The 43,218-nt window shown below is 41.2% G+C and carries 35 protein-coding genes (1 of these 35 only partly in view); 13 read left to right on the forward strand and 22 right to left on the reverse strand.

The features are described from left to right. The 3 genes from hpnJ to AACU25_RS17045 form a co-directional block, all read right to left on the reverse strand. Positions 1-33, reverse strand: partial view of a hopanoid biosynthesis associated radical SAM protein HpnJ gene (gene hpnJ, locus AACU25_RS17035; RefSeq protein ID WP_096577551.1) — the 5' end (the start) only. Its footprint begins 1,419 nt before the window's first position; the window shows 33 of its 1,452 coding nt (coding positions 1-33); its start codon is at positions 31-33; the stop codon falls past the left edge of the window. A gap of 171 nt (positions 34-204) precedes the next feature. Then, positions 205-1,035, reverse strand: coding sequence for a squalene/phytoene synthase family protein (locus tag AACU25_RS17040; protein ID WP_096577553.1), 831 nt, complete (start codon positions 1,033-1,035; stop codon positions 205-207). A 1,056-nt stretch (positions 1,036-2,091) separates the two neighbouring features. Next, the gene (locus AACU25_RS17045; RefSeq protein ID WP_096577555.1) at positions 2,092-4,320 is read right to left on the reverse strand and encodes an HD family phosphohydrolase; all 2,229 of its coding nucleotides are present in this window, start codon (positions 4,318-4,320) and stop codon (positions 2,092-2,094) included. An 811-nt stretch (positions 4,321-5,131) separates the two neighbouring features. On the opposite strand from AACU25_RS17045, the gene AACU25_RS17050 reads away from it, so the two are divergent. Next, complete coding sequence (locus AACU25_RS17050; RefSeq protein WP_096577557.1) at positions 5,132-6,220, forward strand: aromatic ring-hydroxylating dioxygenase subunit alpha; 1,089 nt, start codon at positions 5,132-5,134, stop codon at positions 6,218-6,220. A gap of 704 nt (positions 6,221-6,924) precedes the next feature. On the opposite strand, the gene AACU25_RS17055 is transcribed toward AACU25_RS17050, so the two are convergent. Then, positions 6,925-7,692 (reverse strand): phosphatase PAP2 family protein, encoded by a 768-nt coding sequence (locus AACU25_RS17055; RefSeq protein ID WP_096577559.1) that lies wholly within the window; start codon positions 7,690-7,692, stop codon positions 6,925-6,927. Between the two features lie 341 nt (positions 7,693-8,033). Here AACU25_RS17055 and glpK point away from each other — a divergent pair, with 341 nt between their 5' ends. Further along, a complete protein-coding gene (glpK, locus tag AACU25_RS17060) occupies positions 8,034-9,518 on the forward strand; it encodes a glycerol kinase GlpK (RefSeq protein WP_096577561.1) in 1,485 nt (494 codons plus the stop codon). A gap of 54 nt (positions 9,519-9,572) precedes the next feature. On the opposite strand, the gene AACU25_RS17065 is transcribed toward glpK, so the two are convergent. The 9 genes from AACU25_RS17065 to grpE all read right to left on the reverse strand — a co-directional run bounded on the left by AACU25_RS17065 (position 9,573) and on the right by grpE (position 22,308). Continuing rightward, entirely contained in the window at positions 9,573-11,129 is a 1,557-nt protein-coding gene (locus tag AACU25_RS17065) for a GMC oxidoreductase (RefSeq protein WP_096577563.1), read from the reverse strand. Between the two features lie 150 nt (positions 11,130-11,279). Next, positions 11,280-11,795 carry a DoxX family membrane protein gene (locus AACU25_RS17070; RefSeq protein WP_096577565.1) on the reverse strand — a complete coding sequence of 172 codons (516 nt, stop codon included), beginning with the start codon at positions 11,793-11,795 and terminating at the stop codon, positions 11,280-11,282. A gap of 63 nt (positions 11,796-11,858) precedes the next feature. Beyond that, positions 11,859-13,274: an NAD(P)/FAD-dependent oxidoreductase gene (locus AACU25_RS17075; RefSeq protein ID WP_096577567.1), complete on the reverse strand. Its 1,416-nt coding sequence runs from the start codon at positions 13,272-13,274 to the stop codon at positions 11,859-11,861. Between the two features lie 483 nt (positions 13,275-13,757). Beyond that, positions 13,758-15,347 carry a glycoside hydrolase family 57 protein gene (locus AACU25_RS17080; RefSeq protein ID WP_096577569.1) on the reverse strand — a complete coding sequence of 530 codons (1,590 nt, stop codon included), beginning with the start codon at positions 15,345-15,347 and terminating at the stop codon, positions 13,758-13,760. A 668-nt stretch (positions 15,348-16,015) separates the two neighbouring features. Next, positions 16,016-17,116 (reverse strand): small ribosomal subunit biogenesis GTPase RsgA, encoded by a 1,101-nt coding sequence (gene rsgA, locus AACU25_RS17085; RefSeq protein WP_096577571.1) that lies wholly within the window; start codon positions 17,114-17,116, stop codon positions 16,016-16,018. Next, positions 17,113-17,370 carry a sulfurtransferase TusA family protein gene (locus tag AACU25_RS17090; RefSeq protein WP_096577573.1) on the reverse strand — a complete coding sequence of 86 codons (258 nt, stop codon included), beginning with the start codon at positions 17,368-17,370 and terminating at the stop codon, positions 17,113-17,115. The genes rsgA and AACU25_RS17090 overlap by 4 nt, the downstream gene beginning before the upstream one ends. Further along, on the reverse strand, positions 17,370-18,488 hold the full coding sequence (dnaJ, locus tag AACU25_RS17095; RefSeq protein ID WP_096577575.1) for a molecular chaperone DnaJ: 1,119 nt from the start codon (positions 18,486-18,488) through the stop codon (positions 17,370-17,372). The genes AACU25_RS17090 and dnaJ overlap by 1 nt, the downstream gene beginning before the upstream one ends. A 782-nt stretch (positions 18,489-19,270) precedes the next feature. Then, the gene (dnaK, locus tag AACU25_RS17100; protein WP_096577577.1) at positions 19,271-21,229 is read right to left on the reverse strand and encodes a molecular chaperone DnaK; all 1,959 of its coding nucleotides are present in this window, start codon (positions 21,227-21,229) and stop codon (positions 19,271-19,273) included. 332 nt (positions 21,230-21,561) lie between these two features. Further along, positions 21,562-22,308 (reverse strand): nucleotide exchange factor GrpE, encoded by a 747-nt coding sequence (gene grpE, locus AACU25_RS17105; RefSeq protein WP_096577579.1) that lies wholly within the window; start codon positions 22,306-22,308, stop codon positions 21,562-21,564. A gap of 417 nt (positions 22,309-22,725) precedes the next feature. Between grpE and AACU25_RS17110 the strand changes: the two genes are divergently transcribed. The 4 genes from AACU25_RS17110 (at position 22,726) to AACU25_RS17125 (ending at position 27,900) form a co-directional block, all read left to right on the forward strand. Next, a complete protein-coding gene (locus AACU25_RS17110; protein ID WP_096577580.1) occupies positions 22,726-24,741 on the forward strand; it encodes a GspE/PulE family protein in 2,016 nt (671 codons plus the stop codon). 45 nt (positions 24,742-24,786) lie between these two features. Next, entirely contained in the window at positions 24,787-25,911 is a 1,125-nt protein-coding gene (locus AACU25_RS17115; protein WP_096577582.1) for a type IV pilus twitching motility protein PilT, read from the forward strand. Between the two features lie 107 nt (positions 25,912-26,018). Beyond that, positions 26,019-27,239 (forward strand): type II secretion system F family protein, encoded by a 1,221-nt coding sequence (locus tag AACU25_RS17120; protein ID WP_096577584.1) that lies wholly within the window; start codon positions 26,019-26,021, stop codon positions 27,237-27,239. A 103-nt stretch (positions 27,240-27,342) separates the two neighbouring features. After that, positions 27,343-27,900, forward strand: a complete 558-nt coding sequence (locus tag AACU25_RS17125) for a hypothetical protein (protein ID WP_096577586.1) — start codon at positions 27,343-27,345, stop codon at positions 27,898-27,900. 137 nt (positions 27,901-28,037) lie between these two features. On the opposite strand, the gene bioU is transcribed toward AACU25_RS17125, so the two are convergent. The 4 genes from bioU to AACU25_RS17145 form a co-directional block, all read right to left on the reverse strand. After that, positions 28,038-29,060 (reverse strand): (S)-8-amino-7-oxononanoate synthase BioU, encoded by a 1,023-nt coding sequence (gene bioU, locus AACU25_RS17130; protein WP_096577588.1) that lies wholly within the window; start codon positions 29,058-29,060, stop codon positions 28,038-28,040. Positions 29,061-29,312: 252 nt separating this feature from the next. Next, positions 29,313-29,507 carry a heavy-metal-associated domain-containing protein gene (locus tag AACU25_RS17135; RefSeq protein WP_096577590.1) on the reverse strand — a complete coding sequence of 65 codons (195 nt, stop codon included), beginning with the start codon at positions 29,505-29,507 and terminating at the stop codon, positions 29,313-29,315. Positions 29,508-29,589: 82 nt separating this feature from the next. Beyond that, entirely contained in the window at positions 29,590-29,706 is a 117-nt protein-coding gene (locus AACU25_RS17140) for a DUF305 domain-containing protein (RefSeq protein WP_096577592.1), read from the reverse strand. Between the two features lie 240 nt (positions 29,707-29,946). Beyond that, positions 29,947-31,203: a glycosyltransferase family protein gene (locus tag AACU25_RS17145; RefSeq protein ID WP_096577594.1), complete on the reverse strand. Its 1,257-nt coding sequence runs from the start codon at positions 31,201-31,203 to the stop codon at positions 29,947-29,949. A gap of 102 nt (positions 31,204-31,305) precedes the next feature. Between AACU25_RS17145 and AACU25_RS17150 the strand changes: the two genes are divergently transcribed. After that, positions 31,306-32,112 (forward strand): Rpn family recombination-promoting nuclease/putative transposase, encoded by an 807-nt coding sequence (locus AACU25_RS17150; protein ID WP_096577596.1) that lies wholly within the window; start codon positions 31,306-31,308, stop codon positions 32,110-32,112. Between the two features lie 25 nt (positions 32,113-32,137). Here the strand turns inward: AACU25_RS17150 and hisC are convergent, their stop codons facing one another. The 4 genes from hisC to AACU25_RS17170 all read right to left on the reverse strand — a co-directional run bounded on the left by hisC (position 32,138) and on the right by AACU25_RS17170 (position 36,130). Next, a complete protein-coding gene (gene hisC / locus AACU25_RS17155) occupies positions 32,138-33,205 on the reverse strand; it encodes a histidinol-phosphate transaminase (RefSeq protein WP_096577598.1) in 1,068 nt (355 codons plus the stop codon). Between the two features lie 224 nt (positions 33,206-33,429). Then, a complete protein-coding gene (locus tag AACU25_RS17160) occupies positions 33,430-35,244 on the reverse strand; it encodes a PAS domain-containing sensor histidine kinase (protein WP_096577600.1) in 1,815 nt (604 codons plus the stop codon). A gap of 17 nt (positions 35,245-35,261) precedes the next feature. Beyond that, positions 35,262-35,699, reverse strand: a complete 438-nt coding sequence (locus AACU25_RS17165; RefSeq protein WP_096577602.1) for an arsenate reductase ArsC — start codon at positions 35,697-35,699, stop codon at positions 35,262-35,264. A gap of 152 nt (positions 35,700-35,851) precedes the next feature. Further along, on the reverse strand, positions 35,852-36,130 hold the full coding sequence (locus AACU25_RS17170; protein WP_096577604.1) for a hypothetical protein: 279 nt from the start codon (positions 36,128-36,130) through the stop codon (positions 35,852-35,854). Positions 36,131-36,577: 447 nt separating this feature from the next. Here AACU25_RS17170 and AACU25_RS17175 point away from each other — a divergent pair, with 447 nt between their 5' ends. From AACU25_RS17175 to AACU25_RS17185, 3 genes are all read left to right on the forward strand, one after another. Next, positions 36,578-37,435, forward strand: a complete 858-nt coding sequence (locus AACU25_RS17175; protein WP_190445790.1) for a hypothetical protein — start codon at positions 36,578-36,580, stop codon at positions 37,433-37,435. Between the two features lie 16 nt (positions 37,436-37,451). After that, positions 37,452-37,877 (forward strand): hypothetical protein, encoded by a 426-nt coding sequence (locus tag AACU25_RS17180; RefSeq protein WP_096577608.1) that lies wholly within the window; start codon positions 37,452-37,454, stop codon positions 37,875-37,877. 132 nt (positions 37,878-38,009) lie between these two features. Next, positions 38,010-38,816 (forward strand): basic amino acid ABC transporter substrate-binding protein, encoded by an 807-nt coding sequence (locus AACU25_RS17185; protein WP_096577610.1) that lies wholly within the window; start codon positions 38,010-38,012, stop codon positions 38,814-38,816. 322 nt (positions 38,817-39,138) lie between these two features. On the opposite strand, the gene AACU25_RS17190 is transcribed toward AACU25_RS17185, so the two are convergent. Then, positions 39,139-39,357 carry a hypothetical protein gene (locus tag AACU25_RS17190; RefSeq protein WP_045874080.1) on the reverse strand — a complete coding sequence of 73 codons (219 nt, stop codon included), beginning with the start codon at positions 39,355-39,357 and terminating at the stop codon, positions 39,139-39,141. Between the two features lie 300 nt (positions 39,358-39,657). Between AACU25_RS17190 and AACU25_RS17195 the strand changes: the two genes are divergently transcribed. The 3 genes from AACU25_RS17195 to AACU25_RS17205 all read left to right on the forward strand — a co-directional run. Next, positions 39,658-40,953, forward strand: a complete 1,296-nt coding sequence (locus AACU25_RS17195) for a chloride channel protein (RefSeq protein WP_190445789.1) — start codon at positions 39,658-39,660, stop codon at positions 40,951-40,953. A gap of 145 nt (positions 40,954-41,098) precedes the next feature. Continuing rightward, positions 41,099-41,536, forward strand: a complete 438-nt coding sequence (locus tag AACU25_RS17200) for a hypothetical protein (protein WP_096577612.1) — start codon at positions 41,099-41,101, stop codon at positions 41,534-41,536. A 78-nt stretch (positions 41,537-41,614) separates the two neighbouring features. Beyond that, positions 41,615-43,218, forward strand: a 1,604-nt coding sequence (locus AACU25_RS17205; protein ID WP_422641108.1) for a tetratricopeptide repeat protein, incomplete at its 3' end; no start/stop codon positions are given.

Here is a 43,218-nt window from a genome sequence, read left to right on the forward strand (position 1 = left end):
AGAAGGAGGACTGAGGAACAAAGTTTTCTTCATTGCAATATAGCTCTCCTTAGTTAAGGTAATGGGTAATGGGTAATGGGTAATGGGTAATGGGTAATGGGTAATGGGTAATGGGTAATGGGTAATGGGTAATAGAGATTTCTCCTTGTCCCTAGTCCCCAGTCCCTAGTCCCCAGTCCCCAGTCCCCAGTCCCCAGCCCCTCATCAGCTAGCTTTCATATTCACATCTATAAATTTCTTGAGGAGTGCCAAAACGTCGGTACGGCTGAGTTTTTCTTTACCGTTAGCTAAGGCATCCAGGGTTCCATGTGCCAAAGTGAGGGGAATTTGGCAAAAGTCTAAAGCCGGGCCGGGTGGCAGGTGTTTAGTGTAAGCATCAGCCAAGGCTAAATTGCGGCGTGCGTATTCATGCATATTTGCGGCAGTCCAACCTTCAGGATAAAAGTCTACACCCCGTTTCAAATCTTCCGTGTGATTACGTAGGATATTCACTGCTTGTAAGCCACGACCAAAACCTATGGCTTGAGTACGGTTAGTTTCTGTGCTGTCATACCAAGCCCATAAATCTGATAGTAGTAACCCCACCGCCCCTGCAACCCCAAATGTGTAACGATCTAAATCTGATTCTGTTTTAATCTGCCAATTTTGTTCGGCCCAGTACGCCATCCGGTCTGCCATTGCCGCGGTTGCATCCCAAATTCGCGGTGCGATCGATTCAGGTGCTAATATTGACCATTCTCTAATTCCGAGGGTAACTTCTGCTAAAGTATTCTCGTAACCACTAAATCCTGAGGAGAAGGCATCAACCGCAAAGCCATCTACGCCTGCTTGTAATGTCAAGCTAATTGTTCTTAATAGCTGCGCTTTAGTTTGGTTATCCAGTTCTGGATGATCTTCAATTTCATCAATAGCTCGCATACACAAGTATGCTGACGCTACTGCTTCTTGTAATCCCGAAGGTAAGATACTAATTGGTATATAAAAAGTTCGACTAGTTTCCTTCAGGATTTGCAGTGCGTCTTGACGTAAATCCATGTTTTCACTCCTCTCTTGATTATCACACCACATGAAGTTTTGGGTTGTTTGATGATACTGGATCTAGTTTTTACTAAACCTTAAAAAATGTATTTTTGCTAGTATTTCCTCTAAAAATTAATAGTTGCTGGTATCACAATTAACAAAAATCTCAAATTATTTAAAGTCTAGTCTAGTATATAGGCATTTAGTGACAAAAATGCATAGTATATGGGATGGTATAGCTATCATCAACTTTTCCTGTAAATATGAACTATTATGCTGAGAATTAGGCAATTAACTGCACAGTTTGCCAGTCATGAACAGCTAATATTAGATGGTTAATAGCCCTGGTGTCTATATGAAGTTGACTAGAATAGCATAGTTATTGTATCTATAGAGACAACTAAGCAAAGATTTGTTCAAGGATAATAAGAATCTCAGACTACACCAAGGTCTAGATTGTGAGCAAGAGCAGCTAGGTGAATTTTCGGGAAAAATAGTTGGCGAACATAGGCAAACATAAATATTACCGCAAGTACTGATAAAGTATAGATATTAATCACGATGATCGCGCACAAGTAGTTCCCGGATATTGAAGCGAAAAAATTTAAGCGATCGCATCTTGAATATCAAATCAAAACCAACCATCATAATACAGATATTTTGTTTATTAAAGCAGTACGGCACTAACCCTACTATAGAATTGAGCTTTAATTTGTATAAGTTAATCAGACTCGACTATTGATTGCAGAGCCTTAACCCCACACTTTATTCTCGCATTCCTGGAGCTTTTGTGATTAGGGGGAGAGTAAAATCAAATTATCAGCGCTAAAAGCAGGCAGAAATAATCATACAGATGAGATTGTCTATAGCAAGCATCAAATTGGTGGGTAAATAATATAAATAATCAACAATTTACTGTTCTAATAAAATAATTTTAAAGAATAGGTAATACTATGATATTTTTTAAACTCAATGATTAATGCCACTTACTTTGGCGAGATTTAAATACTCGACTTTTGCAAAAAGTTATTTACCTGTGGAATCATTGCCCGGAGCATCCTTAGCCAATGTTTAGGATTTAGAATAAGGGATGCGTTTGTGATGAAACTGCTGCCAAACTTGAACAAAAATATAAGCAATTTGAGACATATCTTCCCTGGTTAATCCTGAATCTATCAACTGATGATCCTGCCAACGTGCTTTGAGGATTTTATTGACCATTGCTAGTGCTGCTTCTGGGGTTGCATCTTTGAGCGATCGCAACGCGGCTTCACAAGCGTCAGCTAGCATGGCAATTCCGGTTTCTTTTGACTGGGGAATCGGGCCCTCATAGCGAAAATCTGACTCGTGCAACACTATATCAGGATGATGTTGCTGCTGTTTCTGTGCTTCATTATAGAAATATGCAATTAAAATCGTGCCTTGGTGTTCGGGAATAAAAGCCTGAATAGCACTAGGTAGCTTATACTGACGAGCCATAACTAGCCCTTCACTCACGTGCTTTTTAATAATTTCCGCGCTTTTCCAGGGATCGTTAATCGCATCGTGTTTATTCGGGCCTGCCATTTGATTTTCAATAAATCCTAGGGGATCGTGCATTTTCCCGATGTCATGATATAGAACTCCAGCCCGTACCAGTTCTACATGACAATGTAATGCTCTGGCGGCTGCTTCTGCCAGGGTGGCTACAAAAACTGTGTGCTGAAAAGTCCCAGGAGTTTCATGGGCGAGGCGTTTTAATAAAGGCCTGTTGGGATTGGACAATTCAGCTAAACGAATTGGTGTGACTAAATCAAATGCAGTTTCTAGGTAAGGGCTAATTCCTAGGGCTAAGATGCTCCAAAGTAACCCAGCCAAACCATTGAGCATGGCTGTACCGAGAACAGCATACCAAAGAGGTGCGATCGCAGTATTCACCAATAAGTAAACACTTCCCTGGGTCAACCCAATTAAAATTCCCAAGGTAGCTAATTCTTCTCGCGTTCGTGGTGCTTCTCTCCCCGGAAATCGCCATTGTCCCGCCATTAATCCGCCCAGAATGCCGCTGGTGGCACTTGGTATTAAATCATGCCAGCTCAGTTCTGTGCCAATTGAAAGTAATATTCCTAGTAACCCCATTACAGTACCGCCAATTGCTGAACCGTAAAAGCTACCCAGCAGTAAACCGATGGCTGGTAAACCTGTAAATGATTTGGTCAAAAATATCAGCAACGGCGCACTGAGAGTGAGGAAAATTATTAAGGCATAATCGCTACTTCTTAACTTGGCATAAAACCGTCTTTCTACTAACCTAAACACAGCTACTGCTAATCCGACTATTGCTGTGAAACGCGTTAGTTCCACCCAGTCGATGCTGCGTTGGCTCAAGCGAAAGTAGTCTAATAGTACAAAATCAGCCTGAGTAATTTTTTCTCCCGCCTTGACAATCGCCTCACCTTTTTGAATGCTGACTATTGTTGGTTCTACAGCTTGTGCTGCTTTTTCTGCAATTACCTTAGTTTGCTCAATATCTTTAATCAGGTTAGGAATAATTACCGTTGATAGCAATCGATTTGCTAAAGGTTGCGCTGTTTTGGGAACAGATACACTTACCTGCATCGCGATCGCAGAGTTCAAGTTATGAGCTGATAAACCTGGATAGATACCCTGTGCTAACATCCGCTCTAAAGTCTGATGCATTTGGATTTTAGCCTGTTGCCAATCTGCATCAGATAAATTCAGAAAGGTAGCATCGTAAAGGGTTTGCGGTTGGGCGCTGGTATTTTCGCTCAGAAAATTGAGGGCGGTATTATAGCGCTGACGAGCTTGAGCGATCGCTTTTAAAACTTGAGATAAAGCCACAGAAGAGTTAGACTGTCGATAACTTCGCAAATTCTTCACTGCTTGCTGTTGAGTAGAATTTAAGCCAGTCAGATTGCTATTTTTCGCCAAGGTTTGCAATACTGTTTGCCATTGAGTTTCTGGTGCTTGTCGCAAGTAAGTTTGCGTGGCTGTGGACAAGATTGCAGTTCTAATAATAGGAAATTTTCCCAACTTATCGCGAATTTGGTCACCTGTTGCTAATAATTGCTCAAGATGTTGTTTAATTTGCTCATTCACCTGTGAATCGACAACCCACACCGCCAATGCACCGCTACGCGCTTCTCGGCGTTTTTCCCCTGTCGTTTTTGCATCTTCAACATGGGCTGAATTAGGCGCGGTGAGTGTTTGAGGCGCTACCTTTCCCACATCGAGTTTTGGTTGATTATAAAAACGGTAGCCTAACCCACTGGAGAGAGATATTACAACCAACACTAACATCCCAGCAGTAAACAGTCGGTTTTTCAGATAGGATTGCTTACCCTGAAGTGTAGTTTGCCTGTAATATTTAGGACTTAACACAATTTTGGTAACTTTTCAGTGATGTTTAAGGGAATTGTTTGCAGATGATCAAACATTATCTCTCCTACTCAAGGATAGCTAAATTAGTTGATTTGTTCCATTCACAACATTAGGGGCTTCCACTGAAAAAATATACTATTGCTCTCTTGAGCATGGGAGTAGAGGAAGCAGAGGAAGCCGAGAAGGAAAAATATAATTATGACCTTGGCTTTCTTAACTGAATAATTTACTTTCTAGAAGTAACTTAGGGAAATTCAGCAAAAAGAATGCATCATCTTTCTAGCAGATTATTTACTACAACATTTCCCTAAATCAGCGTTGATACAGATGCGTTAAGCTAACGCTAACGCATCCTCCCTGTATTCCAAAATTCAACATCAGCATGGTAGGAGTAATAATACCTAATATATCCAATTGCGCTTAGGTAAAAATTACTTTTTTCTCTTTCATTTCAGGAATAAATTGAGTTTACTGAAAATTTAAGGAAAAAACAGACACATATTTTTTTAGCAGTTTACGTAACTGTTTTGCAAATACTTTTAAGAAGCAGATTCCAGAAAGAACAACATTTAATGCTGGTATCTAAAATGCAATATATATAATTTACTAGCCGAATGAAAATTAAAATTTATTTTGTGAGGAAATGCTGAGAGTAACTCTGATTACATTTTTATAGCTGCTGAATTAGGAACTATATAATGCAGACCTTCACTGTTAGTGAAATCTAAAAATGAACTTTAACTCGCAGAATGTTAGCTCAAAGCGTAAGTCTAAAAATTTCAATAACCCAGAACGTTTTATAGAGGGGTGGTATTGGGCAATTCCTTCTCATCATCTGCGGGTAGGTGAAGTAAAAGCTATCACTTTATTAGGCAGAGAACTAGTAATTTTTCGAGGAAAAGACAAAAAAGCAATTACCTTTGATGCCTATTGTCCTCATTTAGGTGCTCATTTAGCTGAGGGTAAAGTTGAAGGTAATGAACTGCGCTGTTTTTTCCACCATTGGAAGTTTGATCGTGAAGGATTTTGTGTTGAGATACCTTGTTTAGATGAACCGCTTCCTATAAAGTTAAATGCTTGGCATACTGCCGAAAAATACGGCATGATTTGGGTCTGGACTGGAGAAATTCCACTACAGCCTCTACCTTTTATTCCTGAGTTAGAACACAAAGAATGTGATGTGGCAATGGTATGTCATTTTGTAGCTAAATGTCATCCCAATGTAGTGATAATTAATGCTATTGATACCCAACATTTCAACACAGTTCACAAGCTACCATTAGGAATAGTCTTTGAAAAAGAAGAACTCAATCAAAATGCTATTACTTTCAGTAATACTACAAGAGGTAACGAAAATTCCTGGCTAATTAAGCTGATTCGTCCTTTTTACAAAAATGCCATTACCTATAGTATTTGCTATTGGTACGGTAGCACTAACATAGTTACAATGGGCCCCGATTTTTTGCATTTTTATATCATGTTTACCTTACGCTTGCTTGATGGGGGAAAGGCTGAGGGAAGAACGATATTAATGATGCAGAAACGTAAGGGAATTTTTGGTAAATTGTACAATCGATTTATGCTATGGCTAGTTAATATTTTGGGTCGGGATTTTTTTAACGATGATTCTAAAATTTTTGAGACAATTAAGTTTGATCTAAAAACTCCACTCAAAATAGATCAGCCAATTATGCAATTTGTCAACCACCTAGAAAGGCAAACAGCACTTTGTTGGGGAACTTGGCAACCAGCGCGATCGCTTCGTGATGCAGAAATGAGAGACAATCGCGATAAATGGCGAGATGATTTCAATGATTAGCTATTGGCCTATACCGCAAAATAAATTCTCTCACGTATTGTAGGGTGCTGGATGCTGCTGAGAGGCGATCGCATTTACCTGTATGCACCCTACATCACATCTAGAAACCAAAATTGGTTTTGGGGAAAAGGTTAAAGGTTAAAGGTTTTTTCTTCCCCTTTTCCCCTTAACCGCCAAGCATTAGACATCTCCAGAAATGAGGTATTGACCCTGACTGTACAAGGCTTTTATATTCTTTTTCGGAGATGTCTATTAGATAAGAATCTATAAGAGCAAAAATAAATGTAATTTGATTTACCTTTATAGTTTGCATTTTTGTTTTTAATTATTTTTTAGGCTACCATTTACATAAAAAGAAGTGGCAAAGCCACTTCGTAATTCCCAGGTAGAACCTAGAAACGAGTATAACCATTCTAAAAACTCGAAATCGTATAAATTAACACTGATTTACAGTATCTAAATTTTCTAGTAAGCATAATTGCTATGCTGACTTATTATATATTGCACATTTTCTTGTTTAGGCTGTCCAGGGGAGCCAGTCACGTGCCGATGTTCCCTCCGTTGAGTGAACTGGCGTTCAAAAGTCCAAAGTCTAAAAAACCTTAATTTTGGACATTTTACCCTGGACTCTTGACTCTTGACTCTTGACTCTTAAACCAGAAGATGAGTGTACCAGTTGCGTAAGTCCTGTTTGTAACAGCCGATCAATCTTCTGCTAAGACTTGTTTTTCCTTTGGTAATAAAGAAGTTTCTTCTACAGGTTGAACCTTATTTAAGGGGTTAGCTGCAATCAAGTGAGGTTTGATAATTAAACTAACTCCGATTGACCAGGCGATCGCAACCAGCCAACCTGCCAAAATATCACTGGGGAAGTGAACCCCTAAATAAAGCCTTGTCCAAGCGATCGCCAAGACATATAAGCCGCCAAAAAGCATAACTAACCAGCGCCAGGGTTTATCCTTGCTCAAAATTACTAAAACTACCACCAAAGTCATACTTGTCATAGCATGACCGCTGGGAAATGCATAATCAAATTCCGGCGCACCAGACACCCATAGTTGCGGACGGACTCGATGCATTAATTCTTTAGCAGTGCGGTTGATGATCAGACTTCCGAATGCGGTGGTGAGTAAATAAGTCAGCGATCGCCACCAGCGTCTTTGCCAGAATACAATGGCGATCGCAGTAAATATCGGCAATGCAGTCCAAAAAGATCCACACTTTGTCAAGATAACTGCTATGACATCTAATTGTGGTATGGCTTGAGAATGAATTGCCAGCAATATCGGCACATCCCAAGGAAAACCGCCTTCATTCTGCCATACCTTAACTGCCAAAAGTTCAAATAGCTGAAAAGGTAAATAAACTCCTATTAACAATATTAATAAAGAACGCCAATGAGCTATAAGCAGCTTTTTGAGAAAATTTAGCGGCCAAAAACCTTCTGGATTAGCTTTATTTGTCCCTTCCATCTTAAGTACACTATGGCTGTCGATTTATAGTATTTTTATCGAAAGACTATTGTGAAGTCTACTACCTTAGTACAGAAAAAGTTATGGGTAAAGGGGAAAGGGTAAGGGGTAAGGGAGAAAAACCTTTCCCTCTTACCCCTACACCTTTACTCGCCAAGTTTCCTTAGCGAACTAGTAACTTAAAAGTTTCAAAATTGGCAACTTGAGGGTGAGTGCGATCGCGCTATATCTTGTAATGCGTTTTGTGCAGTTCACCTACCTGGAAAGGATACAAGCCCTTAAATTTATTTATGGGTGTTTTTAATTTTGAATTTTGAATTTTGAATTCGGAGCAAAGCGACGTGACTAAATATATTCTGGCGTTTGACCAAGGTACTACTAGCTCGCGCTCTATTATATTTAACCGTGATGGCGATATGCTGACGGTTGCTCAGAAAGAGTTCACACAAATCTTTCCGCAACCAGGCTGGGTAGAGCATGATGCTGATGAAATTTGGTCTTCGCAAGTTGGTGTGGCTAATGAAGCCTTAGCGCGTATTGGTATTAAAGCCAGTGATATTGCAGCTATTGGCATTACCAATCAACGAGAAACTACTATAGTCTGGGATCGTAAAACAGGTAAGCCGATTTACAATGCGATCGTTTGGCAGGATCGCCGCACTGCTGCTGACTGCGATCAACTGAAAGCAGAGGGACTTGAGACAACATTCCAGCAAAAAACAGGATTAGTAATCGATGCTTACTTTAGCGGCACTAAAGTTAAATGGTTACTTGATAATGTACCTTACGCCCGCGAAAAAGCCGAACGCGGAGAGCTAGCATTTGGAACTGTCGATAGCTGGTTAATGTGGAAACTCACTCAGGGAGAACTCCACATTACAGATGTCACTAATGCTTGCAGAACCTTGTTATTCAATATTCATACTCAGCAATGGGATGATGAATTGCTGTCCATTCTCAATATTCCCCGTTCCCTGCTGCCAGAAGTGCGGAGTTCATCAGAAGTATATGGATATACATCCGAAGGTATTTTTGGTAGCCGCATTCCCATTGCAGGTATTGCTGGAGACCAACAAGCTGCGACTTTTGGGCAAGCATCATTGCAATCTGGTATGGCGAAAAATACTTACGGCACAGGTTGCTTTATACTGCTAAATACAGGAAATCAGCCCATGCAATCTAACCACAAGCTACTAACTACAATCGCTTGGCGCATCAATGGACGTACTGACTACGCTTTGGAAGGTAGCGTATTTATTGCTGGGGCGGTTGTGCAATGGTTGCGTGATGGACTGGAAATTATCAAACACAGTGCAGATGTAGAAGCCTTAGCAGCTAGCGTTCCTGATACTGGTGGTGTGTATTTTGTACCTGCGTTCGTCGGTTTAGGCGCACCTTATTGGGATAGTTACGCTCGTGGTACGATTACTGGTTTAACTCGCGGTTCAACTAATGCCCATATTGCCCGTGCAGCCTTAGATAGCATAGCCTACCAAACTGCTGACGTAATTGAGGCGATGCGCCAAGATTCCCAGCTACATCTGCGGGAACTGCGGGTAGATGGTGGTGCATCTCGCAATAATCTATTAATGCAATTTCAGGCAGATATTTTAGGTGTACCCGTTGTGCGTCCCAAAATTACCGAAACTACAGCCTTGGGTGCTGCTTATTTAGCAGGTTTAGCGATTGGTTATTGGGAAAGCGAAGCCGAAATTTTGCAACAATGGCAAGCCGATCAATGGTTTGAGCCGAAAATTAGCGCTGATCATCGTTTAAACTTACTAGACTCATGGCATCAGGCGATCGCGCAAACGCGACATCGGTAATTGGTAATGGGTAATTGGTAATTGGTAATTAAGAATTACGACGGTTGCAAGTCTTTAAGCTAGACGTTCAATTAAGCGATCGCCTACACGTAAAGCATTGGCGATAATTGTCAGAGTTGGGTTAACAGCAGCGCTGGAACGGAAGAAACTACCATCAACTACATATAAATTATCAACGTCATGGGTGCGGCAATTGATATCTAAGACTGAAGTTTTGGGATCTTCACCAAAGCGACAAGTTCCGCATTGGTGCGCCACACCTTGCAAAGGTAGTTTTTTGCGGAAATAGAAGGAGGCGGGAATAATTTTTTCACCGCAACCAATCATTTTTAGTACTTGCGTCCAGCGATTGAGTAGTCGGTTGTAGGCTTCGGTGTTGTTTTCGGTGTAATTTAACTGTACAGAATTATTTCTCAGCGTGACACGATTGTTAGGATCGGGTAAATCTTCAGCAGTCAGCCACCAGTCTACCGAATGAGTTGCGATCGCTTCAAATGTATGTCTTTCTCGAAACGACAGCCCTAAAACCGATGGCGATTCTTGAGCAATCATATCAGCATTGACTTTGCCTAGTAATTGTACATGACCCATTGGATAATCATAATCTTCATCACCCCAGTAAAAATCATTAATTGCTAGGGTTTTTTGAAAAGAGGTAGGATTGGATTTTAAACTGACTCCAATAATCGCGCCATTTTGATGCTTCATGAAGTTGCGTCCCACCTGATCGGAACTATTAGCCAATCCATTTGGATGCTGATCGTTAGCTGAACGTAACAACAAAGCCGCAGAATTAATTGCACCGCAAGCAACAACAACAATATCACTAGAGAAAAAGTGAATTTCTCCGTTAATTTCTGCTTCTACAGCATTGACTTCTCGCCCAGAAGAATTTGTATGTAATCGGTTTACCTTAGCTTCGGTAATGAGCGTCACATTATCATACTTTTCTGCTGGACGCACACAATTAACATCTGCATCAGCTTTCGCATCTACTAAACAAGGAAATCCATCACAAGTATTGCAACGAATGCAATTACTTAAACGACGATTAACTTCATTTAGCTTAATAGCAAGTGGCAGATAAAACGGATGATAGCCTTCTATTTTGAGCGAATCATGTATTTCTTGAATTCGCGGTTCATGTTGAATCGCAGGATAGGGATAATCTTCAGTTGCGCCTGGTTCAGTTGGATCTAAACCTCGCTTACCGTGAACTTCGTAAAGCTTTTCTGCCTCAGTATAATAAGGTGCAAAATCGCGATATTTTAAAGGCCATTCCGGCGAAATTCCACCCTTATGAATCACTTGCTCAAAGTCTTGTTTGCGCCAACGAAATAGCGCACCACCATAAACTTTAGTATTACCACCGACAAAATACCCTGTACCGGGATGAATAGCATTTCCTTTTTGGTCATACCAAACTTCGTTAGTATGATAGCGGTCTTTTTGCACGACTTCCACCGTATCCCAGTTAGCTTTTTCACGTGGTAAAAAAGCCCCACGTTCCAGAATTAGAATTTTTTTACCTGTGGGAGCTAAACGATAAGCAAGTGTACCACCACCTGCGCCAGTACCAATAATGATGACATCGTAATGTGCAGTAGCCATGAATTTTATTCCAGTAAAAGAGAGAAATAATTACTAATTCGTAATTCGTAATTCGTAATTCGTAGTTCGTAGTTCGTAATTCGTAATTAGTAGTCGGCCTCAAATCATCATCACCAATTACCAATTACCCATTACCTATTGCCCATCCCATCACATATCATCCATCGCATTATTAACAGCATAATTAGCCATTGCTTCAGTGCGGCGGCGGCTCATTTTCTGCTCATAAGCATCGTAGGCAATACATATCCAAATCAATGTCATGAAGAGGATATTTTTGTTAAAACTTTCTGCGCCATTAGGGAATAAACTTCCAGCGGGGATAATGCCAAATGCCAAAATGATGCTAAAAGTCATGAGAATTAATAGTAAACCTGTCCACCGTACCCAATAGTTAAGTGCAAACAATGCACCTACTAAAATTTCTGCTAAAGGTAATAACCAAGCATAAGGAATTGCAATTAATGAAGGTAGCGGCCCTATACCTTCCCAGCCCGGAGGAATTCCTGGGCCAATTATTTGCAGTTTTTGTGTGATTACAGTCTGATAGAAACCGTTAGCGACATTAAAGTTGAGATAATTAGCAATCCCAGAAACGAAAAAGAAAAGCCCCATGATAATGCGATTGAAGCTAACAGCAGTCCGCAGGTTAAGTAAGTATTTCATTGATGTACTCCTGAAGATTAAATAAGGGTGATTTCAAGCAGAAAAGAGGGATGAGAGCAAAGCTTATTGAGGAGGGGGTGCAAGTTGATTGAGTAGAGTTGGTACCCCTGTCCAATGCAGATTTTGCTGAAATTGCGTAGGTTGAGCAGCGCGCCATACTAAGGGAGTAGCAAAAATCACTCCCGCCGCTAAGGTTGCAACCCCAGATAGCCAAGGCGTTTGCCCTAGTTGCATATAAGAAGCAGGACGATGACGCTGGAATAATTCATCGGTTAACCACTCAGTTGTAATTTTGCGATTATGAGCGGCGTTTGGTAATAGTTGTAAGTATGTGGCTTCGCGAATTAGATGGCCGGGTTGTCCTGGAATCTGAACTTTGTTGAACAAGTTCGCCACGCCTTCATTGAGTCCCAGTTTCATCAAAGTCCCGCGCATTTTGATTTCTACAGGAATAGGCGATTTACCTTCGCGCTGACGCTGGATATTTTGCGCGATCGCAATTCCTTGTTGATAAGCTACTTGTGCAGTAGGTGGTTGCGGATCATCTCTATCTGCAGCACAGTCTCCAGCTGCAAATACTTCAGGAAAATCTGGAAGTTGCAATGTCGGTGTCACCAACAACCGCCCGCGATTATTTGCAACTGGTAAGTTCATCAACAACGGATTAGCAGTTGTTCCCGCCGTCCAAGCGATGGTTCCCGCTTGCAAAATTTGTGTTTTATTATTTTGTTGATACTCAACACCATCTGCTTGAATTTTGCTGACAGCTGCATCAAACAGAAAGTCAACGGGAATTATACGCCCTTTCAACGCACGTTGAGCGGTACAACGCAAATGGCTATTTACATCTCCTTTGAGAATTTCTTTACTGCGGTTAATTAGCACCACCCGAATTTCCGCAGCATCGCCGCCTAATTCGTCGTACCAAATAGGTAACAAATCTGCTAATGTACAAGCTAATTCAATCCCAGCAGGCCCCGCCCCAATAATAGCAACAGTCAGCAGTAGCCGGCGACGCGCTGGATCTGAAGTTTGGATTGCTTGATGTAGACGGTGACGTAAGTGTTTTCTCAGTGCGATCGCCTGTTCTCCAGATGTAAAAGGCATGGTATATTCTGCCGCACCAGGAGTATTAAAGTAAGTTGTTTTGCTACCAAGTGCTAATACTAAGTTTCTATAGTTAAAAATCCTACCTGATGCTACAGTCACTTGGCTTTGCTCTAGATGAATTGATTTCACCGTATCTTGCACAAAAGTGACACTACTACTTGCTAGTAGTTCGTTGTAGCGAGGGTAAACTTGAGCGCTATGTAGTTCACCGCTGAGTAGTTCATACAACAACGGTTTAAAACTGAAGCGATCGCGCTGTTCAATTAAAACTATCGGATGTGTATATTTTCGCTGGCTAAGATGTAAAGCTGTAAATAATCCAGCGAAGCCACCTCCCAAGATGACTGTAGCTTGAGACGCTTGCTGCATAAGTTTATGAGTTGCTGTGAGTGAACTGCTTTCAGTATCAAGTTACCTAGCAACCCTTAAGTTATGAACAGCTAAAGCTTGGCTGAGAAATTTAATGGAATTTCCGATTTAGTTTTCACGATTTTCTCAGGAATTATTCAGATAAGGAGGGAATTGGGAATTGGTAATGGGTAATGGGTAATGGGTAATTGAGAAAATTACAGCGATCGCCTCACCACTTCACCAAAAAAATTAGGATAGGCATTACCCACCCTAATTTTTCAGTATATATATTTATTTGGAAGCATCTAACGGGCTTATCACCACCCGTTCAGAATAAAATTCCCAGTCCCCCAATAAAGTTCGGATAAGTATTTTGCATCTCCCTCGTGATTTGGGAAAAGGGTAATGGGAAAAGGGTAAGGGTGAATTCAATCCTTTTCCCCTTTTCCCTTTCCCCCTTAACCGAACTGTATTCCCCAGTCCCCAATCCCCAATCCCTACTTACAACGGACGATAAACACGATAGTTAATACTCGGGAAAATATTATCCATCAATTCGACTTTTTCTAACCAACCACTATCAACTTTGCCAATTTTTACATCATCGTAAATTTTATTGAAGCGCATCAAGTGCGATCGCGTTCTTCTCACCGCATAAGGAACCATTGTTCCTGTCCGCATAATAAATGCCCAGTCGGAAGATTGTGCTAATAATAATTCCCGCGCTGCTTGGTTTAAAGCCTTCCATTGCAATTCATCTTCTGGTTCCAAGTGCGAGATTTCAATCATCCGTTCAGCCGCTTTGTGCAAATGGGGATAAATCCAAGCATTGGTATCGTTTAACCAATATTCATGGAATCCTTTGTAACCCCAGCTTGACTGCGAAGGACGACAAACTTGTTGAGTCGGCTGTTCGCGTAAATAATCTGCTAAGTGCGTCATGGCATAGGTTTTTTGGTCATACCATGATTTACGGAACAGGTAATCAATGAACCAGGGGCCTTCATACCACCAATGTCCAAATAACTCTGCATCATATGGCGAAACAATAATCGGCGGACGCTGCATTATCCCATGTAGATGTTGAGCTTGTTGTTCCCGATTATACATAAAGTTAGCAGCGTGTTCTGCTGCCTTTTCTCTTGCCCAGTAAGGGTCATAAAGGGCTTTGTCAGAAAGTCCTAAGCCACGTCCAGTAATTTTATGATACTTAATACCCGTATTTTTACGCTGACCGTTGGGCATAATGTAGGGCTTAATATACTCATATTCTGCTTCCCAGCCCAAATCTTTGTAAAACTCACGATATTCTGCTGCACCAGGATAGCCCACCTCAGAAGACCATACCTGTTGAGAAGATTCGTGATCGCGTCCAAAAGCCGCCACACCAGTTTCCGTAAAGATGGGGGCATAGGTGCCAAACCGAGGACGGGGGCGGGCATAAAGAATACCATGTCCATCGGTGAGGAAGTAGCGCAACCCTGCATCTGCCAGCATCCTCTCGACACCTTCATAGTAAGCACACTCAGGCAACCAAATGCCTCTTGGTGGTTTACCAAAGGTTTCCTCATAGTGTTCACAAGCTACTTGAATTTGTGCCCACACCGCCTGTGGATACATTTTCATTAGTGGTAAATAGCCGTGAGTAGCACCACAAGTAATAATTTCCAGGTTATTTGTATCTTGGTACTCCTTAAAAGCAGTTACCAAATCACCCTTATAGCGTTCCCATATCTGACGCGCTTCGTTAAACTCAGTAGCGTAATGTTCTGCTAAATACTTCAAATGTCCATTATGAATATTACGCTCCGCTTCTAGTTCGATCAGTTCTTCTAGTTGGGCTAAGTGTGCATCATAACGTTCTTGTAAGAGAGGATCGCGGAGCATTGATACCAAAGGTGGTGTCATGCTCATCGTGATTTTAAAGTCGATACCGTCTCGCTTTAGTCCTTCAAATACTTTCAATAAGGGAATATAAGTTTCAGTAATGGCTTCATATAGCCATTCTTCCTCCAACACATAATCACTTTCTGGGTGACGAACGAAGGGTAGATGTGCGTGGAGAACAAGCGCGACGTAGCCTATAGCCATAATTATTCTGGGGTGGTACGTGGAAATTGAAGGTCGAGGGGTTTAGCAGAAATTAACAATATTTTAAGACTTTATTGGAGTTGTGACATTAATTAATGATTTTTTCTCTATAAAATATCGTTGCACAAAAAAATAATTGCTATCTCTACCAAAAATTTATGTTGTGTAGTGGCGAGAGACTGTTCGGTTGCTGTCTCATTCCGCCAAATCTTAATGATGTAGAACTTGCAATTCTCGCTGAGAATTACAAGTTCTAGCCCTAACGTCGAACTACTAAATATTAAATATTGCCTGTATCAAAGCATATTGAGTCTTCAAGATGCCAGACTCTCTTAGCTCCAAATACTGATATGTTTCATCACCTGTAAGGCTTTAGTTTGACAATTAATAAATAAATTTTATGGTTTGATGAAAATTGACAATTAAAATAAAACTGTATAGCTTTAAAGCTATTTACGCATTAATTTAAAAAGTTTATCGATTAGATCAAGTTAGTATAATTTTCCTATCAAGCAAGTAGTTGCATTAGGCAAGTGTTAGCATAAAGCTATCCTATAATGTAAATCTTGCCTACAAAGTCTTTACTTTGTAGGTTTCCTCATGTTAATATGACCCTCATCAAAGTCTGTCAAAGCATTTATAGACAAAGTATTGCGCGTTTAAGCGGCTCATTCTTCACTGTCTTGGTATAAATCCTGCAACGCTTGCAGTTGCGTCTTGCGAGCCACACGACGATATTTTTTACTTTCTAATTTTGGTTCGTACTGAGCCTGACCTTTGCCTTTAGTTTTCAACTTCAGTGTAGATTCGGGGTCTGCTTGTTGTTGACGCTGAGTTTGATAGGCGATCGCGTCAGACAAAAATTCCAAATAATGTGGATAGCGTTCCCAGTCCCCCCGAACAACACAATCAGGCTCTTCTCGATGCAGACAATCACTAAACCGACAGCTACCTGTAGCTAACCGCGCTCTTGCTTCGGGGAAGTAATGCACTAATTCTTCGGGAGTACAATCAAGGTCAGGTTGGTTAAAGCCAGGAGTATCCGCCAGTAACCCTTGAGTGGGCAATTCAAATAATTCTACATGGCGAGTAGTGTGGCGACCGCGAGCTAATTTACCCGAAACTTCACCAACACGCAAATTAACATTGGGCACTAGTAAGTTAATTAAACTTGATTTGCCCACTCCTGACGGGCCAGCGATTACAGTAATTTTATTATTTAGACATTCAGATAACTGGTCAATATTTATACCATTTTTTACACTAATGAATATGGGTTTATAACCCCACGCGACCAGGCGATCGCTAATCTCCTGTTGCATCTGTGGTGAAACTAAATCACTTTTGTTCAGGCATAAAAGCACATCTAAATTAGTAGATTCCCCTTTCACCAAAAAGCGACTTAACTGATACGGTTCCAAAGGCGGATCGGCGACAGCAAATACCAGCAAAATTTGGTTGGCATTAGCAATTGGTGGACGGTCTAACTCAGTTTGGCGGGGTAGTACATCCGCGATCGCCCCACGTCCCCCAGCCCAATCGGGTTCTTCAACGACAACGCGATCGCCCACCATTACCTGTTGACCAATTTTTTTCAAGCGCGTTCTGCGGGTACAGAGAAGCATCTGGGGAGAGGGAGAGTCAGTGAAATGTTCATCTGCTTTTTCCTCCTTATCCCCTGCATCCAGCTGTACTTGATAAAAATTTGCCTGTACAGCTAACACTGTACCGAGTAACTGTCCAGTAGCAAAATTAACTTCTCCTGTCATTGGGCGATCGCCGGACGGCGTACCAACAAGGAAAAATAACCAGCACAATCTGCAATTTGTTCCACCTGATAGCCCGCCATTACCAAGCTATCAGGCACTTGCTCAATTGGTTCCCCAGGGTCTAGCCAGACTTCTAGCAAACCTCCAGGTGGCATTTTTTCCAAACATAATTTTGTCCGCACAAAATTAATCGGGCAAGGAGTCCCGCGTAAATCAAGTTGAGCATCAGGAGATGAGAGAGAAGATAGCTGCATTACTTAAATAGATTACCCAAGAATCCTTCGAGACCACCTTTACCAGTGCGGTCTCCCTTAATTTTAGCGAGCTTCTCTAACAATTCTCTCTCCTCTGGGGTTACCTTGGTCGGAATATCAATTAGTACTGTCAGCAGATGGTCACCCCGACTTACAGGATTACCTAAGCGTGGGACACCACGATTTTCTAACTTCATCACTGTATTCGGCTGGGTTCCAGGGGGGATGATTAATTCCACTGGGCCGTCAACTGTATCTACCTCTAAACGGCAACCTAAAATTGCTTGCAGGTAACTAACTTTAATTTCCGAAAGAATGTTAATGCCATCCCGATGAAATTCTTCGTCTTCATTCACGAATAAGTAGACGTATAAATCTCCTGGAGGGCCTCCTCTTTGTCCTGCATCTCCTTCTTGAGAGATTCGCAAGCGCGTACCATTATCCACACCAGCAGGAATGGTAATTTTCAGTTTCTTGGTGATTTGATTTGTGCCTTTCCCATCACAAGCTTCACACTTATCTTCAATCACCATCCCCGTACCATTACAGGTAGGACAAGTGGAAACTTGGGTAAAACTGCCAAAAGGTGTTCTAGTTACACGACGTACTTGACCAGAACCGCTACAAGTCGAACAAGTCCTCGGCCGAGTTCCTGGTTTTGCACCAGAACCGCTACAGATATCACAGGTTTCTAGATGAGAGATGCGAATTTCTTTTTCTCCGCCAAATACCGCTTCTCTAAAATCTAACTTCAGGTCTAAGCGCAGGTCATCACCCCGTACAGGCCCACTGCGTCTTCTTTGTGTTTGACCGCCCATTCCACCAGCAAAGCCGCTGAAAATGCTTTCAAAGATATCAGCAAAGCCTTCACTTACATCTTGGAAGCCAGCAGCGCCACCAGAGACTCCGGCTTCACCAAAACGGTTATAACGTTCTCTGATTTCTGGCTCAGAAAGTATTTCATAAGCATGATTAATTTCCTTAAACCGCTCCTCTGCTCCCGGTTCTTTGTTCACGTCTGGGTGATACTTCCGGGCTAGGCGGCGGTAGGCTTGTTTGATTTCTTCTTTGTCGGCGTCACGAGAGACACCCAGAATTTCATAATAGTCGCGGGCCATATAGCAAAGGTAAAAGTTAGAAGGAAGAAAGCAGAAGAGCCTATGCTGTAAACGGGTTTCCTGGCTGGTTTGCCGGAGGCATTCCCGCAGGTTAGCATATGGCATGGTAGAAGCAAGAGGGCGAAAGGTAGAAGTTAATTTTTGTTAATAATTGATTTTACCTTTTCCCCTTTACAAAAATCACCAGCATATATTTAGCAACAGGTGCTTTGATCGTGGAAGACGATCAAAGCTATGGAAATGATGAGCAAAGCAAATTTCTGCTCTCTTTTCTCATTGCCTGAGGCTGTCTCTTTTACAATTGTGCTACCTAGATAGGAAAAACCCCGCCATCTACCAGAGGGGCTACCCGCACTAATAGGTGTGGAAAACCCCCCATCTACATTTTGGTATCTGTGCTGGGACACTTTCTAGCCCACGGCAATTCGCTTCTACAATCTAGCAAAATTTGGTCTTAGGGACTAGGGGCTAGGGATTAGGGACTGGGAAATACCTTTCTTAATTAATTGCTGATATCAATACCCATTACTTAATAGCCAATTTCTAATACTCAATATTTAATTGCGCTCAATGCGAATTTAAAAACGCCTATGATGACATAAGAGTTTCTAAGTTAGCCTGCAGTCTGATTTTTGTTTCTATCTACAAAACTACAAACTTTCACGGCTAAATTCACATTAGAAGTTAATACGTAATTTCTCAGATTTAGTACTTAATTGCCTGTCGCCTTTTTTCTATTGCCAATTCCCTGTCGCCAATCCCCAGTACCCAGTCTCCAATCCCTAATCTATCGCCTCGTAATCAGCCTGTGCAGTATTTTCCTCATCAAAATCAAAGTTAAATTCTGGTATTAGTGTGCCACTAATTGGTTGCTCTGCTTGTGAGGTAAACAGTTCTTCGGAGACTTCTTGTCCCTCCTCAAGTTGGTTATTAGCACGGTTGTAGACATTGGCACCAATGGCAAATAAAGTTTTTTGAAAGTCATCTAAATGCTGCTGAAATTCCTGTATAGAAATACTCGGGTTAGTCATTGCAGCTTGCAGTTGATTGACTTTTTCATGGGCCAAAACTTTCATATCTTCGCCAATTAAGTCGCTATTATCTCTGAGAGTTGAATCGTAACTGAAGAATAGATTCTCGGCTTGATTTTTAAGTTCTACTAGTTCTTTACGCCGTTTATCTTCTTCAGCAAAAGCTTCAGCTGCTTGCCTCATTTTCTCTACTTCGTGGGTACTCAAGCCACCTGTATTGGTAATGCGAATACTTTGTTCTCTACCAGTACCTTTGTCTTGGGCACCAACCTTGAGAATGCCATTGACATCTATTTCAAAAGATACTTCAATTTGTGGCACACCACGAGGGGCTGGAGGAATTCCTGCTAATAGGAACTTACCAAGACTTTTGTTATCCCGCGCCATTGCGCGTTCACCTTGCAGAACATGAATTTCTACTGAAGTTTGCCCATCCACTGCAGTGGAAAACACCTGGGATCTGCTAGTAGGAATTGTCGTATTACGTTCAATGATTTTGGTAAAAACTTCTCCCAAAGTTTCAATTCCTAAAGATAGGGGAATTACATCCAATAGCAGGAGATTATCGACTTCTCCACCAATCACACCTGCTTGCACAGCCGCACCTAGCGCAACTGCCTCATCAGGGTTAACAGAGCGATCAGGCGTTTTACCATTGAAAAACTTGATGAGGGCGTTTTGGACAGCCGGAATGCGAGTAGAACCACCAACCAAAATGATCCGATCTATATCTTGCGCTTTGTGATCGGCATCCTTGAGCGCTTGAATCATCGGTTCAATGGTGGCTTCAATCAAATGGGCTGTGAGTTCTTCAAATTTCGAGCGACTGAGTTCTAATTCTAGATGCTTCGGCCCTGTTTCATCAGCAGTAATAAAAGGCAAGTTAATCGAGGTGCTAGCCATGCTAGAAAGTTCAATTTTTGCCTTTTCCGCCGCTTCTCTGAGGCGTTGCAGTGCCATCTTGTCTTGAGAGAGGTCGATGCTTTCCTGTTGCTGGAAACGTTCAATAATCCAGCGAATCACGCAGTCATCAAAGTCATCACCACCCAATTGATTATTGCCATTGGTGGCTTTGACTTCAAAAACTCCATCTCCCAGTTGCAGGATCGATACATCAAAAGTACCGCCTCCCAAGTCAAATACTAAAATTAACTGTTCTTCGTTGTGCTTATCTAAACCAAAGGCTAGTGCAGCCGAGGTGGGTTCATTAATAATCCGGAGAACTTCTAACCCAGCAATTGTACCTGCGTCTTTGGTAGCTTGTCTTTGAGCATCTGTGAAATATGCTGGTACGGTAATTACTGCCTGAGTAACAGCTTCACCTAAGAAATTTTCTGCATCTTGTTTGAGCTTCTGCAGAATCATGGCAGAAATTTCTTGCGGTGTATAGTTCCGTCCGCGAATTTGCACATCAACAGTATCATCGCGCCCTTTCACACATTGATAAGGCGATCGCTCGCGTTCGGCTGAGGTTTCTTCCCAGCGACGACCAATAAACCTTTTAATACTAAATACTGTGTTTTCGGCATTTGTAACGGCTTGTCGTTTAGCCAGCTGACCAACCAAGCGATCGCCTCCCTTGCCAAATCCCACAATACTAGGAGTAGTGCGTCCACCCTCGGAATTAGCGATCACCACCGGTTGACCGCCTTCTAAAACTGCAACGCAACTGTTCGTAGTACCTAAGTCGATCCCAATAACTTTTCCCATACTATCCAGTATATTTACGTACTTATGCTGCCGTGAGGCTTTGCGGACTATCTTATGTTATTTTTTTGCTACAGGCTAACACTCACGAAACCGCTTAAGAAAATCTGGTTACTGGGGGTAAGCAAGAAGTTACAGCATCGGATCGGTAAGTGGTTACTTTGACTTTGGGGCGGCTTCTTTTCACAGAGCCGCACCTTGTGTGAGAGTTCCCACTAAATAACGGCTTGCTAAACTTCGGCTAACCGTCAACAGACCTACTTTGATTAGGATCTGTGATGCTCGCCCTTGCAACAACCAAGGCACTTTTGGTCAGTGAGGCGAGCAACTACAGATTAAGAGTTGTCAGAACTCGACTGATTATCTTGTGCAGGTAATGTATCTTCCTTGGGAGCCGCCACCTTTACCATTGCATGGCGCAGTACGCGTTCACCCAAGTAATATCCGCGTACTAACTCTTCTAACACTGTTCCTTCTGGATGTTCATCCGTAGGTTCGCGCATTACGGCTTCATGCAGATTAGGATCGAATTCTTGACCTTCGGGACGCATTGGCGATACACCTAAGCGTTTTAAGCAGTCTACTAATTGCTTATAAACGCCTTGATAGCTTTTATGAATGGTCATTTCGCTATCAGTTTGGGGTTTGAGGTGCGATCGCGCCCGCTCAAAATTATCGACTACTGGCAGCAATTCCGTAATCGTATTCCGCTTCACCTGTGCTTCTAAATCTTCTTTTTCTTTTTGGTTGCGTTTGCGGTAATTCTCAAAATCTGCCGCAATTCGCAGATATTGAGTACTGCGCTCTTCTAGTTGTCCTTTGAGAGACTCAATTTGTTGAGTCAATGCTGCTAAAGCTGCTGCTTGCTCTTCAGTTTTATCAGACGCTGCAACACCATTGTCAGGTGTGGCTGATGTATCTCCTGATACATTTGTTGTGGCTGCTACTGGCTCAGTCACCTCGCTGCCAGATTCGTTAAAGTTGATTTGGGCTGCGGAGTCGCTCATCATTGCTTGCTTTACCTCTATTGGTTCACCCAATTGCTGGCTTGTATTGTTTACCTGTTTATTTTCGTCTATCATTGTCCACTCATCCCAGATACTATTTACGGCAAGATTTCACCACACAAATTCAGGTGGTTTTCTTGCTCATACTTTTCCTGGAGTGATGTCACCGTCATCTTATTGTGACAAATGGTGAACCTATTAGCGTATATGCTCCTAGGGCGGTAACCCGAACGTCGTTGCTGGAGTGAGATGCGATCGCCTTTTACCTCAATTATTTTACTTATAAGTTATTTTTTTTACCATATTGAGCATGAGTATGGAGCGTTTGTTATTTGGTATTTCTCCCCATTACCCATGACCAATTACCCATTACCTAGCCTCCATCTCTCAGCATGAAAAATATTTAGTGATAATTTATTCACTGTAAATGAGAATTCTGTGGCACAGCCTGGGAATACTTTATTCAGAGGTTTTCCCTACCATTGCTCATATATGACTTACTCGTCACCGCAACGGCGCAGTACCGCTCTAACCACAAAAACAGAGTTTTCGCCCTTTGGCAACAAGCTAGTACAGACTGGCTATGTTAATAACGAACAGATGAGACAGGCACTCATTGAAAGCCGCAAATCTGGCACACCTTTAACAGAGGTGCTGGAGTCAATTACCGGGCGGCAACTCTCACCTGAATTAGTTAGACAATACAAAAAACAGCAGTTATTTGAACTAAAAATACTATACGGGGTTGAATTCCTTGATCCGGAAGTCAACCAACTTGCTAATACGATGGTGGGGAGGTTAATTGAAACCCTCATTCCCGTAGACATTTGTCGTCGCCATCGCTTAATCCCACTATCAAAACATGACGACCAAACCCCACCTTGCGTTTTGGTGGCGATGGTCGATCCGGATAACCTGGAAGCTTCAGATGACCTCAACCGCATCTTGCGCCCACAAGGTTTAGCTTTGCAGCGCATGGTAATTACCCAGGAAGATTACCAACAGCTGATTAATCAATACCTAGATGAACTCGCAATTAGGCAAAAACATCTAGAACAAGAAAAGTTTACAGATATTAATCAAGATTTAGAAAACCTGAATAATCTTGATCTCGATGATGCTCCTGAAGATATGGAGGCTGATTTAGGAGCAGCGATGAAGGGTGCAGAAGATGCACCAGTCATTAATCTCGTGAATAGAATTCTGGCTAAAGCCTTGCATGAAAAGGTTTCGGATATTCACATTGAACCGCAGGAAGAAAATCTCCGCATTCGTTTTCGTAAGGATGGGGTGCTGCGTCAAGCGTTTGACCCCCTACCGAAAAAAATCGTGGCGGCGGTGACAGCCAGGTTTAAAATCATTTCTAGCTTAGACATTGCTGAGAGACGGTTACCCCAAGACGGACGTATCCGGCGGATGTTTGAGGGACGTAAAGTGGATTTCCGCGTCAACACCTTACCCAGTCGCTACGGGGAAAAGATTTGTTTGCGGATTTTGGATAACTCCTCAACTCAACTCGGATTACATAAGCTGATTACTGACCAGGAAACCTTAGATATTGTTAAGGACATGGTCAGCCGTCCCTTTGGGTTGATTTTGGTTACAGGCCCTACTGGTTCTGGTAAAACCACCTCGCTGTATTCAGCATTGGCAGAAAAGAACGATCCTGGAGTCAACATCAGTACAGTAGAAGACCCGATTGAGTATAGTTTGCCAGGGATTACTCAAGTACAGGTAATTCGGGAAAAAGGACTAGATTTTGCTACCGCTTTGCGGGCTTTTTTGCGGCAAGACCCAGATGTGTTACTCGTAGGTGAAACCAGAGACAAGGAAACTGCCAAAACAGCGATTGAGGCAGCCTTAACAGGTCACTTAGTATTGACCACCTTACACACCAATGATGCCCCAGGTGCGATCGCGCGTTTGGGAGAAATGGGTATTGAACCTTTCATGGTTTCTAGTTCTTTGATTGGTGTGTTAGCACAACGGTTGGTTCGGCGTGTTTGTCCCGATTGTCGTATTCCCTATACTCCTACAACCGAAGAACTGGCTCGTTATGGTATGTCTGCTTCTCAAGAAGTGAATGTCACTTTCTACAAAGCTAATTCCTTGCCCAACGAAACCCAAGCGGAAGCGAAAGCCAGCGGTCAACAAGTATGCTCCACTTGTAATGGCGTTGGCTATAAAGGGCGTTGTGGTGTTTATGAAGTGATGCGAATCACCGAAAACTTGCAAACTCTCATCAACGAAGAAGCACCAACGGAACGGATTAAGGAAGTAGCAGTAGAAGAAGGGATGAAAACCTTGCTGGCGTACAGCTTAGATTTAGTACGTCAAGGCTCCACCACCCTAGAAGAAGTTGAGCGAGTCACCTTTACTGATACCGGTTTGGAAGCGGAATTAAAAGCTAAACGCAAGAGTGGTCTAACGTGCCGCACTTGTGATGCCACATTACAACCAGAATGGCTAGATTGTCCCTACTGTCTGACACCTCGCTTTACTGATTAGTCAAACATCAAAAGTCAAATAACAAACAACTAGGGAGACGAAACTATGGAGATGATGATTGAAGATTTGATGGAGCAGATGATTGAAATGGGGGGTTCGGATCTGCATTTATCCGCCGGGTTACCACCCTATTTCCGAATTAGTGGCAAACTCACCCCCATAGGCGACCATGTATTGACTGCGGATCAGTGTCAAAGGCTGATCTTTAGTATGCTCAACAATACTCAGCGTAAAACTTTAGAGCAGACCTGGGAACTGGATTGTTCTTATGGTGTAAAAGGCTTGGCGCGTTTCCGCGTCAATGTTTATAAGGATCGTGGTTCCTACGCTGCTTGTTTACGCGCCCTCAGCTCCAAAATTCCCAACTTTGAAAAATTAGGGTTGCCAGATGTAGTCCGGGAAATGACAGAGAAGCCCAGAGGACTGATTTTGGTAACAGGGCCTACTGGTTCTGGTAAAACCACTACCTTGGCAGCAATGATTGACTTGATTAATCGCACCAAGGCGGAGCATATTTTGACTGTAGAAGATCCAATAGAATTTGTGTATGAACCAATTAAAAGCTTGGTTCACCAGCGACAACTTGGTGAAGATACTAAGAGTTTTGCTAATGCTTTGAAGGCAGCTTTGCGGGAAGATCCAGATATTATTCTGGTTGGGGAAATGCGGGATTTGGAAACGATTTCCTTGGCGATTTCTGCGGCGGAAACAGGTCACTTAGTATTTGGAACTTTGCACACCAGTTCAGCTGCACAGACTGTTGACCGGATTATTGACGTTTTTCCCCATGAAAGACAAACCCAGGTACGGGTGCAGTTATCTAACTCCTTGGTAGCTGTGTTTAGCCAAACTTTGGTACCAAAGAAAAACCCCAAACCAGGTGAATATGGTCGGGTCATGGCTCAAGAAATTATGATCATTACTCCTGCTATTTCTAACTTGATTCGCGAGGGGAAAACATCTCAAATTTACTCTGCAATCCAAACTGGCGGTAAGTTAGGTATGCAAACACTAGAAAAAGTTTTAGCTGATTATTATAAAGCTGGAGTTATCTCCTTTGAAGCTGCTATGTCTAAAACTTCTAAGCCTGATGAAATTCAACGTCTCATTGGTGGTGCACCACAAGCAGCAGGTGCAAAACCAGCTGCTGGTGTTGCTAAAGCTCATTAATGAAGCATAAAAATCAAGGTGCAAGGGAGAACAAGATAAATAATTAATTACTGTTGACCCTTGACCCTTGATATTTGACCCTTAAACTATTTTAAATTGATTAATCTATGCCTACCTATGTTGCCCGTGTGCGGGACTCACAAGGAAAATCTAGAACAGAAAAATTTTCGGCTGAATCATTAGCTCAAGCCCGTACTAATCTGAGAGACCAAGGTTTAGTTGTTCAAGACTTGAAAGAGTCTAAGGGCGGATTCAGCTTTGATTTGCAGAAATTTCAGACATCAATGGTCAAAGTTACTGTGAAGGATAAAGCGGTTTTCTCTCGCCAATTTGCTGTTTTGACAAATGCAGGTGTAGCGATTGTTAGAAGTTTGGGAGTACTTTCTGAGCAGTGTAGCAATCCTAAATTAAAAGTCGCTTTGAATGATATTAGCAATGATGTTCAAAGCGGGACAAATCTTTCCGATGCTATGCGGAAGCATCCTGATTGCTTTGATAATTTGTATGTCAGTATGGTGCAAGCTGGGGAAATTGGTGGGGTGCTAGACGACGTATTAAACCGATTAGCGAAGCTGTTAGAGGATGTAGCACGCCTACAAAACCAAATCAAAGCGGCATTATCTTATCCTGTGGTTGTTGGTGTTTTAGCAACATCAATCTTTGTTGGGATGACTGTTTTCCTAATTCCAATTTTTGCCAAAATATTTAAAGACATCGGTATAGATTTACCTCCTTTAACACAATTTTTGATGGATTGTAGTGCAATATTACGCAGTTTATGGTCTGTCGTAATTATTGCTGGATTTATCGGTTTATCGATTGCCTATAAGCAGTATTATAAAACTGCTGTTGGTAAACTAACTATCGACCGTATTTCTTTAAAGGTGCCTTTATTTGGTGATTTGATTCAAAAATCATCAGTTGCCCGCTTTAGCCGTACTTTTGGGTCATTGACTCGTTCTGGTGTACCTATCCTTACTTGTTTAGAAATTGTCCGGGATACATCAGGAAATCAAATTGTTGCTAATGCTATCGATGCCGCCCGGATAGAAATTCAACAAGGAGGCATGATTAGCGCTGCTTTGCAAAAAGAAGCAGTGTTTCCCGCTATGGCAATTCAGATGATTAGTATTGGTGAAGAAACCGGGGAATTAGATGGAATGTTAATGAAAGTTGCTGACTTCTATGAAGATGAAGTTGAGCAAGCAGTTAAAGCATTAACTAGTGTTTTAGAACCACTAATGATTGTGGTTTTAGGGGGTATGGTCGGTACAATTTTGTTAGCAATGTATCTGCCTATGTTCAAGGTATTTGAAAAGATGGGCTAAGAATGTCTAAAGGCTAAAGGATGAAATTATCTCATAAGTCAGATTTCATCCTTATACCTAACATTTTCTAATTCATATTTCATAGTTCATCTTTCACAGAAATATGCCTGTGCAAAAATCTGATTACGAAGCTAGCTTGGCGGAGTATAGTAATCATCTGACTGCGATCGCTTTATTAAAACAGCATCGACCTTACTTAGAGATGGTTCCTAGCCTGCGCCGTCCAGATGAAAGTGTGATCGCCATTCCTTTGCCTATTGTGCGTTTGCGGCAAATTGAAACAACAGCCACCCACACAACTTGCTTACCCTGCGATGTAGCAATTCTGATGTGCGATCCTGAGTGGAAAGTGAAAACGGGAGCCGAGATTGTAATTTTTATTCATCGTCCCCATGAAGACTTTTCGGAATTATTGGGACGTTGGCGACAAACTCAAGTTCTCTTAGACACAGATTATGAGTGGCTGATGCCTGAACGCCACAGTCATATTTTGAGTGAAGGAGCTAATACTGTATATCCTTTATTTTTACTTTTTAGTGAGACTTCAGAACGCATTCAGCGAGGTCTTTTAGGAGCAGAACTGCCATTTATTATCCAAAAACCCCAACCCATTTTTGAAGAGGAAAGCAGGAATGAAGAGGGTTTAGAGATTATGGATTAGGAACTAGAGTGATGTGAAAATTAATTCTGCTTTGCATGAAATCTTTGCTAGGGGCGAACAGCTGTTCGCCCCTAGATTATTTCTAGAGATGTTTAGGAGTGATTAGATTCAGACAGTGAAATCACAGACAAATTCCATTACTTCACAAATTGAGGCATAATTTCTGCGGCGGTAAAGATGCCATAGATGCCACGTTGATGCAATTGTTTACCTGCTTTGAGATAGCCAAAAGCTGGGCCGCAGACGTTGGCTGCCATGCTGGTTTCATCCCCTAGGGTAAAGGTATGGGTAGAAATTTTACCTTCAAAAGTACGCCCTGTGACTTTAACGTTTGTACTGAGGGGCTTTTTGGGATTACGTGTATCGACTACACCCCCAACAGTAACGCGATCGCGCCCTACTATGCCGGCAAACTCTAACATTACATCATCGGCGTGTTCCATATTCTCTAAGGTAAGCACGCCATTGGTTTTATCTAGTAAGGCTTCTACTTCTGCGTCGGTCATCATTCTGGCTGCTTCTACTGTATAACCAGGCATATGACCAATATCTTCGCGAACGGTGGCGCGATAAGCTTCCCAATTGGCAATTCCCACACCAAAAGTAATTTCCACTTTGTGAATTTCGGCGTAGCTTTGGGCGGCTAAGGCGGCAGCGGCTGTTAATAGTCCTGGTGTTGCACCACACCCTGTCATGTAAGTAATTCCCGCAGCTTCTAGTTCTGCTTTCATAGATAGCAGTTGTTCTACGGCAGTGGTACGCTTAATTGCATCCACCAATACACCCCGCCAGCCAGATTTAATAAATTCTTTGGCTACTGAGGGAATAAAATCATTAGGCAGGTTGGGTAAAGCTAGAAAATAACCATCTACAGGTTGAGCGCTGGCGATTAAATCTTGAATACTATTGTTTGTTAAAGTGCCTACAGGCTCTAAATAACCTAAAGAACCCTGAGCTTGGTAGGTTTGAATGCAAGCATCTGTTTTTAAACCCTCAGCAGCATAGGCGTAACCCTTTTGATCTGCTGCTGCGACTAAAATCATTTCCCGTTTACCAGCCAGTACCTTGGCGGCTGCTTGTCCGAGTCCACCGAAACCCAGTACTCCTACGCGTATCGCTGGTGAAATATTTAGAGAACTTTTGACTTGTTCTGGATTCATAGTCAATTTGTAGAGTTGAATCGACAGCCTTTATCCTTCAGCATTTCAGCTTGTGGCCTGTGGCTGATGGCTTTTAGCTATAGAGGTTAATTATCATTCATTATCCGGGGTTCTACCATTCCTAAAATTGTTTTTTACTAAAATTTCTTGGTAAGTACTTTTTGGTTAAGGGGAAAAAGGGGAATGGGAAAAGGGAAAGGAAAAACCTTTAACCTTTCCCCTGAATTAGTTGATGTCAGTATTTCTGAAAAATTAGGTAGCTGGATAGCCAGCAGCAGCTAATGCTTCTTTAACTACTGTTTCTGAAGCTTGAGTATCTATAGTGACAAGCTTAGTTTGAGGATCTGCTTGAATATTTGCATTGGCATCGACTACTTTAAGTGCATTGGTAATGTTATTTGCACAAGCCGAACAAGCCATATTGGGAACTGTGAGTTGAAGTGTCATAAGTTTCAAATGTTGAAGAAATAATTAATCAAGACCAGGCTTGATACCATTGCTGCATCTGTTGAATTTCAGCAGTTTGCGATTAGATGATAGCTTGAGCGAGGTCAAGAATTTGTGTATGGTTAGCGCGATCGCCAACCATCTGTGCCATCATTACAGATGATTCATGGTGAGGAATCATTTGCCGGATCAATTCCATACTTATCCTAAACTCTCTAGTCAGGTGGAGAGTCTAGCTAGATTACAAGCATTTTTGGAAAAGTTAATATTTATTGGAAGTCGGCGGGAAACTCCATCCCCTTGTGGGTGTAGAGGGATAGCCGCCCGCCGACTTGGGGCATTGGGCATTGGGCATTGGGAACTCTTCCCCATTCCCCATTCCCCATTCCCCATTCCCCATGCCCTAAAACTCCATCCCCTTGTGGGTGGAGTTTTTCATTTACGCAAGCTCAATCGCTGCTGTTACCAAATTGGCTAATTTTTGCGCTGCGCCTGCTTCACCCCGGACATTGCGTAGCTTGAGTTGCATTTCCTGTAATTTTTCGGGACGAGTCAATAAATCTAAGACCATTTCTCCAATTTCCGGCGCTTGGAGATGTCCCACAAGTTCAGGTACTATCTCTGACTGTGCCCAAATATTCGGCCAGGCTAACAAACCTTTGCGTCTCAGAAATAGCCAGTTGATGACCTTGGCAAAGGTCGAACCCAATCCTGGTAAATTAGCTAGCAAACCTGGTAAACCATCCCAAGAACGCATAGCATCAAGCTGTTGGGTGGGGAGTAAAACAATCATTGGCACAGCTAAAGCACCGAGTTCGGCTGTATTTGCGCCTACAGTAGTTAAACAAATACGACATTGAGATAGTAATTTATAGGCTGGCGTTGCTTGTGAAAGTTCTATATTTAAGCCGTTAGCGGTTTTGAGTAGAGGATGATGTTGGCTATCTTCTGAGACGATTAAGGAAGCACCAGAGCAGCCAAAAGTTTTTATAAAAGGATTTTTTTGAGCATCAGCAAAGCTAGCTAAAGTTTGTAAATCTAAAGTGGGTGCTACGGGAATGACAAACTTAGTTTGAGGCCTTTTTGCGTGGATGTATTCTGCGATCGCTAATGTTAATGGTACTCCTTGCGCTAACTTTGCAGCTTTTGACCCCGGTAATAAACCAATGATTTCTGTGCTGACTCCTGAATTTTGAGTATGAAGTGAACTCTGCGCTTCTAACATCAAATCACCCACAACAGTAAATTTGTGAGCATATTTCTGAGGAATACGTTCAGCAACTTTCGGTGTCATCACACCAAAGCTATCAATAAAGCTGTACCAACGAGCATCCCATTCGGCGTAAATTACTGTTTTGTAACCAAGTTTTTTACCGATGACAACAGGAAAAAATTGATCGCCACCGAGAAAAACTACGACTCCGAGACTTCTCCAATCCCAATTATCAACAGTTTTTCCCCAGAGTAAAAATTGCCAAAAATGCTCTGCTCCCTGAACTCTATCAACTTCTGGGTAAGAAAGAGCGATCGCAGCTTCTTTGCCACTAGCATGAGGACAGGGGGATAAAATTACAGAAATCCTCACAGTAGAGCGATCGTTACCCAGTTGTTCCCGCAATGCTTTCACTACTGGACGTACCCAAGTTGTTACTTCCCCTGGGCCATTGGAGAGAATCAGAATATCTACTGGAGTCATGAGTTAATTTTGAACAGTTGAAAGCTATTAGTTAAGAGCAAAAAATTAAGTAATTCGTTCCTAAGTTATGAAGGCACGATACTATTGATATAATTGCAGACTATGTTTGATAATGTCTGCAAATTTCTAGCCGAATCATTTTCTAGTGATTTTGCAACTTGGCTACTCAATGAACCAGTTACACTCACCAAACTTAGTCCATCAGAATTATCCCTCGAACCTATCCGTGCGGATGCACTAATTTTGTTGCAGTCAGAGGAAATTGTCCTCCATATCGAATTCCAAACTAAACCTAAAGCCGATATTCCCTTTCGGATGTGTGATTATCGCTTACGGGTGTATCGCAGATTTCCTCATAAGCAAATGCGTCAGGTTGTCATTTATTTACAACCTAACGATTCTGAGCTAGTTTATCAAACGGAATTTGCCTTAGAAAACACTTTTCATCGATTTGAAGTTATTCGACTTTGGCAACAGCCAACAGAACTATTTTTGAGTTCTCCAGGTTTGTTACCTTTTGCAACTTTAAGTCAAACTAACAATCAAACACGAACCTTAGAACAAGTTGCTGAAGCTATTAAAGCAATCAATGATACCCGAATCCGAAGCAATGTTGCTGCGTCAACAGCGGTGTTAGCTGGGCTAGCATTAAATAAAGACGTGATTAATAGAATTTTGCGGAGTGATATTATGCGCGAATCTGTAATCTATCAAGATATTTTACAAGAAGGGCTTAAAGAAGGAATAGAGCAAGGTATAGTACAGGGTATTGAGCAAAAAGCGCAAGAGGTTGCTAAAAATATGCTCAATGAGGGAATGGCGATCGCATTAATTGCTCGCGTTACTGGTTTAACGGTTGAGCAAGTTGAACAATTACAAGCTCAAACTGATGATAATCAACCTGCATGATATTGTGCGATCGCTAATTTTAACCCTACCCCTTGTGTTTAGTTGCTAGCAAATCAGTCAATGCTTCCACCAAAGTTTGATTTTGTTCATCCGTACCAATGGTGATGCGTAATTTATCATCTAATCTTGGTTGTTTGAAGTAGCGAATTAATATTTTCTGTTCCTTGAGTTTTTGATAGAGGTATTCTGCATTTCCTTGGTGAGGCTGGACTAGTAAAAAATTTGTTTGGGAATCCCAAACGAGAAAACCTAATTTTTTCAAGTCTGATGCTAGCTGATTTCGTGATGCTTTAATTTTGGCGACACAAGAATTTTTATAGGCTTGATCAGTGATAGCGGCTGTCGCCACAGCACAGGCGATCGCATCAATGTTATAACTATCTTTAACTTTAAATAATCCATCTAATAACTTAGGATTTGCTATGCCAAAACCTAAACGCAATCCTGCTAAAGAATACCCTTTAGAAAGTGTGCGGATAATTATGACATTTTCGTATTCATGGACTAAATCTAAAGCACTTGATTCTGTAAAATCTACATAAGCTTCATCAATTACTAAAATCCCCGATAATTGACTGGCTAATTTTCGCAGATCTTCATTTGGAACTACATGACCTGATGGACTATTAGGAGATGCAATAAATGTGACTGAACCATCAGCAGCAATTAATTCTTTTAAAGGCAAACTATAATCTTCTGGATAAGAAATCTCTAAAATATCTGCTGCTTGCATCTCAACTAATGTGCGATATAACACATAAGTTGGCATCGGATAAACTACCTTACGTCCTGGTTCAGTACAAGCACGAATAATGATGCTTAAAATTTCGTCACTACCATTACCAACGATAATCCAATCGCTAGGAACGCCTAAAACTTTACTAGCAGCTTGGCGAAACTCTCCCCCAAATGGTTCAGGATATCGCCGCAACCATTCACCATCAATATTCCGCAGTACTTCTAATGCTGCGGGTGAGGGTGGATAAGGGTTTTCGTTGCTATTGAGTTTAATAATTTTTGTCCCTCTTGGTGGCTGTTCGCCAGGGACATAGCTAGCCATTGCATCTACATTGGAACGGAAATATTTCGTCATAACCTATGTATCTTAGAAAAACAGGTTGTCAAGGAATTTTGGATTTTGGATTGTCTAAATCTCGCATCCGAATTTATCATCTAAAAATTCCAAGATTAATTCCCACCTACAATTCCTAAAGATATCGTTTTTTGGTGAACAAGAGCTAGACAATAAAATGATGAATGTGATGCATTATTTCCATTGTAGATTTTACTATACATAAATTCTGCATTTCGCAAAGTTTATGCATAGTTTGTCTTAATTCTTTCTTGGGGAATCACGATCGCAAATTCTGTATAGCCTGGAGTAGAATGACATTCTAGTTGTCCTTGATGCTTTTCAACGACAATTTGATAACTAATAGATAAGCCTAATCCTGTACCTTTACCAATACCTTTGGTGGTAAAGAAGGGGTCAAACAAACGTTGGCGAACAGCTTCGCTAATACCGGGGCCATTATCTATAATCCGAATTACAACTGCTGGTGCAGACTGCATATTGTAGGGTTTATGATAAAATTCCTCTCTACCTTCAATAGTAGGGTCACCTTTGTTTAATTCTGTGCAAATTTTGATTTGGCTGGGATTTTCTAATATTTCTTGAGGCGATCGCTGGCGATCGTACTCTTCTAAAGAGTCTATAGCATTAGCAATAATGTTCATAAATACTTGGTTTAGTTGTCCTGCATAGCACTCTAATAGCGGTAATTCGCCATATTCTTTGATAACTTGAATTTGGGGACAACCATTTTTAGCTTTAAGGCGGTTTTGCAAAATCATTAAAGTACTATCCAACCCATCATGAATATTTACGTGCTTAATTTCCGCTTCATCAAGGCGAGAAAAATTCCGCAGAGAGAGTACTATTTCCCGAATGCGGTTAGCACCCAGTTTCATAGAATTTAATAGGTTGGGTAAATCTTCTATAATGAAATCGATATCAGCTTCTTCTATTGCTGCTTGTAATGTCGTCTCAAGTTGAGGATATTGTTGTTGATATAATTGCAATATATATAGTATATCTTCAACATATTTGGTAGCTGGATTTAGGTTCCCATAGATGAAATTAATGGGATTATTTATTTCATGAGCAATCCCGGCTACCAGTTGACCCAAACTAGACATCTTTTCTCGGTGAATGAGTTGCGCTTGAGCTTGCTGTAATTGCTGTAGGGTTTGTTGAAGTTTTTCTTTTTCTTGAATTAAATCAGTTGTACGTCGCTGTACACGATTTTCTAATTCTTGATTTACTTGTTCTAATTTGCTTAAGGCTTCTTGTAATGATATTTCTGTATTTTTAGGTTGATTAATATCTATAATAAAACCTAGTAATTGTGTCACTTCTCCTTGAGAACGCACAATATTGACAATATTCTTTACCCAAATCCAGTTACCATCAGCAGCTAAAAACCGATACTCAACTATGTAATTATCTTGTTGGAGTGCAGCAACTTGCTGATGTTCTAACACATGGGGTAAATCTTCAGGATGAATGTGCGATCGCCAGAATTGCGGTTGATACCATTGTGCCAATTCATAACCAAATAAATCAATTGCTTGTGGCCCTACATAAGTAAACTTATGAGTGCTAGCCTCTGCTTCCCAAGGGACTAATTTGACATTTTCTACTAGTCGCTTGAGACGTTGGCGAGTTTGCTCTAAGTCTTTTTCTGTCAGCTTACGTAGTGTAATATCATTGGCGATAACAGCATAGTTAGTAGTGATACCTTCGGCATTAGAGATAGCTTGACCATCTACAAATAGCCAATGTTCTTGCTGATTATTTGATATATAAGAAAACTCAAATTTAAAGCTTTCGCCTTTTAGCAATTGTTCGCGGATATAAGCTTGTTGAATATTAGTTTTTTCATGAGATGCCAGTACAGAAAAAAACTTTTTTCCTATTAAGATTTCTGCTGGGATTTCTGCAAGTAGCACTAATGCTTCATTGACCCACTCTATACGTCCAGATCTATCTGTTAATGCCATAAATAAATCGTTGCGATTAGCTAAGGCATTAAACATAGTTAAGGGTAAATTTTGTGAATCAACTAACATTCCCATAACTCCTGTAACTATGCTGAAACAGCATCACGTCTCCCTGCTACGTATGCCAAAAGCAGCTTACTAATATCGTCACGCACCTGACGAAATATTTGCAGTTTTTCTATTTCTGTACCTGTGGCTTCAGCTGGATCAGGAAAGCTAAAGTGATGACGTTTAATAGATGATAGTAAAGTAGGACAACTTTGGTCTGCATGATCGCAAACTGTAATTACAGTATCAATTTTTTGGTCAAGAAAAAGATTGATATGTTTACAATAATTTTGAGAAATATCTATCCCTATCTCTTGCATCACTTTTACAGCCAAAGGATGTACTTCTTTAGCTGGGTTCATTCCTGCACTTTGAGTTGTGAATAAATCATCAGCTAACTCTTTCAATAACCCTTCAGCTATTTGGCTACGACAAGAATTACCAGTACAAAGAATTAAGAGAAGTGGTAGATCCATCTTCTATATTCAGCAATAAATATTACTCTGAATCTTAACTTTACATACTTGATTTTGCCGTCAGGGAAAATACACAAACCGATAAATAGTAAGAAAAAGGGAGGTTTTTAGCCTCCCTGGTTGTAATTTTTGAAATACTACATGAACAATTTTTAGAAGCGATCGCGGTGTCGGCGTTGTTCTTCAAAGCGACGTTGACGTTCGCGTTCAATTTCTAGCCTGCGTTGACGTTCGCGTTCAATTTCTAGTTTGCGTTGGCGATCGCGTTCGAGTTCTAGCCTATGCTGGCGATCGCGTTCTAATTGCTGTTCCCGCCAGTCATGTCGTTCATTACCTCCAAGAATTACTTGAATTTGAGCCGAAGCTGGTTTTGCTAACACACTTGAAGCTAGCACAACACCTAATACACCGGATGCAAGAATCCTTTTCATAAAGAAAATCCTTGAATGAAATGTAAAGTTAATGGAAGAAAAAGAAGCCACTAACGAGTAGCTTCTAAGAAAATAAGGAACATGAACACTAATTGCTATTGACTTATCTTTTGCCTTGAGTTGAGCTATGGTTGCGAATAGAATCGAGTAGAGTACACCTTAACTTTTCAGAGGCAAATTGATAGTTCCATCTCAAGTGGTAGATTCAAGTTATTATTAAAGCTGGTTTTTCTCAAAAATGATTCAGACTAAAGTCACGAATCTAGCCATGACTAAAGTCATATAAAAATTTATTTTTATTAAAAGCTTGGGGGATGCGTTAATAACGCATTCTACTATATCAATATGAAAGACAAAATTAGTCACAAATCATCTTTATCCAAAATTTTAATCATAGCTTTGACTCTGAGTACTACTCTTAGCAGTTGTACACCAGAAAAAAGAACTATGTTGCGATTAACCGCAGAGACTTTTCGTAATCAGGCGGTTGATGCGATCGCATCTGTAAAAAAAGTCTACCAACTGAACGAATTACCTTTAGATGCTGAGATTTCTCGTGATTTTGTAGTTGAGCAATTACTTAGCGATCGCAGAATTAATTTTGGCGATCCGAGGGAAGTAGATAAAATTATTATGGGAGAAAATCAATCAAATAATCAGCCGTCAGATTTAGAGCGAGAACTTGATGCTTTGCAATCAGAATATGACACAGCTATAGAGATTTTTAACAATTTAGAAACAATCGACTATGGTAGTGCAAAAATAGTATCTCAAACTGCCCAACCAGCGCGATGTTTAACAGTCAAAATGCTGCTTTTGGCTAAACAAATTCAGCAAAAGCCACCAAAACCAAACAATCCGCAACGGGTGCTAATTGGTTTGAAACTACAACAGTTACAAAGAAAGTATAATAATCCTAATACATATTCCCAAATCGGCCCAGAAGAAATTAAGCGTCAAGTTGCTGAACAAATAGATGCATGGTTAAAAGTAAATGCTAGCGAACAGCAAATACTAAATGAATCCATATCTAGGCTGTTAATAGCAGCTGATACAGGTAGAAAACTCTCAAAACTTATTGATGAATACCCTTCTTTGAGTTTTGAAGCGATCGCAACTCGAATTACTAAAATTGTTGGAGTAGCTAACACCATTACTGGTAGAGACTACAGTTCAGTTCTATCGAGAATTAATAGTATTGAACAATCGATAAATGAAGATAAGACTTTGCAATATTTTCTCCAAGAAGTATCTCAAAAGAATTTACGTTCGCAACCTTTAAAAACTCAATTATGTCAAAACTAATAAAAATTTATCAGATATGAAAAATTTAGACAATTTTGATGATTCTGTAATTACAGAAAGTAAGGATATTTTAGAACAATTGCGAGATATAGTTTTGCAATTAAAAGCAGTTCCCAACAATCATATAGATGTGTCAAATCTAGACAACATAGAGCAAGATTTACAAAATATTCTGCCGCAGCTTCAGTTTGCACTGCTCAATGCTCAAGAAGAAAAGAATTGGCAACAAGTCAATAAGCTAAGGGAAGCGGTGCGCGAATGTAAAGATACACTTAATAGTGTTAGAGCAGCAATTATTAGAGCCACAATTATCGGGATTAATCCTAGTAATATAGCTGAAATGCAAAAAATATTGCAGGAAATCAAGTCAAATTCTCAAACTCAATCGCAGGTAGAATATATTGTTTATGTACTTCGCTTTATGCGAAAACTGTTTATGTAGTGAAAATAAAATATTATGCTTCGTTAAATTATGCATCTCAATTCTTGCAATGCATATTTCAATATGCAAAAATAAAAATCATATTGAACTCATAATCAAGATAAACTTTGCGCCCTGAGCATTTTATCGCAAGTGAAATTACTAAACAGAAAATGGCGTAAACTAATTTTGGGCTTAAGTTGCCTGTTACTCATTATTGCTTGTAATGGATTGCAACCTACAAGCACCACAAGCCCGAAGTTAGAATTAAAAACTCTGAAAGTGGCTACAGACCCTACATTTGTACCATTTGAGATGAAAAATGCCAATGGAGATTTAGAAGGGTTTGACATTGATTTGATGAATGCGATCGCACAGGTAGTCGGTTTACAAGTTCAATGGGAAAGCCTACCTTTTGACGGTATGATTTCTACTTTGCAAGCCAAGAGAGTAGATGCAGCTATTAACGGAATTACAATTACTGCAGAACGCCTGAAAACCATTGACTTTTCCCGACCTTATTTTAAAGCAGGACTTGCGATCGCAGTTAGAGAAAACAACCAAAATATCAAAGATTTAAATAGCCTTAAAGGTAAAAAGATTGGCGTACAAATTGGCTCAACGGGTGCAGATTTTGCTAAAACAATCCCTAATGCCAAAATTAGTACATATAACTCCGGCCCTGATTTCTTTCAAGATTTACTTAATGGTAATGTTGATGCGGTAGTCGGCGATGCCTTTGCTACTTTATATGCAATTAAAAACGGTAATCTCAAAGGTATTAAAGTAGTTACCAATTTACTTACAGAGGAATACTACGGGATTGCTACACCTAAAGATTCTCCTTATTTAGCAACTATTAATCAAGGTATAGGTATTTTGCTATCTAATGGCACTTATCAACAAATTTATCAAAAATGGTTTAATATCAAACCGCCGCAATTACCAGAAAAAGTATAGTAATTAGATTTAAATTTAAAAAAATATACATATTAAGTAGGATGTGTTAGGCGTAAGCCCTAACACATCAAAACTGTATAATTGTAGTTATATAGCAATCCAATTTCATTTCTGCAAAAATCTCAGCTTTGGTATTGATGCGTTACGCTATCGCTAACGCATCCTACATGAACTTTAAACATCAAATATGAGATGGGTAGGTAATACCAATTTGAAAAAAGAATGCGACACATCAATATATTCTAGAGGGCACGACATCCACAATCTTGTAGCATATCAAATTATCTTAATGGTGCCGTGCCCCTACACAGAATTTATTCGTCTACTCTTTAGTAAATCCAATCATTTCATCAGTTGGTTCATCCAGCATTTCTGGTACTAAAGCAGGGTTAGATCTACGTTCTTCTGCTGATTGTTCTCGAATTACATCATCCATTTTTGCTGGATGCTTAATTTTATCCAATACCTCTGGACTTAATTCTGATGCATCAGCCTCCGGATTCATCTTTTCGGCTTGGCTAGGAACAGTTTCTTTATTCATGAATATTTCCCCAAATTTATACGCCAAGCTTAGATTTTCTAGTTACTAAGCACACACTATCTGGAGGCTTAAATTATTATTAGCTTAAAAATGGGCATGGGGCATAGGGCATGGGGCATGGGAAAGAAAGATTTTCACGCAATGCTTGGAAGTAGAACAGAGTTTCATTAATCAAAACCTGACGATAACTTGTGCTTAGTCTACAGTTTAGGATTAGCAATGATTGGGCGCAGCCAATAACCTTTACTATAGAAGACGTAAAGGTTCTGTATATTTCGTTTCAAAACAGGAAATTCAGCAGTGCTACCAAATAAGCCCCCAGCGGGGAATCAAACTCAACGTTGGACATTGTCTCAACTTTTTGGCTTGGCGAGGCGCAATCCGCTAATGATTTCTAGGTGGGTTCTATGTTGGGCTGCTGTGGGGACTGCGAGTGGTATATTTGCTGGTGTGTATTGGAATGTTTTAGAACTAATTATTCACAAACTCCAACGCTTTGAGGGTTTGAGTCTGCTGTTAGTAATGCCACTATGTGGTTTATTAGTCGGCTTGGTGATTCATTTTCTGGGAAATCCCGGCGAAATCGCGGTGATTGTCGATAATATCCACTTTCGCGGCGGAAGGCTGGATAGTCGAAAAAATCCCTCCATGATTCTCGCTTCTCTAGTTAGTATCTCAGCTGGTGGGAGTGCTGGGCCAGAAGCGCCTCTAGTGCAAGTAACTGGTTCTTTTGGTACGTGGGTAGCCGATCGCTTTAAACTTCAAGGAGAAGATTTGAGATCTATGAGTTTAGCAGCAATGGCAGCTGGCTTTACTGCTTTGTTTGGTTCTCCTTTGGGCGGTGCAATGTTCGCTTTAGAGATTTTGCACCATCAGCATATTGTGGAATATTACGAAGCTTTGATGCCAGCGATTGTTGCGAGTTGCGCTAGCTACTTGGTATTTGCAGCAATTACACATTTAGGAATTGCACCTACCTGGAATTTCCCTCAATACAACTTAGCCAACATAGATGATTTTGCTTTAGCGATCGCCTTTGGTATTCTAGGTGCAGTTGCGGGATGGATTTTTATGGCGATTTTTCGTTTTTGCGATCGCGCTTTTTCCCGTATTCCTGGCCCTATCTATTTACGTACCACATTAGCAGGTTTAGGATTAGGCGCTTTAGCCGTTGTTTTACCGCTTACTCGGTATTTTGGCCATGAAGAATTAGAATCTGTCGTTAATACTAATATTCCGGCGATGTTTTTGTTGATATTAGCCTTGGGTAAAATGGCTGCTATCAGCATGACTGTTACAGGTGGTTGGCGGGGTGGATTTATTATCCCCTTATTTTTTACTGGCGCTTGTATAGGTAAAGCCGTAGCACTCTTAATCCCCGGAGTTCATCCAGCTTTAGCAATGATTTGCACAATGGCGGCGATTAATGCAGCTGTGACACGCACACCCATTAGCACAACTTTGTTGCTATCAAAACTCACTAACTTTAGTCCCTTCACACCAATACTCTTTGCCAGTTTAATGGGATTTTTCCTCGCTCCAAAAGTTCCCTTGATTGCATCTCAATTGAAGCATCAAACAGAGGTAGCTAATTAATTTTGGCATGGGAGTGGAGGGCAGGGGGCAGGGGGCAGGGGGCAGGGAGCGAGTAAATATTAATTGATTTGGATTACTTCTTCCCAAAACAGTTGAGCTAAATTACAATCTCCATCAGCATAATCTCGTATTTCTTGCGGAAAATATGGAGCCTGTGACACTCACTGCTGCGGGAATCGCCACCCTAGTGTTTACCAAAGCTTTTGAAACCACTATAGAGAAAGCAACAGAAAGTGTTCTGAAAAAATTGGAACAGCTTCGCCAGAAGATTTTGCAGAAATTCAAGGGTACGCCCAGAGTAGAAGCAGCTTTGGTAAAAGTGCAGCAAGGCTCTAAGGAAGATTTAAATGTGGTGGCTGCTTATTTGCAAGAGGCGATGGACAAAGACCCCAAATTTGCGGAAGAAGTGAAAACCCTGGCCACAGAAATTCACCAAGAAATTAATATTGGTAAGGTGGAAGGCAAGAATGTGCAGAATGTTTACGGTGGCGAGGCTTTTCAGTCTAATGATGCTAAGGCTCCCACGATTCAAGGGGGTAGTAATCACACTATTAATATTACCTATAATAATTCCCCCAATTGACTAAAGTCGCCTGAACGGGAACAGGTAAAGCCTCATCCCCAGAGTGAAATACCGCAAAATTTCCCCCTGAGTGGGGTAGTGGAATTTGTTGGGCGTGGGGAAGAATTGCAAACACTCCAGCAAATGTTGCAGCAAAATCAACAAGTAGCGATTGCGGCTATTGCGGGGATGGGTGGAGTTGGGAAAACAGAACTGGCGTTGCAATATGCCATTGAGTACCGCGACAATTATCAAGGTGGAATTTGCTGGTTGTTGCCCAAATCTGGGGATATTGGGGTGCAAATTGTCCAGTTTGCGAGGACGCAGCTAGATTTAAACCCGCCAATAGATGTAGATTTACCCGCGCAAGTGCAATTTTGCTGGCGGCGTTGGCGTGAGGGTGATGTGCTGCTGGTGTTGGATGATGTTGCTGATTATCAGGAAGTTAAACCTTACTTTGTGTCGCTATCTTCTCGGTTCAAAATCCTGATTACTACTCGCCAGCATTGGGGACGAATAGCAGAATTACCCTTAGATGTGCTGCAACCAGAGGCGGCGCTGGAATTATTAAAGTCAATTATTGGGGTAGAAAGGTTTGAGCGGGAAAATCAACGCCACCCCCAAGTAGCATTACAGTTATGTGAGTGGCTGGGATATTTGCCCTTGGGTTTAGAGTTGGTGGGGCGGTATCTGGCGCAGAAACCAGATTTATCATTTGCAGAAATGCAGCGACGGTTGGAGAAAAAGCGACTAGAACAACCTGCGCTTAATAAACCAGAAGCCGACATGACAGCAAAACGGGGTGTGTTAGCAGCCTTTGAGTTGAGTTGGCAGGAATTAGAAGAAAATGATCAACAACTGGGCTGCTTATTGAGTTTATTTGCAGCCGCACCAATACCTTGGGTGTTGGTGGAATATTGTTTACTAGAGGAAGACGAGGAAGATTTAGAAGAAATTAGAGATGATAAGTTGTTGAATTTGCATTTACTCCAGCGCAAAGGTGAGGGAATCTATCAACTACACCCACTATTGCGGGAGTTTTTTCAATATAAGCTGACAGGTTTAGATAAAGCAGAGGAATTTAAGCATTCTGTTTGCGGGGTAATGGTAGCAGTTGCTGAAAATCTTCCTCAAACCCCTACCCTTGAGCAAATTAATGATTTCACCCCCGCTATACCTCATATAGCTGAAGTCGCAAACAATCTCATTCAATATGTCAGTGATGATGATTTAATTTCGCCTTTCTTCGGTAATGCTAAATTTTACAGTGGTCAGGGATTGTATAACCAGGCTGTAACTTGGTGTGAGCAGTGTCTAGAAGTTACCAAAAACCTCCTAGGGGAATCACATCCAGATATTGCTACTAGCCTCAACAATCTGGCGGAACTCTATCGTTCCCAAGGTAGATACAGCGAAGCCGAACCTTTGTATGTGAAAGCTTTAGAACTAACGCAACGAAGCTTGGGGGAATTACATCCATCTTTTGCTACTAGCCTCAACAATCTGGCGCTACTCTATCTTTCCCAAGGCAGATACAGCGAAGCCGAACCTTTGTATGTGCAAGCTTTAGAACTAATGCGACGCAGCTTAGGGGAATCACATCCATTTGTTGCTACTAGCCTCAACAATCTGGCGGAACTCTATCGTTTCCAAGGTAGATACAGCGAAGCCGAACCTTTGTACGTGCAAGCTTTAGAACTAAT

It is taken from the genome of Tolypothrix tenuis PCC 7101 (genome assembly GCF_963874875.1).
In the GTDB taxonomy this organism is placed as follows: Bacteria; Cyanobacteriota; Cyanobacteriia; order Cyanobacteriales; family Nostocaceae; genus Aulosira; species Aulosira tenue.

What these genes read in the sequence shown, in the direction of transcription:
- AACU25_RS17055 (WP_096577559.1), bottom strand. Translation starts at nt 7,692, where the DNA reads ATGGAAGGGACAAATAAAGCTAATCCAGAAGGTTTTTGGCCGCTAAAT.
- AACU25_RS17160 (WP_096577600.1), bottom strand. Translation starts at nt 35,244, where the DNA reads ATGTTAGTTGATTCACAAAATTTACCCTTAACTATGTTTAATGCCTTA.
- AACU25_RS17175 (WP_190445790.1), top strand. Translation starts at nt 36,578, where the DNA reads ATGTTGCGATTAACCGCAGAGACTTTTCGTAATCAGGCGGTTGATGCG.
- AACU25_RS17070 (WP_096577565.1), bottom strand. Translation starts at nt 11,795, where the DNA reads ATGAAATACTTACTTAACCTGCGGACTGCTGTTAGCTTCAATCGCATT.
- AACU25_RS17115 (WP_096577582.1), top strand. Translation starts at nt 24,787, where the DNA reads ATGGAGATGATGATTGAAGATTTGATGGAGCAGATGATTGAAATGGGG.
- AACU25_RS17120 (WP_096577584.1), top strand. Translation starts at nt 26,019, where the DNA reads ATGCCTACCTATGTTGCCCGTGTGCGGGACTCACAAGGAAAATCTAGA.
- AACU25_RS17150 (WP_096577596.1), top strand. Translation starts at nt 31,306, where the DNA reads ATGTTTGATAATGTCTGCAAATTTCTAGCCGAATCATTTTCTAGTGAT.
- AACU25_RS17065 (WP_096577563.1), bottom strand. Translation starts at nt 11,129, where the DNA reads ATGGCTACTGCACATTACGATGTCATCATTATTGGTACTGGCGCAGGT.
- hisC (WP_096577598.1), bottom strand. Translation starts at nt 33,205, where the DNA reads ATGACGAAATATTTCCGTTCCAATGTAGATGCAATGGCTAGCTATGTC.
- AACU25_RS17200 (WP_096577612.1), top strand. Translation starts at nt 41,099, where the DNA reads ATGGAGCCTGTGACACTCACTGCTGCGGGAATCGCCACCCTAGTGTTT.
- AACU25_RS17180 (WP_096577608.1), top strand. Translation starts at nt 37,452, where the DNA reads ATGAAAAATTTAGACAATTTTGATGATTCTGTAATTACAGAAAGTAAG.
- AACU25_RS17170 (WP_096577604.1), bottom strand. Translation starts at nt 36,130, where the DNA reads ATGAAAAGGATTCTTGCATCCGGTGTATTAGGTGTTGTGCTAGCTTCA.
- AACU25_RS17075 (WP_096577567.1), bottom strand. Translation starts at nt 13,274, where the DNA reads ATGCAGCAAGCGTCTCAAGCTACAGTCATCTTGGGAGGTGGCTTCGCT.
- rsgA (WP_096577571.1), bottom strand. Translation starts at nt 17,116, where the DNA reads ATGACAGGAGAAGTTAATTTTGCTACTGGACAGTTACTCGGTACAGTG.
- AACU25_RS17135 (WP_096577590.1), bottom strand. Translation starts at nt 29,507, where the DNA reads ATGACACTTCAACTCACAGTTCCCAATATGGCTTGTTCGGCTTGTGCA.
- bioU (WP_096577588.1), bottom strand. Translation starts at nt 29,060, where the DNA reads ATGAATCCAGAACAAGTCAAAAGTTCTCTAAATATTTCACCAGCGATA.
- AACU25_RS17140 (WP_096577592.1), bottom strand. Translation starts at nt 29,706, where the DNA reads ATGGAATTGATCCGGCAAATGATTCCTCACCATGAATCATCTGTAATG.
- dnaK (WP_096577577.1), bottom strand. Translation starts at nt 21,229, where the DNA reads ATGGGAAAAGTTATTGGGATCGACTTAGGTACTACGAACAGTTGCGTT.
- AACU25_RS17080 (WP_096577569.1), bottom strand. Translation starts at nt 15,347, where the DNA reads ATGGCTATAGGCTACGTCGCGCTTGTTCTCCACGCACATCTACCCTTC.
- grpE (WP_096577579.1), bottom strand. Translation starts at nt 22,308, where the DNA reads ATGATAGACGAAAATAAACAGGTAAACAATACAAGCCAGCAATTGGGT.
- AACU25_RS17165 (WP_096577602.1), bottom strand. Translation starts at nt 35,699, where the DNA reads ATGGATCTACCACTTCTCTTAATTCTTTGTACTGGTAATTCTTGTCGT.
- AACU25_RS17050 (WP_096577557.1), top strand. Translation starts at nt 5,132, where the DNA reads ATGAACTTTAACTCGCAGAATGTTAGCTCAAAGCGTAAGTCTAAAAAT.
- AACU25_RS17040 (WP_096577553.1), bottom strand. Translation starts at nt 1,035, where the DNA reads ATGGATTTACGTCAAGACGCACTGCAAATCCTGAAGGAAACTAGTCGA.
- AACU25_RS17145 (WP_096577594.1), bottom strand. Translation starts at nt 31,203, where the DNA reads ATGACTCCAGTAGATATTCTGATTCTCTCCAATGGCCCAGGGGAAGTA.
- AACU25_RS17110 (WP_096577580.1), top strand. Translation starts at nt 22,726, where the DNA reads ATGACTTACTCGTCACCGCAACGGCGCAGTACCGCTCTAACCACAAAA.
- dnaJ (WP_096577575.1), bottom strand. Translation starts at nt 18,488, where the DNA reads ATGGCCCGCGACTATTATGAAATTCTGGGTGTCTCTCGTGACGCCGAC.
- AACU25_RS17090 (WP_096577573.1), bottom strand. Translation starts at nt 17,370, where the DNA reads ATGCAGCTATCTTCTCTCTCATCTCCTGATGCTCAACTTGATTTACGC.
- AACU25_RS17045 (WP_096577555.1), bottom strand. Translation starts at nt 4,320, where the DNA reads ATGTTAGTGTTGGTTGTAATATCTCTCTCCAGTGGGTTAGGCTACCGT.
- AACU25_RS17190 (WP_045874080.1), bottom strand. Translation starts at nt 39,357, where the DNA reads ATGAATAAAGAAACTGTTCCTAGCCAAGCCGAAAAGATGAATCCGGAG.
- AACU25_RS17125 (WP_096577586.1), top strand. Translation starts at nt 27,343, where the DNA reads ATGCCTGTGCAAAAATCTGATTACGAAGCTAGCTTGGCGGAGTATAGT.